Source organism: Cupriavidus sp. 05L310 (assembly GCF_056398185.1).
Genome location: NZ_JBFTOX010000008.1, coordinates 1 through 56,583 on the forward strand (window position 1 = coordinate 1; position 56,583 = coordinate 56,583).

The window sequence follows — 56,583 nt, forward strand, 5'->3', positions numbered from 1 at the left end:
GCCTTGACGTTGGCGGGCAGGCCGCGCAGGGCCTTGAGCTTGGCCTTGTAGGCGGTGAGTTCGGCGCGGGTGGGGAGCTTGCCGTGCACCAGCAGGTGGGCGATCTCTTCGAACTCGCAGGTCTCGGCGATGTCGATGATGTCGTAGCCACGGTAGTGCAGGTCGTTGCCGGTACGGCCGACCGTGCATAGCGCTGTATTGCCGGCGGTCACGCCCGACAGGGCGACGGATTTCTTCGGCTTAGGGGTGTTCTGCGGGACTGGCTGCTGCTCTGACATCGTGTCTCCTGTCTGGCCTCTCACCCGCGCCTGGCCCGGGCTGGACCCTGTGTCATAGGGTGGTCATTGCCTGGGCGCACCGCGCAAATGCCGCGCGATGCCACGCCCCAGGCAGCGTTCATGCAAAAAAGCGGTCCAGCACATTGCCCGGCAGGCCGGCGCCGGTGGCATGCGCACGCTGCAGCAGCGACCAGTAATAGCGGTAGCTGGCGCGGTCGTGCAACTGGCCCTGGTGGCGGATCGGCGCCCAGTTGTTCTCGTAGGCGGCCATCAGTATCTCGCTGGCCGCGCCGATCTCCGCGCCGCCAGGGCGGAAGGCCGCCACGATCGGCTGGATCTGGCTGGGGTGGATGCTCCACTTGCGCAGGTAGCCGAACTCGGCACGCGCCCGTATCGCATCGTCTCCAGCGCGCGCGGGCTGCTCGATATCGGTGCTGACATTGTGCGACGGCACTTTGCCATGACGATGGCAGGCTGCCGAGATCTCGAGCATGGCACGCCGGATCAGCGGGTGCTCGAACTGCTGCGGCGAGCGCATGGCTTCGCCCGGAATGGCACCGTGGTGCGCCGAGACGAAATCCATCAAGCCGAAGCTGAGGCATTCCACCTGCACCAGCCGGGCGATATCGAAAGCCTGCTCCAGCGCGGCGTGCGTCTCTATCAGCACATGAATGGGGATGTGGCGCGCAATGCCGGCCGCGCGCGCGGCCTGGTTGACGTGGTCGGTGACGCGGGCGACCTCCACCACGTCGGTTACCTTGGGCACGACCACATAGGCCAGGCGGGCGCCGGCACTGCCGACCAGGATGTCGATGTCCTGGCGCCAGCTGGCATGGGCAGGGTCGTGTACGCGAACGCCCACGCGGTTGAAGCGGTTCAGCGGGCCGTTGATGAGGCGAGCGCACAATTCGGCGTGATCGCGCTCCAGGCCCACGGCGGCGCCGTCTTCGCAGTCGAAAGTGATATCGAACACGGGCCCAAGCTCTTGCTGCAGGGCAAGCGATTTCAGCATCAGCTTTTCGCTGCCGGCATAGTGGTCGCAGACCGGCAGTTGCGTCGGAATGGCTTCGCCCTGGAACAAGACCTCGGAAGGATGCACTTTATTCAATCGGATAGCGGTTGGGGGAGGGAAGGGCGGGGCGCCAGAATGAAAAAACCGGAGCCCGCGCCGATTCGTGAATCGTTGCGGGGCTCCGGCTTAGTCATTGGCGGTGCCTGGATCAGCCGAGCAGATGCTGCACGCCGGCACGCTCTTCTTCCAGTTCCTTGAGCGTGATGTTGATCTTTTCCCGGCTGTAGGCGTCGACTTCAAGGCCCTTGACCATTTCATACTTGCCGTTGGCGGTGGTCACCGGGAAGCCGAACATGGTGTCCTCGGGGATGCCGTAGGAACCGTCGGACGGGATGCCCATGGTGACCCACTTGCCGTTCGAGCCCAGGACCCAGTCATGCACGTGGTCGATGGCGGCGTTGGCGGCCGAAGCTGCCGACGACAGGCCACGCGCCTCGATGATGGCGGCGCCGCGCTTGCCGACGGTCGGGAGGAACACGTCATTGTTCCAGGCGTGGTCGTTGATCAGGTCCTTGACGCTCTGGCCGTCGACGGTCGCGTAGCGGTAGTCGGCGTACATGGTCGGGCTGTGGTTGCCCCAGACGAACATCTTCTCGATCGACGCGACAGGCTTGCCGGTCTTGGCGGCGATTTGCGACAGGGCACGATTGTGATCCAGGCGCAGCATGGCGGTGAAGTTCTCCTTGGGCAGGCTCGGAGCCGACTTCATCGCGATATAGGCGTTGGTATTGGCCGGGTTGCCGACCACCAGCACCTTGATGTCGCGGGCGGCGACTTCGTCCAGTGCCTTGCCCTGCACCGTGAAGATCTGGGCGTTGGCTTCGAGCAGGTCCTTGCGCTCCATGCCCTTGCTGCGCGGACGGGCACCGACCAGCAGCGCGACGTTGGCATCCTTGAACGCGACCTTGGGATCGTCGGTGATCACCACGCCGGCCAGCAGCGGGAATGCGCAATCTTCCAGTTCCATCACCACGCCCTTGACGGCGGCCTGGGCTTGCGGGAGGTCGAGCAGTTGGAGGATGACCGGCTGGTCTTTGCCGAGCATGTCGCCATTGGCAATGCGGAACAGCAGGGAGTAGCCGATCTGGCCAGCGGCGCCGGTGACTGCGACGCGCATTGGGGCTTTAGCCATGAGTAATTCTCCAAACAAGAAGAGGGGGAAACTGGTCGGTGGCGAGCCGGACGGGGGTCCGGACGTCACCGGGTGCGGATTTGTCGCCACGGCGGCAGGCGGCAATCCACCGGCGCGCTGCTAACGATGCCGACTGGAGAGAGCCACAACGGGTCATGGGGTGCGACAAAGCGTAAGTCTACTGCGAAGAGGGGTGCCGTATCCAGAGTGGATGCCAGCGTGAAACCTGCGGGAGTGTAGGCCGGCTCAATTGTGTTGTCAATTCATATGTCTTATATAAGACATAAGACATTTGATGTCGGGCTGGACGCCCTTTGCCATTTTGTGGTGAAATTCGGTTATGTCATCCCTGCCCCCGTCCCTCGCCGGCACTGCCGTTGCTGCAGTGCAGGATAACGGCGCCGCTGCGCCCGGCGCCGGGACGCAGCCGTCCGCGGCCGCCGCGGCCTCGCCTACGTTCAGCCCGCTCTATCAGCAGATCAAGGCGCTCATCACGCAGAGCCTGCAGTCCGGCGAATGGAAGCCAGGCGAAATGATCCCCAGCGAGATGGACCTTGCCGCGCGCTACAAGGTCAGCCAGGGCACCGTGCGCAAGGCGATCGACGAACTCGCGGCCGAGAACCTGGTCGCGCGCCGGCAGGGCAAGGGCACCTTTGTCACGACGCACCACGAGGATGGCGTGAAGTTCCGCTTCCTGCGCCTGGTGCCGGACGAGGGCGAGCCGCATTATGGCGCAAGCCAGGTGCTGGAGTGCAAGCGCCTGCGCGCGCCGGCCGAAATCGCACGCCTGCTGGAGATCCGCACCGGCGATAGCGTGGTGCAGATCCGCCGCGTGCTGTTTTTCTCCGGCGAAGCCACGGTGCTGGACGAAATCTGGCTGCTGGGTACCAACTTCAAGGGCCTGACCGCCGAAAAGCTGACCGAATGGAAGGGGCCGATGTATGCGCTGTTCGAGGCCGAATTCGGCACGCGCATGATCCGGGCCACCGAGAAAATCCGCGCCGTGGCGGCAGATAGCGCCACCGCCACCCTGCTGTCCGTCGATGCGGGGACGCCGCTTTTGTCCGTCGAGCGGGTCTCGTTCACCTATGGCGACCGGCCCGTCGAGGTCCGGCGGGGGCTGTACGTCACTACCCGGCACTATTATCAGAACGATTTGAGCTGAGCTGCCGTGTGGAAATGCGGGTGGATTATTGCCGACGCCGCCACGGCGGACCCCGCCGTTGCGCAAAGCGGGGGAGATTACCGGGCGGCGTGGTTGCGTTCGATTGTCGGGCACGCCATGTTGGTGCGCGATAGCTGAAAATTATTGGTGCGCCGCGCAACAAAGGCGCTAAAATTATCGGGATTTGCTCCGGCTGCATCCATTTGCATCCAGAGCGCTCAGTAGTTTTGTTTTTTGTTTACCGCAAAATGGGGTCTCGCATGGCTGAAGCCAAACAAGCCAGGCCGGAGTTCCGGAACATCCATGTGACGCAGCTGGCGCGTTACAGGTTGCCCTGGGCCGGCAAGGTGTCCATCCTGCATCGCGCAAGCGGTGCTCTGATGTTCCTCCTCCTTCCTTTCGTCCTGTATCTCTTCGAGCAGAGCGTCACTTCCGAACTGAGTTTCGCAAAGTTCTCGGCGCTGCTGTCCGGTGGCTTCGTCAAGCTGGTTCTGCTGGCCCTGATCTGGGGTTACCTGCACCACTTCTGCGCTGGCATCCGTTTCCTGCTGCTCGACGTGCACGTCGGTGTGACCAAGGCCGCTTCGGCCAAGTCCGCTGTCTCCGTGCTGATCATCAGCCTGTTGCTCACCGCGGTGTTCGGCCTGAAGCTGTTCGGCCTGTTCTGAGGAGAGAGTCAACGTGGCAAATAATAATATCGGTCCCAAGCGTCTGGTCGTCGGTGCGCACTACGGTCTGAAAGACTGGCTCGCGCAGCGCGTCACCGCTGTCATCATGGTGGTCTTCACCGTCGTGCTGGCAGTCGCCTTCCTGCTCTCGAACGGCGCTTCCTACGAAGCGTGGGCAGGTCTCTTCGCCAACCAATGGATGAAGATCATCACGTTCCTCACCATCCTGTCGCTGCTGTTTCACGCCTGGATTGGCGTGCGCGACATCTGGATGGACTATGTGAAGCCGATGGCCGTGCGCCTCGTGCTGCAAGTTCTTACGATTCTGTGGCTCGTCGGTTGCGCGGGCTACGCAGCTCAGATTCTCTGGAGGGTGTAATAAATGGTCGCAGTCAAGACAGGATTGCCGCGTCGTCGCTTTGACGTGGTCATCGTCGGGGCGGGCGGCGCCGGGATGCGCGCATCCCTCCAGCTCGCAGAGGCCGGCCTGAACGTGGCCGTGCTTTCCAAGGTTTTCCCGACCCGCTCGCACACCGTGGCGGCGCAGGGCGGCATCGGCGCCTCGCTCGGCAACATGAGCGAGGACAACTGGCACTATCACTTCTACGACACCATCAAGGGTTCCGATTGGCTGGGCGACCAGGACGCGATCGAATTCATGTGCCGTGAAGCGCCCAAGGTGGTCTACGAGCTCGAACACTTCGGCATGCCGTTCGACCGCAACCCCGACGGCACCATCTACCAGCGTCCGTTTGGCGGCCACACGTCCAACTACGGCGAGAAGCCGGTCCAGCGCGCTTGCGCCGCGGCCGACCGTACCGGCCACGCACTGCTGCATACGCTGTACCAGCGTAATGTGCGCGCCAAGACGCACTTCTTCGTCGAATGGATGGCGCTGGACCTGATCCGCGACGCCGACGGCGACGTGCTGGGCGTGACCGCGCTGGAAATGGAAACCGGCGAAGTCTACATCCTCGAAGCCAAGACCACGCTGTTCGCCACCGGCGGCGCCGGCCGGATCTATGCCGCTTCGACCAACGCCTTCATCAACACCGGTGACGGCCTGGGCATGGCAGCGCGCGCAGGCGTGCCGCTGGAGGACATGGAGTTCTGGCAGTTCCACCCGACCGGCGTGGCCGGCGCGGGCGTGCTGATCACCGAAGGCGTGCGCGGCGAAGGCGGTATCCTGCGCAACAAGGACGGCGAGCGCTTCATGGAGCGCTATGCGCCGACGCTGAAGGACCTGGCGCCGCGCGACTTCGTCTCGCGCTCGATGGACCAGGAAATCAAGGAAGGCCGCGGCTGCGGCCCGAACGGCGACTACGTGCTGCTGGACCTGACGCACGTTGGCGCGGACACCATCATGAAGCGCCTGCCGTCGATCCGCGAGATCGGCGTCAAGTTCGCCAACGTGGACGCGATCAAGGAACCGATCCCGGTGGTGCCGACCATCCATTACCAGATGGGCGGTATCCCGACGAATATCAATGGCCAGGTGGTGGCGCCGAAGAACGGCAATCCCAACGAGGTCATCAACGGTTTCTACGCGATCGGCGAATGCTCCTGCGTGTCGGTGCACGGCGCCAACCGCCTGGGCACCAACTCGCTGCTGGACCTGGTGGTGTTCGGCCGCGCGGCCGGCAACCATATCGCGGCGACGGCGATCAAGCAGAAAGAGCACAAGCCGCTGCCGGCCGATGCCGCCGACCGCGCCATGTCGCGCCTGGCCAAGCTGCAATCGTCGACCTCGGGTGAATACACCCAGGACGTGGCCAACGACATCCGCAAGAACATGCAGTCGCATGCGGGCGTGTTCCGTACGCAGAAGCTGATGGATGAGGGCGTCGAGCGCATCCTGGAAGTGACCGAGCGTGCCAACAACATTCACCTGAAGGACAAGTCCAAGGTCTTCAACACCGCACTGGTGGAAGCCCTGGAAGTGGCCAACCTGGTGGAAGTGGCGAAGGCCACCATGATCTCGGCGGCTGCCCGCAAGGAATCCCGCGGTGCGCACGCGCACAGCGATTTCCCGAATCGCGACGACGAGAGCTGGCTCAAGCACACCCTGTTCTACAGCGAAGGCAACCGCCTCGAATACAAGCCGGTGAAGATGAACCCGCTGACGGTGGAAAGCGTTCCGCCCAAGGCCCGGACCTTCTAAGCACCGCCGTAGACGACCCACAGGACCCACAGAAATGAAGCGTATTTTCGAAGTCTACCGCTACGATCCGGACAAGGATGCTGCGCCCCGCATGCAGACTTACGAGGTCGAGCTTGACGGTCATGAGCGCATGTTGCTGGACGCGCTGGTCAAGCTGAAGAAGCTGGACGAAACCATCTCGTTCCGCCGTTCCTGCCGCGAAGGCGTGTGTGGTTCGGACGCGATGAACATCAACGGCAAGAACGGTCTGGCCTGCCTGACCAATATGCGCGAGCTGCCGGACCGCATCGTATTGCGTCCGCTGCCCGGCCTGCCGGTGGTGCGCGACCTGATCGTCGACATGACGCAGTTCTTCAAGCAGTACAACTCGATCAAGCCGTACCTCATCAACGACGAGCCGCCGCCCGAGAAAGAGCGCCTGCAGTCGCCCGAGGAACGCGACGAGCTGGATGGCCTGTATGAGTGCATCCTGTGCGCAAGCTGCTCGACGTCGTGCCCGTCGTTCTGGTGGAACCCGGACAAGTTCGTCGGCCCGGCCGGCCTGCTGCAAGCCTATCGCTTTATCGCGGACAGCCGCGACCAGGCGACCAGCGAGCGTCTGGACGACCTGAACGACCCGTACCGCCTGTTCCGTTGCCACAGCATCATGAACTGCGTCGACGTTTGCCCGAAGGGACTGAACCCGACCAAGGCCATCGGCAAGATCAAGGAGCTGATGGTTCGCCGCTCGGTCTGATCCGCGCGGTGGATGTAAGCGGCGCGTCAGTCCGGGCTATCAAACTGCATACCCGACCGGCGCGCCGGAAGTAGGTACCTATGACCGAAAGTGTTTCCCCCAGTTTCTCCCACCAGGCCGATCCGCACCGGCGTGCGCGACTGCGCTGGCGCGCGCGGCGCGGCCTCCTGGAGAACGACATCATCGTCGAACGTTTTTTCAACCGTTACGAAGAAAGCCTATCCGACCAGGACGTGGCCGCGCTCTCCGAGCTGTTCGAGCTGAGCGACAACGAGTTGATGGACCTGCTGCTTGCCCGCAAGGAGCTGGACGGTGAGCTCGACACGCCCCCGATGCAGCACGTGATTGCCCTGCTGCGTTCGGTCTGAGTTTCGTCAACATTATTAGTCAGCATTAGAAGGAACCGACATGACGCCGTCCGATGTGAAAGCCACGCTATCGTTTTCCGATGGTTCCCCCAGCGTTGAGCTGCCGATTTATACGGGTACCGTTGGCCCCGACGTAATCGATATTCGCAAGCTGTACGGACAAACCGGCAAGTTCACCTATGACCCCGGTTTCATGTCGACGGCTTCGTGCAATTCGAAGATCACCTATATCGACGGCGACAAGGGCGAACTGCTGTACCGCGGCTACCCGATCGAGCAGCTGGCGACCAAGTGCGACCACCTGGAAACCTGCTACCTGCTGCTCAAGGGCGAACTGCCCAACGCCAAGCAGAAGGAAGAATTCGTCGGTGCCGTGATGAACCACACCATGGTTCACGAGCAGATGCAGTTTTTCCTGCGCGGCTTCCGCCGCGATGCCCACCCGATGGCCGTCCTGACGGGCCTGGTGGGTGCCATGAGCGCGTTCTACCACGACGCCATGGACATCGATGATCCGCACCAGCGCGAAATCTCCGCGATCCGCCTGATCGCCAAGATGCCGACCCTGGTCGCCATGGCCTACAAGTACAACATCGGCCAGCCGTACATCTATCCGCAGAACGACCTGTCCTACTCGGGCAACTTCATGCAGATGATGTTCTCCACGCCGTGCGCTCCGTACAAGGTGAACCCGGTGCTCGAGCGCGCGCTGGACCGCATCTTCATCCTGCACGCGGACCACGAGCAGAACGCATCCACCTCCACGGTGCGCCTGGCCGGCTCCTCGGGTACCAACCCGTTCGCCGCCATCGCCGCCGGCGTGGCTTGCCTGTGGGGCCCGGCCCACGGTGGCGCCAACGAAGCCGCCCTCAAGATGCTTGAGGAAATCGGCAGCGTCGACAACATCACGGAGTTCATCAAGCAGGTCAAGGACAAGAACTCGGGCGTCCGCCTGATGGGCTTTGGCCACCGCGTGTACAAGAACTACGACCCGCGTGCCAAGCTGATGCGCGAAACCTGCTATGAAGTGCTGAACGAACTGGGCCTGCACAACGACCCGCTGTTCAAGCTCGCCATGGAACTGGAAAAGATCGCGCTGGAAGACGAGTACTTCGTCAGCCGCAAGCTGTACCCGAACGTCGACTTCTACTCGGGCATCGTGCAGCGCGCGCTGGGCATCCCGACGTCGCTGTTCACCTGCATCTTCGCCCTGGCACGCACGCCGGGCTGGATCTCGCAGTGGGAAGAAATGATCACCGATCCGGAGTACAAGATCGGCCGTCCGCGCCAGCTGTTCAACGGTGCGGCAAGCCGCAACGTGCCGGATATCGGCACGCGTTGAGCTTTTCGCCCAAGGGCAGGGGGCCATGCCGAAGTAGGGTGTGGATAACCTGGTCCCCGTGAGCAGCGCAGCAATACCAAACGCCCCGGCCATGCCGGGGCGTTTGTCATTCAGGCCAGGCAGCCCTTGTGCGTCGCAAAAGAACGATTGCCGAAAAGGTGGCGAAAACGTCAATTTTCGATGATTTGTGCCGAAAATCTGCTAATTGCGTCCTCATTTGTTGTGCAAATATGCCATCCGGCGCGGAGTTTGACCCTATAATGCGGGCTGCTTTGCCGACAGCAGCCGGGCCACCCTTCCGGACTGCGTTGAGGCGAGCGGGGCAGGCGAATCACCTGCGCAATAGAGAACGCATTAACGTTGTCTTTCCGAACCAAGGTCCTCTCCGCTGTATCCGGGAGGGCTGGCACATGCCGGGCCCCGCACACGCTTTATGTCTTGCAGGCCCGTCTTCCGCGTCTCGGGCGTCTTCCAGGTTGTAGCTCGCGGGTGTTGTTCGATTGCGCAGGTCATGCCGCCTCAGTCCATGACCAATACATATCGAGGAGCTCCTGATGACGCTGTCCCGTCTTACGTCCATCTCCCTGGCCACGGCCCTGTGCGCTTTCGGCGCCACCGCCAACGCGGAGACCATCAAGATTGCCATTGCCGGCCCCATGAGCGGCTCGGTTGCCCAGTACGGCGACATGGTCAAGGCTGGCGCGCTGACTGCCATCGAGCAGATCAATGCCGCCGGCGGCGCGGGCGGCAACAAGTTCGAAGTGGTGCTGATGGACGACGCCTGCGAACCCAAGCAAGCCGTGGCGGTTGCCAACAAGATCGTCAGCCAGAAGATCCACTACGTAATCGGGCACGTGTGCTCGGGCTCGACCATCCCCGCCTCCGACATCTACGAGAACGAAGGCGTCGTGATGGTCACCCCGTCGGCCACCGCGCCGCAGCTGACCGAAAACAAGAAGCGCAAGTTCATCTTCCGCACCATCGGCCGTGACGACCAGCAAGGCCCGGCCGCTGCCCAGTACATCATCACCAAGGTCAAGCCCAAGAAGGTTGCGATCCTGCACGACAAGCAGTCGTACGGTCAGGGCATCGCGTCCTCGGTGAAGAAGGACCTGGAAGCCGCCAAGATCCCGGTCGCCGTGTTCGAAGGCGTGAATGCCGGCGATTCGGACTACTCCGCCGTGATCACCAAGCTCAAGTCGCAAGGCGTGGACTTCGTCTACTTCGGCGGCTACCACCCGGAAATGGGCCTGCTGATGCGCCAGGCGCGCGAGCAGGGCGTCAAGGCGACCTTCATGGGGCCTGAAGGCGTGGGCAACAAGGACGTGACCGCCATTGCCGGCGCGTCGTCCGAAGGCATGCTGGTGACGTTGCCGGCCGACTTCTCCGCCGATCCGTCCAATGCCGCGCTGGTCAAGGCTTTCGCCGACAAAAAGCGCGATGCCAACGGCCCGTTCCAGATGCCGGCCTATGCCGCGGTCCAGATCATCGGCGACGCCATCGCCGGCGCCAAGAGCACCGACCCGACCAAGGTCGCGGCCTACATGCACAAGAACGCCTTCCAGACCCCGATCGGCAAGGTCGAGTACGACGCGCAGGGCGACCTGAAGTCGTTCAGGTTCGTTGTGTTCACCTGGCACAAGGACGCTACCAAGACCGCTGCCAACTAAGCCGCACATCGGCTTGATACGCCCCGCTCATGGTTTGAGCGGGGCGTTTTGGTATCGGGGTCCGGTTGCCCGGCCGGTGCGGCTTATCCGCCGCAGCCGGTGCCTGGGCAACTCCGGCATCACGGAGCTTGCCAGGCGCTTGCGCATCTCCTGCAGCGCCGGCTTCTCCTGCTTCAAAGTTATGGGGCTTCCCGCATGAACGAGTTCCTTCCGCAGTTCACCCAGCAACTGGTCAATGGCCTGACGCTGGGTGCGATCTATGCGCTGATTGCCATTGGCTACACCATGGTCTACGGCATCATCGGCATGATCAATTTTGCCCACGGCGAGATCTATATGATCGGCGCCTACGTGGGCCTGGTGACGCTCACTGCGATCGGTGCGAGCGCGGGTTATCCGCTGCCGCTGGTGCTGGGCGCCGCCTTGCTGGTTTCGGTGCTGGTCACCGGCCTGTACGGCTTCGCGGTGGAGCGGGTGGCCTACCGGCCCCTGCGCGGCGGGCCGCGGCTGGTGCCGCTGATCTCCGCCATCGGCATGTCGATCTTCCTGCAGAACTATGTGCAGATCGGGCAGGGCGCGCGCGACGTGTCCGTGCCGGTGCTGCTCTCCGGCGCCATCGAGTTCCAGATGGGCAGCGACTTCACCGTGACCATGCCGTATTCGCGGCTGCTGATCGTGGGCGTGACGCTGGTGCTGATGATCGCGCTGACGCTGTTTATCGGCCATTCGCGCATGGGCCGCGCCTGCCGCGCCTGCGCCGAAGACATGCGCATGGCCAACCTGCTCGGCATCGACACCAACCGCGTGATCTCCTTCACCTTCGTGCTGGGCGCGATGCTGGCGGCGGTGGGCGGTGTGCTGATCGGCCTGACCATCGGCAAGCTCAATCCCTATATCGGCTTCGTCGCAGGCATCAAGGCTTTTACCGCGGCGGTGCTTGGCGGCATCGGCAGCATCCCCGGCGCCATGCTGGGCGGTGTGCTGCTGGGCTTGGCGGAAACCTTTGCCTCCGGCTACATGCCGGCCGAGTACAAGGACGTGGTGGCCTTCGGCCTGCTGGTGCTGATCCTGCTGTTCCGCCCGACCGGCCTGCTGGGCAAGCCCGACGTTGAAAAGGTATGACGCCATGACACAAGCTATTTCTACGCCGATCAACGTGGCGCAAAGCGCCCCGGCAGGGCAGACCCTGAAGAACGCCATCGTCGCGGCCGTGATGACGGCCATCCTGACTATTCCCGTGCTGGGGCTGCAGCTCAAGCTGGACGGCTACAAGGTTGTGTTCGAGCCGCACTGGAAGCCGGTCTGGCTGGCGGTGGGCGCGGTCTTCCTGTTCCAGCTGTTCAAGCCGCTGTTCCTGCGCGCCACCGCCGGCGTCAAGGTGCCGAGCCTGCCCGCGCTGGGCACCGGCCAGCAACGCAAGGTGATCTGGCTGCTGCTGGCGGTCGGCTTGGTGTTCCCGTTCTTCGGCTCGCGCGGCGCGGTGGACGTGGCCACGCTGGCACTGATCTACGTGATCCTCGGGCTGGGCCTGAACATCGTGGTGGGCTACGCCGGGCTGCTTGACCTGGGCTACGTCGGCTTTTACGCGGTGGGCGGCTACACCTACGCACTGCTCAACCAGTACTTCGGCCTGACCTTCTGGGAATGCCTGCCGATCGCAGCCTGCATGTCGGCCACCTTCGGTTTCCTGCTGGGCTTCCCGGTGCTGCGGCTGCGTGGCGATTACCTGGCCATCGTCACGCTGGGCTTCGGCGAAATCATCCGCCTGCTGCTCAACAACCTGACCAGCCTGACCGGTGGCCCGGACGGCGTGTCGGGCATCCCGAAGCCGACCGTGTTCGGCATCGAGATGGCACGCAGCGCGAGCGTGGAGGGCGCCAAGACTTTCCACGAGCTGCTGGGCTGGGACTACAGCGGCGAGCACATGGTGATCTTCCTGTACCTGCTGGCGCTGCTGCTGGTGGGCTTCACGCTGTTCGTCACCAGCCGGCTGATCCGCATGCCGATGGGGCGCGCGTGGGAAGCCCTGCGCGAGGATGAGATCGCCTGCCGTTCGCTCGGCCTGAACCCGACCCGCATCAAGCTGTCGGCATTTACGCTGGGCGCGGCCTTCGCCGGCCTGGGCGGCGCGTTCTTCGCCGCGCGCCAGGGCCTGGTTAATCCCGAATCGTTCACCTTCATCGAGTCCGCGCTGATCCTGGCGGTGGTGGTGCTGGGCGGCATGGGCTCGCAACTGGGCGTGATCCTGGCGGCCATCCTGCTGACCGCGCTGCCGGAAATGGCACGCGGCTTTGCCGAGTACCGCATGCTGATCTTTGGCCTGGTGATGGTGCTGATGATGATGTGGCGTCCGCAGGGCCTGCTGCCCGCGAGCCGCCCCCACGTGGAGTTGCCGCAATGAGTCAAGTTCAACAAGCGGAACTGCTGAAAGTCTCCGGCCTGCAGATGCGCTTCGGCGGCCTGCTGGCGGTCGACGGCATCGATTTCGATGTGCGCCGTGACGAAGTCTTCGCCATCATCGGCCCCAACGGCGCGGGCAAGACCACGGTGTTCAACTGCGTGGGCGGCTTCTACAAGCCGACCGCCGGCGAGGTCTCGCTGGACGGCCATTCGATTGCCCGCCTGCCGAGCCACCAGGTGGCGCGCCGCGGGCTGGTGCGCACGTTCCAGAATATCCGTCTGTTCAAGCAACTGACGGTGGTGGAGAACCTGCTGGTGGCACAGCACCTGCAGGTGCGCTCCGGCCTGCTGCACGGGCTGTTCGCCACGCCGGCCTATCGCCGCGCCGAACGCGAGGCGCTGGAGCGCGCTTCGGTGTGGCTCGAGCGCATGGGTCTGCGTGGCGTGGCCAACCGCGAGGCGGGCACGCTGTCGTACGGCCACCAGCGCCGGCTGGAGATCGCGCGTTGCATGATCACCAATCCGCGCCTGTTGATGCTCGATGAGCCCGCGGCCGGGCTCAACCCGCAGGAAAAGGTCGAGTTGTCGCAACTGATCGACCAGTTGCGGCGCGAGTTCAAGATCTCGGTGCTGCTGATCGAACACGACATGAGCCTGGTGATGGGCGTGTCCGACCGCATCCTGGTGATGGAGCACGGCCGGCCGATCGTGATCGGCAAACCGGCCGAAGTGCGTAACGATCCGCGCGTGATCAAGGCTTACCTGGGAGAGGACTGATGCTGAAGCTGGAAAAGGTCCATACCCATTACGGCGCCATTGAAGCGCTGTCTGGCGTATCGATCGAAGTGAACAAGGGCGAGATCGTCACGCTGATCGGCAGCAACGGCGCTGGCAAGACCACGCTGATGATGACCGTGTGCGGCTCGCCGCGCGCGTCGAGCGGACGCGTGATGTTCGAAGGACAGGACATCACGCGGCGTCCTACCCACGAGATCATGCGTCTCGGCATGGCGATCTCGCCGGAAGGGCGGCGCGTGTTTCCCAGCCTGACGGTGCTGGAAAACCTGAAGATGGGCGCCTTCTTCGGCAAGCGCGACGAGATCGAGGCGGGCGTCGAGCACGTCTACAAGCTCTTCCCGCGCCTGAAGCAGCGCTCGGCCCAGCGCGCCGGGACCATGTCCGGCGGCGAGCAGCAGATGCTGGCCATCGGCCGCGCGCTGATGAGCCGGCCCCGGCTGCTATTGCTGGATGAGCCTACCCTCGGCCTGGCGCCGCTGGTGATCGCGCAGATCTTCGACATCATCCGGACCATTCGTGACGAAGGCGTCACTGTGTTCCTGGTGGAGCAGAACGCGAACAAGGCGCTGGGCGTGGCGGATCGTGGCTATGTGCTGGAGACGGGGCGCGTGGTGCTGGCGGACACTGGCGCCAACCTGTTGGCCAACGATCGTATCAAGAGCGCGTATCTGGGCGGTTGAGCCCATCTTTTTCCCCGCTCGTCCGCCTGGCGGCCGAGCGGGAGAACGCCCACGCCATTCCCCCCTTTTCGCCATCGGCGAAATCCCCCTTTCGCCAATCACATTACATTCCCGCCGCCGCGCGGCCCGGCCAGGGCCCGGTCGCGCGCTATCGCTGTGGCATAATCGATTGCGAAGTCAAGCATCGCAGCAAGCCGCAGTTCATTGCCCGCATTCCTGCGAAAAATCCCCGCAAACTACCGCGCGACGCCGCCAACCGTGCAGTTCCGAACGGTCCCGGCCCGCCCCCCTGCATCATGGCCAAGACGCTTTACGACAAACTTTGGGATGACCACACCGTGCACGTCGAGGATGACGGCACCACGATGCTGTACATCGACCGGCATCTGTTGCACGAAGTCACCAGCCCGCAGGCGTTTGAAGGCCTGAAGCTGGCGCAGCGCCCGGTATGGCGCATCAGCGCCAACCTGGCGGTGTCGGACCACAACGTGCCGACCACCGATCGCAGCCAGGGTATTTCGGATCCGGTGTCGAAGCTGCAGGTGGACACGCTGGACAACAACTGCGACGCGTATGGCATCACCCAGTTCAAGATGAACGACCTGCGCCAGGGCATCGTGCACGTGATCGGGCCGGAGCAGGGCGCCACGCTGCCGGGCATGACGGTGGTGTGCGGCGATTCGCATACCAGCACGCACGGCGCGTTCGGCGCGCTGGCGCACGGCATCGGCACCTCCGAGGTGGAGCACGTGCTGGCCACACAGACGCTGCTGGGCAAGAAGGCCAAGAACATGCTGGTGCGCGTGGAAGGCAAGCTGCCGCGCGGCTGTACCGCCAAGGACATCGTGCTGGCCGTGATCGGCAAGATCGGCACCGCCGGTGGCACCGGGTACACCATTGAGTTTGCCGGTTCGGCCATCCGCGACCTGACCATGGAAGGGCGCATGACGGTGTGCAACATGGCCATCGAGGCGGGTGCGCGCGCTGGCCTGGTTGCCGTCGACGATGTCACGCTCGAATACGTCAAGGGCCGCCCGTTCTCGCCGCAGGGCGTGGAGTGGGAGCAGGCCGTGAACTACTGGCGCACGCTGCATTCGGACGCCGGCGCGCATTTCGACCAGGTGGTCGAGTTGCGCGCGGAAGAGGTCCGCCCGCAAGTGACCTGGGGCACCTCGCCCGAGATGGTGATCAGCATCGAGGACCGCGTGCCGGATCCCGAGAAGGAAAAAGACCCAAACAAGCGCAACGCCATGGAGCGCGCGCTGGAGTACATGGGCCTGCAGCCTAACGTGCCGGTGGACAGCATCAAGATCGACAAGGTCTTCATCGGTTCCTGCACCAACTCCCGCATCGAAGACATGCGCGCCGCCGCCTGGGTCGTGCAGAAGCTGGGCCGCCGCGTGGCGAACAACGTGAAGCTGGCGATGGTGGTGCCGGGTTCTGGCCTGGTCAAGGAGCAGGCCGAGCGCGAAGGGCTGGACAAGGTCTTCAAGGCCGCCGGCTTCGAGTGGCGCGAGCCGGGCTGCTCGATGTGCCTGGCCATGAATGCCGACCGCCTGGAAGCGGGCGAGCGCTGCGCATCGACCTCGAACCGCAATTTCGAAGGGCGGCAGGGCGCGGGTGGCCGGACTCACCTGGTGAGCCCGGCGATGGCTGCCGCTGCTGCCATCGAAGGCCACTTTGTCGATATCCGCCAGCTCGGCTAAATCGCGCAGGCTCATCATGAAACAAGCCCTGATCGTGTTGCTCGCATGCGTGTGCATGCTGCAACTGGCCGGCTGCCATACGATGGCCGGCCTTGGCAAGGACACACAGGCCGCAGGCCGCTCGCTCGAAAACGCGGCAAAGAAGTAAGGAACCGACCATGGACAAGTTCACTGTACACAGCGGGCTCACGGTGCCCCTGGACCGCGAGAACGTCGACACCGACGCCATCATCCCCAAGCAATTCCTCAAGTCGATCAAGCGTACCGGCTTCGGCCCCAACCTGTTCGACGAGTGGCGCTACAAGGACGTGGGCCAGCCCGGCCAGGACAACAGCAAGCGGCCGCTGAACCCGGACTTCGTGCTCAACCAGCCGCGCTACCAGGGTGGCTCGATCCTGCTGGCACGCCGTAATTTCGGTTGCGGCAGCTCGCGCGAGCACGCGCCGTGGGCGCTGACGCAATACGGCTTCCGCGCCGTGATTGCGCCGAGCTTTGCCGACATCTTCTTTAACAACTGCTACAAGAACGGCCTGCTGCCGGTCGTTCTGACCGAGTTGCAAGTCGACCATATCTTCAACGAGACCAACGCGTTCAACGGCTACAAGCTGACGATCGATCTCGACAAGCAACTGGTGATCACGCCGGGCGGCGACAGCTACGCGTTCGATATCGCACCGTTCCGCAAGTACTGCATGCTCAATGGTTTCGACGATATCGGCCTGAGCCTGCGCCATGCCGACAAGATCAAGGCATACGAGGCGGAACGCGTGGCGAAGATGCCGTGGCTGAACAATCGCGTGGTTGGTTGAGACTGGCTGGAACGCCGAGACATAAAAGGAAGACAGAGCATGAAAATCGCAGTCCTGCCGGGTGACGGCATCGGTCCCGAAATCATCGCGGAGGCCGTCAAGGTCCTGAACGCGCTCGACGAGAAGTTCGAGCTGGAAACCGCGCCGGTGGGCGGCGCGGGCTACGAGGCCAGCGGCCATCCGCTGCCCGATGCCACGCTCAAGCTGGCCAAGGACGCCGACGCTATCCTGTTCGGTGCCGTGGGCGACTGGAAGTACGACAAGCTGGATCGCCCGCTGCGTCCCGAGCAGGCCATCCTGGGTCTGCGCAAGCACCTGCAACTGTTCGCCAACTTCCGTCCGGCGATCTGCTATCCGGAGCTGACCGGCGCCTCCAGCCTGAAGCCCGAACTGGTAGCCGGCCTGGATATCCTGATCGTGCGCGAACTGAACGGCGACATCTATTTCGGCCAGCCGCGCGGCATGCGCGAAGCGCCGGACGGTCCCTTCAAGGGCGCGCGCGAAGGCTTTGACACGATGCGCTACAGCGAGCCGGAAATCCGCCGCATCGCGCATGTCGCCTTCCAGGCCGCCGCCAAGCGCGGCAAGAAGCTGTGCAGCGTCGACAAGGCCAATGTGCTCGAGACTTTCCAGTTCTGGAAGGACGTCGTGATCGACGTGCACAAGGAATATCCGGAAGTCGAGCTGTCGCACATGTACGTGGACAACGCGGCCATGCAACTGGTCAAGGCACCCAAGAGCTTCGACGTCATCGTCACCGGCAATATGTTCGGCGACATCCTGTCGGACGAGGCCGCCATGCTGACGGGTTCGATCGGGATGCTGCCATCGGCTTCGCTGGACGCCAATAACAAGGGCCTGTACGAGCCTTCGCACGGTTCCGCGCCCGACATCGCCGGCAAGGGCGTGGCCAATCCGCTGGCCACCATCCTGTCGGCGGCGATGATGCTGCGCTTCTCGCTGAACCGCGCCGAACAGGCCGACCGCATCGAGAACGCCGTCAAGAAGGTACTGGCCCAGGGCTATCGCACCGGCGACATCCTGACGCCGGGCTGCAAGCAGGTCGGTACGCGCGAGATGGGCGAGGCCGTCCTGGCCGCGCTGTAAGCCGTATCAAGTTGAAAAGGCGCCGCATGCGGCGCCTTTTCTTTTATTTGTCCCCGATTTCCCCCGTGTGGCAGCGCCGCAAAATCGTGTAGACTTTGCGGATGGTCCGAATCTTCCAGTCCCCCTCGACTGCCATCGCCGCCCCGGTTGCTACCCGCAGCCCGGTTGGCCTGGGTTCGCACGGCCACCCGCTTACCGCAACGACGATTAAAACCATTATTACCAAAACGATCGGCTAGATCGTTCGTCGTGCCTGCTCGTCTTCCCCGCGCAGTCACGTCGGGCGAAGAAAGCGCGGGGAAGTTCAAATCACATCCGAGGTTAGTCATGATTGTAGGTCTCGTCGGCTGGCGAGGAATGGTCGGCAGCGTCCTGATGCAACGCATGCAGGAAGAGCGCGATTTCGACCATATCGAGCCCGTATTCTTCAGCACGTCCAACGCTGGCGGCCAGGCCCCGGCCATGGCCAAGAATGAAACCAAGCTCCAGGACGCGAACGACATCGAAGCGCTGAAGAAGTGCGACGTGGTCCTCACGGCCCAGGGCGGCGATTACACCAACGAGATTTTCCCGAAGCTGCGTGCGGCCGGGTGGAAGGGCTACTGGATCGATGCGGCGTCCTCGCTGCGCATGAAGGACGATGCCATCATCGTGCTCGATCCGGTCAACCTCGGTGTCATCAAGGACGCGCTGACCAAGGGCGTCAAGAATTTCATCGGCGGCAACTGCACGGTCAGCTGCATGATGATGGGCCTGGGCGGCCTGTTCCAGCACGATCTGATCGACTGGATGACCTCCATGACCTACCAGGCCGCTTCGGGCGGCGGTGCGCAGCACATGCGCGAGCTGCTGACGCAGTTCGGCACGCTCAATGCGTCGGTCAAGTCGCTGCTGGATAACCCGGCATCGGCCATCCTGGAAATTGACCGTACCATCCTGGCAACCCAGCACGGCCTGTCGGCCGACGAAACCAAGCAGTTCGGCGTGCCTCTCGCCGGCAACCTGATTCCCTGGATCGACAAGGATCTGGGCAACGGCGTGTCGAAGGAAGAGTGGAAGGCCGGCGCCGAGACCAACAAGATCCTGGGCCGCGGCGAAGGCTTCCTGGGCGCGACCGGCGCTTCGCCGATCGCCGTGGACGGCCTGTGCGTGCGCATTGGCGCGATGCGCTGCCATTCGCAGGCGCTGACCATCAAGCTGCGCCGCGATGTGCCGCTCGATGAGATCGAAGGCATGCTGGCCGAAAACAACCAGTGGGCCAAGGTTGTGCCAAATACCCGTGAGGCCAGCATGACCGACCTCACGCCGGCAGCCGTGACCGGTACCCTGACCATTCCGGTGGGGCGTTTGCGTAAGATGCAGATGGGTGGTGAATACCTGTCGGCCTTCACCGTCGGCGACCAGTTGCTGTGGGGCGCCGCCGAACCGCTGCGCCGTATGCTGCGCATCCTGATCGAAGCCTGAGTCCGGGAGTGGCCCTTCAGGCAGCCTCAAGGCATGTCTTATGGTCCTGGGCCGGGTGTTCGGGGGTTTCGTTGCAGCAAGGCAACAGAAACCCCCGGCTTTGATGACAACGCCGCGCCTGTGCGCGGCGTTGTCATTCCCGGCTGACTATTTTTCCCGGCGGTGCGTCACAATACAGCCGGCATATGCCGGGCTGCGGGGCGGTCGTCCGCACGTCCGTACGAGTTGGCGCGGGGCTCAGTCGGGACGCTAACTTGCTGCGCTAAACCATTGATGTTAAGTTAATTTCATTACTAGAACACAACGGAGCACAAGGTGAGTGTGAGCCAACATCGCCGGAAAGATGCGCCTATAGCCCGCCAGCGCTGGTCAACGCTGGCCTTCACGGCACTGGGTTTGCTGCTCGCGCAGCCGGCCGCTTACGCCGCGGGGTTCGGGCAACTACGGGTACAGTCGAATCTGGGTCAGCCGCTGCAGGCGGAAATCGATATTAGTGGTGTCAGTGCGGAAGAAGCGGACGGGCTGACCGTCAAGCTGGCGTCGCCCGATGCGTATGCCAAGGCCGGCCTGACCTATCTGCCGGCGGTCAACAGCCTGCGGCTGCAGGTCGAGCGCCGTCCCAACGGCAGCTATGTGGCGAGGGTCCGGTCAACCCAGCCACTCAGCGAGCCTTTCGTCGACATCCTGGTCGACATGACATGGGCTAGCGGCAAGGTGTCGCGCGCCTACACCTTCCTGCTGGATCCGGCCGGCGCCAAGCCATCCAACCAGACTTTCTCGCCCACCACGGTGGTGCAGGCGGGAACCCCGGATGAGGCCGGCGCTGCCGGCCCGGCGGCATCGGCTCCCGCGCCAAGCGCTGCGCCTGTGCCCGCCGCGGCACCGGCCCCGGTGGCGGCTAGCCAGGCGCCACGGCCGCAAGCCAAGGCACCGGCGCCACGGCCGCACCGTGCCGCAGCGCCGGTGGCTGAAGGTACGGCCGCGGCTGCCGGCATGTACACCGTCCAGCGCGGGGATAACCTCACTGCCATTGCCAACGAAGCCTCCCAGGGGCAGGATGCGGTCTCGCTCGACCAGATGCTGGTCGCGCTGTATCGCAACAATCCGAACGCGTTCATTGGCGGCAATATGAACCGCCTCAAGGCGGGCGCCGTGCTCAAGGTGCCCAGCCAGCAGGAAGCGCAATCGGTCACGCCGCGGGCGGCGCGGCGCGAGGTGGTGGCACGCACGCACGGCTTTGACGCTTACCGTAGCCGCCTGGCGACGGCCGCCGCCGCGCGCACGGTCGAAGCCGGCAGTGGCCGCGAACAGTCGGGCAATGTCACCGCACGCGTGCAGGAACAGGCTGCGCCGGCCGCGGGCCCGCGCGACGAACTCAAGCTCAGCAAGCCCGACCGGGGTAGCCAGGCCGCCGCCGCCGCTGCGGAAAGCAGTATCGCCAAGGAACGGCAACTCAAGGAAGCCGAGGCGCGTCTCGCGCAGCTTGAGAAGAACGTTAGTGACATGCAGCGGCTGGTCGAGCTGAAGAACGCCGAGATTGCCAAGCTGGCCCAGACGCAGAAGAGCGCGGGCAAGGATGGCGCCGCGGCGCCGTCGGCTGCGCCTGCCGTGGTGCCCGCCGGTACGGCCAAGGCCGACGCCGGCGCCACCGCCGCACCGGTCACGGCGGAGGCTGGCGCGGGTGCCAGCGCTGCCACGGCGGCGACTGCGGCTGCAACCACCGCAACCGCGGCAGCGCCGGCTTCGGCGGCCTCCGCTAATGCTGGCGCCAGCGGCGCGAATGCAAGTGCGGCGGACACCGCCGTTGCCGCCGCCAATCCTGCCGCCGCCTCCACGCCGACTGCCAAGCGCCCGCCGGTCGTGACGCAGCCCCAGCCGGTGGCACAGCCGTCCTTCATCGAGGATCTGCTGGCCAACCCCATGCTGCTGCCCGGTGGTGGCCTGCTGATCGCCTTGCTGGGCGGCTATGCCATCTATCGTCGGCGGCAGCAACAGAAGTCCAGCGAGAACGCTGCCTTCGGGGACAGCGTCCTGTCGCAGGAAAGCACCGTCATGGCGGGCGGCAATTCACTGTTCGGCACCGCAGGTGGACAGAGCGTCGATACTTCGCAGCACAGTGTGTTCGGCGCTGATTTCCGCATTGGCAACAATGCCGCGGAAGCCAACGAGGTCGACCCGATTGCCGAGGCCGATGTCTATATCGCCTACGGGCGTGATGTGCAGGCCGAGGAGATCCTGCGCGAAGCGCTGCAGCAAAACCCTGAGCGCCAGGCGATCCGCCTGAAGCTCATGGAGATTTACAATAATCGTCAGGATGTGGAAGGTTTTCGCGTGATTGCAGAAGAAATGTTCGCCCAGACGGGCGGACAAGGGGCGGAGTGGGTACAGGCAGCGGAAATGGGACGGCGCCTCGAGCCGGGCAACGCTTTGTACCTGAGCGTGGCGCCGGACACGGCTTCCGGCGATACCACTACCTTGCCGGGCGATCAGTGGCGCACCCACGATCCCTCGCAGGATCCGGCGGCGGCACCCCGCGAGACCGCGCTGGCGGACCTGGCTGATCTGGCGTTGCCGCTCGACGGCTTTCCCGCGCCCGCGGCCGGCGCGCCGATTACCGCGCCGGAGTCGGCCTCGCTCGTGTTCGGCGATGCCGACGCGTTGCCTGAGGCACTTGCCACCCGCCTGGACGATGGCCTTGACCTGGATCTGGATTTGCCGGCACCCCAGGGCCACGGCGCCCATGAGGATATCCCGGCGCTGGATACGCCCACGCGCAGCCGACCGCTCGACTTCGATATGTCCGGTATTTCGCTGGACCTCAATCCGGACAGCCGGGACGACTCGGTGGGCGATAGCCACGAGACCCGTACTTTCTATGGCGCATCGTCGCTGCCGGCGCCTACGATGCTGCGCGACGGCAAGCTGTCCGAGCCGATCGACCTGTCGCGCGTGAGCGCGGAGAGCGGGCTGGACACGTCGCGCGGGATCTCCCCGAGCACCTTGTCGGCGGACGTCGTCGATGGTGGCCGCGACATGCAGATCAAGTTCGATCTGGCTAGGGCCTATATCGAAATCGGCGACAAGGAAGGCGCGCGGGAACTGCTGCAGGAAGTGGTGGATCAGTCGCAGGATCCCCTGTTGACGGAGGCCCGCAGCCTGCTGCGTGACGTGGCCTGACAGGCCAGGCTGTATGATGGCGGGCTGTGCGCAGGCAATGCGCCCGGCAGCTCGCCACGGATGCGCCGGGAGCCTGGCTCCCGGCGCATTTGCTTTTTGCGGGCCGGCAATCGCTGGCTTTCGCCGGTTGTGCTCCGTTTTCGTTCATTCGTTCGCGCTTTGCCCGTCAATTTCCGCTTGTCAATTTCCGCCTCATGAACCGCATCGCCCTCGGCCTCCATTACGACGGTGCCGCTTTCTCCGGCTGGCAGTCGCAACCGCACCGCAATACGGTGCAGGACCGGCTAGAAGACGCAATTGAGCGCTTCGCCGGCCGCCGTGTGCAGACCACGGTGGCAGGCCGCACCGATACCGGCGTGCATGCGCTCGGACAGGTGATCCATATCGACACCGACTTGTCGCGCGAGCCGTTCTCCTGGGTGCGGGGCGTCAACGCCTTCCTGCCGCCCAGCATCGCGCTGCAATGGGCCAGGCCGGTCGACGAGGGCTTCCATGCGCGTTTCCTGGCCTTCGAGCGCATGTACTACTACGCGCTCTATACCGGCCCGCACCGCGTGCCGCTGGTGCACGGCAGGGCTGGCTACCAGATGCTGCCGCCGGGCCAGGGCCTGGACGTCGACGCCATGCGCGCCGCTACTGCCTGCCTGCTGGGCGAGCACGATTTTTCCGCCTTCCGCGCCGCAGAGTGCCAGGCCAAGTCGCCAGTCAAGACCATGTACGACATCACGCTCAAGGCCGATGGCGATTGGTTGTTCGTGCGTTTTCGCGCCAGCGCCTTCCTGCATCACATGGTGCGCAACCTGATGGGGTGCCTGGTCGCGGTAGGGCGGGGCCGCTACCCGCCGGGCTGGATGGCCGAAGTGCTGGCCGGGCGCAGTCGCGCCAAGGCAGCACCCACCTTCATGCCCGACGGCCTCTACCTCGCCGGGGTGAAGTATCCTGAGCAATACGGGATTCCGGTCGCGGACACGGCGGCCAGCCTGTTCCATGGAGTGTTTGCCAATGACCCAGTCGCCTGAGCCGGGCCGCGCCGCGCCGCGCCGCACCCGCGTCAAGATCTGCGGGCTCACGCGCGAGGATGACGTTCGCGCGGCGGTGGATGCCGGCGCCGACGCGATCGGCCTGGTTTTCTATCCGGGCAGCCCCCGCTTTGTCGAGGTGGCGCGCGCCGCCGCGCTGGCCGAAGCCGCCGGCGCCTTCGTCTCGGTTGTGGGGCTGTTCGTCAACGCGGATGCCGACGAGATCGCCCATGTGGTCGAGCGTGTGCCGCTTACGCTACTGCAATTCCATGGCGACGAGAGCCCGGAGGCTTGCACGCAGGCGGCCCAGCGCTGCCGGCTGCCGTTTCTGCGCGCGGCACGCGTCCAGCCCGGCCTTGATTTGGTAGAATTCGCGGATCTGTATCGTGATGCCGCTGCCTTGCTGCTTGATGCCTTCGTCGAAGGCTACGGCGGTGGCGGGCACGTCTTCGACTGGACCCTGATACCCCCGGCATGGCTTCCACCCACCCACAACCCGACCGCAAGCGCCGCTCCTCGGATCGTTTTGAGTGGTGGGTTGAACGCGCAAAACGTCGCTGGCGCGATTGAGCGCGTGCGGCCCTACGCTGTCGATGTAAGCAGTGGCGTGGAGGCCGCCAAAGGCGTGAAAGACCACGCCAGGATTGCCGCCTTCGTGCGCGCCGTGCGCAGCGCGGATGCCGGGTAGGGCAGCTTGCCCATCGGGCAGCCAGCCTCCCGCCTGCTCCGTGCCTGCCCCGCGCACGACCCTAACGTCATCGAGCCCCTGCCAGACCGGCAAGGGCCCTGTTCAGAAGAGCTGACTCATGTACGACCTGCCCGATTCCCGTGGCCATTTCGGCCCCTATGGTGGTTCCTTCGTTTCCGAAACGCTGGTGCACGCGCTGGACGAACTGCGCGAAGCCTATGCCCACTTCCAGAAAGATCCCGAGTTCGACGCGGAATACCGCCGCGAACTGAAGCATTTCGTCGGCCGGCCCTCGCCGATCTATCACGCGCAACGCTGGAGCGAGATGCTCGGCGGCGCGCAGATCTATCTCAAGCGCGAAGACCTCAACCACACCGGCGCCCACAAGATCAATAACGTGATTGGCCAGGCACTGCTGGCCAAACGCATGGGCAAGCCGCGGGTGATTGCCGAGACCGGCGCTGGCCAGCACGGCGTGGCCACCGCGACCATCGCCGCGCGCTTTGGCATGGAATGCGTGGTCTACATGGGCTCGGAAGACGTCAAGCGCCAGGCTGCCAACGTCTACCGCATGAAGCTGCTGGGCGCTACCGTGGTGCCGGTGGAAAGCGGCTCCAAGACCCTCAAGGACGCGCTCAATGAAGCGATGCGCGACTGGGTCACCAACGTCGAGAACACCTTCTACATCATCGGCACCGTGGCCGGCCCGCACCCCTACCCGATGATGGTGCGCGATTTCCAGTGCGTGATCGGCGAAGAATCCAAGGTCCAGATGCCCGAACTGACGGGCCGCCAGCCCGACGCCGTGATCGCCTGCGTGGGCGGCGGTTCCAATGCCATGGGCATCTTCTACCCGTATATCGAGCACAAGGACGTGCGCCTGATCGGCGTGGAAGCCGCCGGCGACGGGCTCGAAACCGGCCGCCATGCCGCCGCGCTGATCGGCGGCTCGCCGGGCGTGCTGCACGGCAACCGCACCTACCTGCTGCAGGATGCCGACGGCCAGATCATCGAGACGCATTCGATTTCCGCCGGGCTGGACTATCCGGGCGTCGGTCCCGAGCACGCATGGCTCAAGGACATCGGCCGCGCCGAGTATGTGCCGATCACCGATGAGGAAGCGCTCAAGGCCTTCCACGACTGTTGCCGCATCGAAGGCATCATCCCGGCACTGGAATCCAGCCACGCCATTGCCTACGCCTGCAAGCTGGCGCCGACGCTGCCCAAGGACAAGCTGCTGCTGGTGAATCTGTCGGGCCGGGGCGACAAGGACATGCATACCGTGGCCGAACGTTCGGGGCTGAAGCTCTGATGCGCGACTTTCTCCCGCCGGGCGCCGCTGAAGGCGGCGCCCCGTCCGCACCCCTCGCGGCGCCGCAACTGACGCTTTACCAGGAAGACGTGCTGGAAGGCATCAAGCGCATTGCCGACGGCTCCATCGACCTGATCGTGGCCGATCCGCCCTATGGCCTGGGCAAGGATTACGGCAACGACTCTGACCGCCTGTCCGGGCAAGCCTACCTGGAATGGTCGGCGCGCTGGATCGATGCGGTGGTGCCCAAGCTGGCGCCGCGCGGCTCCTTGTACCTGTTCTGCACCTGGCAATACTCGCCGGAACTGTTCGTGATGCTCAAGCAGCGGCTGACCATGATCAACGAGATCATCTGGGACCGGCGCGTACCGAGCATGGGCGGCACCACGCGCAAGTACTCCTCGGTGCACGACAACATCGGGTTCTTCGCCGTGGCTCGTGACTATTACTTCGATCTCGACTCCGTGCGCGTGCCGTACGATGCCGAGACCAAGAAGGCACGCAGCCGACCGCGTTTCGAGGGCAAGAAATGGCTCGAGGTGGGCTACAACCCGAAGGATCTGTGGAGCGTGCCGCGGATCCACCGGCAAGATCCGGAACGTGCGGACCATCCCACCCAGAAGCCGCTGCATATCGTGCAGCGCATGGTGCTGGCCAGTTGCCCGCCGGGCGGGCTGGTGCTTGACCCATTCACCGGCAGCGGCACGACCGCGGTGGCCTGCGCGCTGCACGGACGGCGATTCGTCGGCTACGAGATGAATCCCGACTATGTGCGCGTGGCGCGCGAACGCGTCGCGGCTTGCATCAGTTCGCCACAGGCCGCGCCGGCTACCCTGAACATCGCAGCAGCGAACGACGAGCCCTTGCTGGCTGCCTTGTCCACGCCGTTGCCCACCATTGCTCAATGACCATGTCCCGAATCAATTCGACTTTCGCGGCGCTAGCCGCGCAGAACAAGAAGGGCCTGATTCCGTTCATCACCGCGGGCGATCCCGAGCCCGGCCTGACCGTTGCGCTGATGCACGCGCTGGTGGCGGGCGGCGCCGACGTCATCGAGCTCGGCGTGCCGTTTTCCGACCCGATGGCCGACGGCCCGGTGATCCAGCGTGCCTCCGAGCGCGCGCTCGCGCAGGGCGTGACGCTGACCAAGGTGCTGGCCTGGGTGACGGAGTTCCGCCAGACCAATGCCACCACGCCGGTGGTGCTGATGGGTTACGCCAACCCGATCGAGCGCATGGGCGAGGCGGTCTTCGCCAAGGCCGCGGCGGCGGCCGGCGTCGACGGCGTGCTGGTGGTCGATTACCCGCCCGAGGAGTGCGAGTCCTTCGCGGCGCAGATGCGCACCCACGGGATGGACCCGATTTTCCTGCTGGCGCCCACCTCCACGGACGATCGCATCGAAGCTGTGGCCAAGCTGGCGAGCGGCTACCTGTACTATGTGTCGCTCAAGGGCGTGACCGGTTCGGCCACCATCGACCTCGATAGCGTGGCCGCGCGCATTCCGCTGATCAAGCGCCATGCCAACCTGCCGGTGGGCGTGGGCTTCGGCATCCGCGACGCGCAGACCGCGCGCACGATCGGCAGCGTGGCCGATGCCGTGGTGATCGGCAGCCGCCTGGTGCAGTTGCTCGAAGATGCGCCGCGTGACCAGGCGGTACAATCGCTGCAATCGTTCATCGCGGAAATCCGCCAGGCGCTCGACGCCTGAACGTGATTTACGCGGCACCGCCCGTGCTTGCGCGCGGGCGGGCAATGCAACAAAAACGCACGATTTTGGCGGCAGTTGTGCCGCAACAGGCGCATCGCCCCGGCTGAACGGGGACTGCGGATCGCAGGCATGGTAAATTCGCGGCCTGACATGTTCCGCGCATGTGCCGAAAGGAGCCTTTCATGAGCTGGTTGGATAAACTCCTCCCCCCCAAGATTCAACAGACCGACCCCTCCACCCGCAAGGGCATTCCGGAAGGGCTGTGGGTCAAGTGCCCGTCGTGCGAGTCGGTGTTGTACCGTACCGACGTCGAGGCCAACCTCCACGTCTGCCCCAAGTGCGACCACCATATGCGCATCCGCGCCCGCGCCCGCCTCGACGGGCTGCTGGACGCCGAGGGCCGCTATGAGATCGGCCAGGAGATACTGCCGGTCGACGCGCTCAAGTTCAAGGACACCAAGAAGTATCCCGACCGCATCAAGGCCGCCATGGACGACACCGGCGAGACCGATGCCATGGTCGTGATCGGCGGCGCTATCCATACCATTCCGGTGGTGGTGAGCTGCTTCGAGTTCGAATTCATGGGCGGCTCCATGGGTTCGGTGGTGGGCGAGCGCTTTGTGCGTGGCGCCCAGGCGGCGCTGGAGCAGAAGGTGCCGTTTATCTGCATTACCGCCACGGGCGGTGCGCGTATGCAGGAAAGCCTGCTGTCGCTGCTGCAGATGGCCAAGACTACGTCGATGCTGAACCAGCTGTCGAATGCCAAGCTGCCGTTTATCAGCGTGCTGACCGATCCCACCATGGGCGGCGTGTCGGCCAGCTTTGCGTTCCTGGGCGACGTTGTGATCGCCGAACCCAAGGCTTTGATCGGCTTTGCTGGTCCGCGCGTGATTGAACAGACGGTGCGCGAGAAGCTGCCTGAAGGCTTCCAGCGGGCTGAGTTCCTGTTGCAGAAGGGCGCTATCGATATGATTGTCGATCGCCGCAAGATGCGGGATGAATTGGCGCAGTTGCTGGCTTTGCTGCAGAAGCAGCCGGCGGATGCGGTGGCGTAAGGGTTGGGTTGGTGATGGTGATTAGGCGCGGACGGTTGTTCGCGCTTTTTCGCTTTTTGGGGTGGTGGTTGATAGGTTTAGCTGCAACTTCAACTTCAACTTCAACTTCAACTTCAACTTCAACTTCAACTTCAACTTCAACTTCAAAGTCAAAAGCAGTTTCACCTCCCCTTCGGGGAGGCGACCTACTTTCTTGTCTTGCCAAGAAAGTAGGCAAAGAAGCGCGCCGGATGGGGCGAAAGACTCCTCGTCGGCAGGCAAAAAGAGCGGCCGGGGGCCAAACTCGCATCGCCTTAAGGCGATACTCAAACATGGCCCCCTCTTTTCCGCTCTTTTTGCCTGCCGACGAGGCGCCCCATACGGCAAGGTAAACCTTGACGGCTCGCTTCGCATCGCGGGACTGTGTTTGCCGCCCCTCGGGCGGTAAACACGGCTACAACCTGAAGGTTTGAGTCGGCCATGGGTTTGCTCCCCTCTCCCGCTTGCGGGAGAGGGGCCGGGGGAGAGGGCGGCGTTTGCAAGAGCGGGTCCGCCAAGTAACGATTGGTAGCCGTGTGGAGCGCCCCAAGGGCGGGCCACACCGTCCCGCGATGCGAAGCGAGCCGTGTGGGTGTACCGGCCGTATGGGGCGCCTCGGGATCCGGCGGAAAGAGCGGAAAAGAGGGACCCATGTTTGAGTATCGCCTTAAGGCGATGCGAGTTTGGGTCCCGGCCGCTCTTTTCGCCGGATCCCGAGGGGGTGTCGCCCCATCCGGCGCGCCTTTTTTGCCTACTTTTTTGGCAAGACAAAAAAGTAGGTCGCCCCCCGCAGGGGGGTGAAACCGCCTTTGACTTTAGGCTTTTGAAGTTGAAGTTGAAGTTGAAGTTGAAGTTGAATTTAAGCCCTCCTGAAGCCAGAGATCCTTTGACTTAACCCAAAACACCCCAATATCCCCCGGTACCCAGAGCCAAACCAAATTCCGCCAAACGGCAAAGAAACCACCCACCCCCAAACCGGCTCCAACAAGCCAAGCCCCCGAACAACCCTGTATCCCCATCATGCCCATCTTCCCCACCCTCCCTGAATGGCTATCCCATCTCGAATCCGCCCATCCGGTGGGCATCGACATGGGCCTGGCGCGTATCACCCGCGTCAAGGAAGCCCTGGGGCTGCGCATTGATGCCGTGGTGTTCACCGTCGGCGGCACCAACGGCAAGGGCTCCACCTGCGCCATGCTGGAGCGCATCCTGCTGGAGGCCGGCTACAAGGTGGGTTGCCATACCTCGCCGCACCTGATTTCGTTTAACGAGCGCGCCCGCATCAATGGCGAGTTCGCTACCGATGCGCAACTGCTGCCGCATTTCGAGGCGGTGGAGCGCGCGCGCACCAGCTTTGCCGATCCGGTGAGCCTGACGTATTTCGAGTTCACCACGCTGGCGATCATCCATGCCTTCGCCGCGGCAGGGCTCGATGCGATGATCCTGGAGGTGGGGCTGGGCGGCCGGTTGGACGCGGTGAACGTGATCGATACCGATTGCGCCATCTTGACCAGCGTGGACATCGACCATACGCAGTACCTGGGCGACACGCGCGAAAAGATCGGCTACGAGAAGGCCGGTATCTTCCGTCCCGGCGTGCCGGCCATCGTGGCGGACCCGATGCCGCCGAAGTCGGTGATCGAGCATGCCGAGGCCATCGGCGCGGACCTCTGGCTGGTGGGCCGGGATTTCCAGCATCAGGCTGCCAAGGGCCAGGAGCGCCAGCAGTGGGACTGGAGCGGCCGCGAGCGCAAGCTCAACGGGCTGGGTTATCCGGCCCTGCGAGGCGCCAATCAGTTGCTCAACGCCTCGGCCGCGCTGGCGGCGCTGCAGGCCATGCGTCCGCGCCTGCCGGTCAGCGCGCAGGAAGTGCGCAACGGGCTGGCCTTCGTCGAACTGCCGGGGCGCTTCCAGGTCATGCCGGGACGCCCGGCGGTGATCCTGGATGTGGCGCACAATCCGCACGCAGCCGCCACGCTGGGGCAGAACCTCGAGAACATGGGCTTCTTCCGCTACACCTATGCGGTGTTCGGCGCGATGGAGGACAAGGATATCGCCGGCGTACTGCGCCATCTGGCCGACAAGGTCGACCACTGGTGCCTGTGCGACCTGCCGACGCCGCGTGCGGCCAGCGCGGCGGATCTGCTGGAGAAGCTGGAGGAGGGCGGTTTCCATCCCGGCCCCGATGCTACGGCGGCCTGCTTTCCCAGCCCGGAGGCGGCTTACCGGGATGCCCTCGGCAGAGCGACCGAGGATGATAGAATTCTGGTCTTCGGATCGTTCTACACCGTGGCGGGCGTGATGGCATATCGCGCTACCCGGGCAAATTGAGTCGCGCGGCCGCCGGGCAGTTTTCCGGGGCTAACACCGGGGCAAATCGCCGCGCAATCTGAGCGACAATTTCAACGGCCGGTTTCCGGCCGTCGCACCGAACCAATCTATGGGCCTGCTTTCGCTGTTTTCTTCCCGCAAGGGCAACGCCCCGGCACCGGAGCGCACTCGCCGCTCGCGTTCGGATCCGGGTGCAGGCATCGCTTCGTCGCGACGCCTGGCCGAGGAGTACGCAGACGACACGCTCGACCCGGAATTCCCGCAGAAGCAGCGGGCGCGCCGGCGTCTGATCGGGGCCGTGGTGCTGATGGCGGCTGCCGTCATCGTGCTGCCGATCGTATTCGAGACCCAGCCAAGGCCAGTCGTCGACAATATCGCGGTAAAGATCGATGGTGGCCCGGGCGGGGCCGGCGGCAAGGTGAAGCCCGATGCCCGCAAAGCGGATCCGCTGCCGCCCGCGCCGCAATCCAGGCTCGACAGCCAGGCGCTCGATGCCGGCGAGGAACTGGTTGCCGATGCGGCACCGGCCAAGCCTGCCGCCGCGGCGGCGGCGCCTGCCGAGAAGGCCGCGGACAAACCGGTTGTCCGCGCGGATGCCAAGCCCGGCAGCGGCAAGTTCCTGGTATTGATCGGCGCCTTTTCCTCCGAGGTAAAGGCCAAGGAGTGGCTGAGCAAGCTCAAGGCGGGCAAAGTGCCGGCCTACATCGAGAAAAAGACACTGGCCGACGGCGAGCGCGTGCTCTTGCGTGCCGGCCCTTTTTCGGATCGCGATGCGGCTGATGCCGCCGAAAAGCGAGTGCGCGCCGTGGGCCTGACCGCCAAGGTGGTCGAACAGTAATGCCAAGGGCGGGCTGGACCAAACGCCAGCCGCCATACCGGGGCACCGGGGACACCGTATTACGCATGCAGCCGACTTTTTTCGATTACAGCGTTGTTTTCATCCTGATTGCCTCAGGCCTGATTGGCGTGTTGCGCGGGCTGGTGCGAGAGGTGCTCTCGCTGATCGGCTGGGTGGTGGCGTTCCTGGTGGCCTACCATTTCGCGGGTACCGCGGCAGGCTGGATTCCCGAATCGGTACCGGGCGGCCAGCTGGCGCGCAGCGCACTGGGCTTCGGGGTGCTGTTCATCGGCACCGTGATTGCTGCGGCACTTGCCGGTACGGTGTTGGGCCAGTTGCTCGAAAGTACCGGGCTCAAGCCCGCCGACCGCGGCCTTGGGCTGGTGTTCGGGCTTGTGCGCGGCGCACTGGTGGTGATGTTCGTGGTGACTCTGGCCGGGCTCACCAAGCTGCCCGAGGAGGCGTTCTGGCGCGATGCGCTGTCCCGGCCCTACGTGATGGAGGCGATGGAGTCGCTGCGGCCGTGGCTGCCGCCCGAAGTCGCCAAATACGTCAAGACATGACATGAGGCCGGGCAGACCGTCCGGCTGGTAGTACGCAGGCTCTGCCCTACAGGGTGGGGCCGCCCCGATTCAAACGCCTTTCCTGGGAGCTTGGCATGTGCGGTATCGTCGGTGTGGTTTCCTCCACGCCCGTTAACCAATTGATTTACGACAGCCTGCTGCTGTTGCAACACCGCGGACAGGATGCAGCCGGCATCGCTACCGCAAATGGCAGCACCTTCCACATGCACAAGGCCAATGGCCTGGTGCGCGACGTGTTTCGCACGCGCAATATGCGCGGCCTGCCCGGTGCCGCCGGCATCGGCCAGGTGCGTTACCCCACCGCCGGTTCGGCCTCGAGCGAGGAAGAAGCCCAACCGTTCTATGTCAACGCGCCTTACGGCGTGATCCTGGCCCATAACGGCAACCTCACCAACTGGAAGCAGTTGCACGAGGAACTGTTCAGCCGCGACCGCCGCCACATCAACACGCACTCCGATACCGAAGTGCTGCTCAACGTGCTGGCTGACGAGCTGCAACGCGCCAGCAGCGGCCTTGCGCTGGACCCGGCCACGATCTTCAAGGCCGTGGCGGGCATGCACCGCCGTGTGCGTGGCTCGTACGCCATTGCTGCGCAGATCGCCGGCTACGGCATGCTGGCCGTGCGCGATCCGTTCGGTATCCGTCCGCTATGCCTGGGCAGCGTGGAAACGCCGACCGGCAAGGAATGGATGGTGGCATCGGAGTCGGTGGCACTCGAAGGCATCGGCTACAAGCTCGAGCGCGACGTGGCGCCCGGCGAGGCCATCTTCATCGACCTCGACGGCAATCTCTACACCCAGCAGTGCGCCGATAACCCGGTGCTGACGCCGTGTATCTTCGAGTACGTCTACCTGGCACGCCCGGATTCGTGCATCGATGGCGTGCCGGTGTACGACGCGCGCCTGCGCATGGGCGATTACCTTGCCGAAAAGATTCGCACCGAAGTCTCCGCGGGCGATATCGACGTGGTGATGCCGATCCCCGATTCCAGCCGTCCGGCCGCCATGCAGGTGGCCAACAAGCTGGGCGTGAACTATCGCGAGGGCTTCTTCAAGAACCGCTATATCGGCCGCACCTTCATCATGCCCGGCCAGGCGGTGCGCAAGAAGTCGGTGCGCCAGAAGCTCAACGCCATGGGTGTGGAGTTCAAGGGCAAGAACGTGCTGATCGTGGACGATTCCATCGTGCGCGGCACTACCTCTTTCGAAATCGTGCAGATGGCCCGTGACGCCGGCGCCAACAAGGTGATCTTCGCCTCGGCCGCGCCGCCGGTGAAGTTCCCCAATGTGTACGGCATCGATATGCCCACGCGCAGCGAGCTGGTCGCCTACGGCCGCAGCCACGAAGAGATCGCCAGGATCATCGGCGCCGACAAGCTGGTCTACCAGGATGTCGAAGCGATGAAGCAGGCGGTGCGCGACATCAACCCGGCGCTGAAGGACTTCGATGCATCGTGCTTCGATGGCCGCTACATCACCGGCGATATCGACGAAGCCTACCTGGAGCGCCTGGAAACCGCGCGCAGCCAGGCCGATCGCGACGGCACCGGTGGCCTCGGTGACGGCGAGCGCTCGCAGCTGCACTTGCAGCGCTCGGGCGGTAACGAGTAAGACGCGGCGCACCCGCGGCATACCCGCGGAGTTGACGCAGGGCGGGGCCCGGCCGTAACATTGCCGGGCGTCGATTTGATTGTCAGCTTGCGGACGCGGGTCCTGCCGGAGTTTGGTTCTTATCCCGGAACAGGAAATTGCCCGTCACAGGGAAATGCCCGAAACAGCTAAAGCGGAACACCGGCTTACCGGTTGTGCGCAGCAAAGGCACAATGGCAGGCCGGCTTCCCGCCGCAGCGCGGGGCCTATCCCCAGAACACAAGCAGCCCGTCGATTCGGCCCCCGGCCAATGATCGTACGGGCTTTTTTATTGCTGCCGCCAGTGCGCGGCCAGGCTCACCTCTTACACAGATAACCGCGCGGGTACTACCGCCTCCCCATCATGAACGAACCGCTTCCTCTCGACTCCCTCGACATCGATACGCTCGGCGTGCGCGCCGGCACCATGCGCAGCGAGTTCATGGAGCACTCGGAGGCGATGTACCTGACCTCCAGCTTCTGCTTCAACAGCGCTGCCGAGGCCGCCGAACGCTTCGCCAATTCGGAAACGGGATTTACGTACTCGCGATTCACCAATCCCACCGTGGCCATGTTCCAGAGCCGCCTGGCCGCGCTGGAAGGGGCCGAGGCCTGCATGGCGACCGCGTCCGGAATGAGCGCGATCATGTCGGTGGTGATGTCGTCGATGCAGGCGGGCGACCACCTGGTCAGCTCGCGCGCCATCTTCGGCTCGACCATGACGCTGTTCTCCAATATCTTCGCCAAGTTTGGCGTCGAGACGACCTTCGTCGATGGCACCGACCTGGCGGCTTGGCGCGCGGCGGTCAAGCCGAACACCAAGTTGTTCTTCCTGGAGACGCCGTCCAACCCGTTGACCGAAGTGGCCGACATTGCCGCGGTGGCGGACATCGCCCACAACGCTGGCGCGCTGCTGGTGGTGGATAACTGCTTCTGTTCGCCGGCCCTGCAGCAGCCGATGAAGTTCGGCGCCGACATCGTGGTGCACTCGGCCACCAAGCATATCGATGGGCAGGGCCGCGTGCTGGGCGGCGCGGTGCTAGGCACGCACGATTTCATCATGGGCAAGGTTTTTCCCTTCGTGCGCACGGCCGGCCCCACACTGTCGGCCTTCAATGCGTGGGTGCTGCTAAAGGGCATGGAAACGCTGGCGATCCGCATGGAACGCCACAGCGCCAGCGCGCTGGCGCTGGCCGAGTTCCTGGAGTCGCATCCGGCCGTGGCGCGCGTGTATCACCCGGCGCTGAAATCCCATCCGCAGTATGAAGTCGCCCAGCGCCAGCAGAGCGGCGGCGGTGCCATCGTGTCGTTCGAACTCAAGGGCGAGACGCCGGAGCAGCAGCGCGCCAATGCCTGGCGCGTGATCGACAACACCCGCCTGTGCTCGATCACCGGCAACCTTGGCGACACGCGTACCACCGTGACCCATCCCTACACCACCACGCATGCACGCGTCAGCCCGGAAGCCAAGGCCGCGGCGGGCATCGGCGAAGGGCTGATCCGGCTGGCGGTGGGGCTGGAGTCGGTGGCGGACCTGAAGGCAGACCTGCTGCGCGGCCTGCAGGACTGAGGCAGCCACGGCTGCCGCGATGGCGGCCGTGGCGATAGCAGATAGGCAAGGGCCGCCCAGGCGCCTTGGCGCGCCGGCGCCGCTGCTGTCCACTGGTGAATGCGAGGCGGCCCCGCCAATGCGACAGGATGGCGGTGACCGGCTGGGATGGCAGGACGTTCCCCGGCCGGCGTTCAGCGCAGCAAGCGCCGGCGTAGCAGCATCAGCGCGACCACCAGGGCCACTGCCGCGTAAGCGCCGAGCACAATCAGGTGCAGCGCCAGGTTGTCGATTGGACGCCCGAGCATGATGGGGCGGATCAGGGCCACCGCGTGCGCCAGTGGCAGCACCTGGGTGGCGGCTTGCGCCCCCGCGGGCAATTGCTCCAACGGGAAGAATACGCCGGAAAGCAGCAGCATCGGCGTCATCACCAGCGTCTGGTAGAACATGAAGAAGTCGTAGCTGGGCGCAAGCGCGGTGACGATCATGGCCAGGCTGGCGAACGCGATGCCGGCCAGCACGATCACGGGCAACGCCAGCAGCGCTCCCGGCAACCGCGCATAGCCGAGCGCGCCCGCCACCAGCATGATGGCAAGGCCCGACAGCACGGCTTTGCTGGCGGCCCACATGATCTCGCCCAGGACCACATCGCCCAGTGTCAGTGGCGCGTGCATGATGGCTTCCCAGGTGCGCTGCACATGCATGCGCGAGAAGGCGGAATACATGGACTCGAAGCTCGCCGACATCATTACGCTCGACGCCGTGGTGCCGGCCGCGAGGAAGGCGATGTAGGGCACGCCGTTGACCTGCCCGACCAGCAGGCCAAGACCGAGGCCGAGGCCGAACAGGTAGATCATCGGATCGGCCAGGTTGCCGATCATGGAGGGGATCGCCAGCTTCTTCCACACCATGAAGTTGCGGTACCAGACCATGGTCCAGTTGCGCATGTTCATCGGCAGCAGCGGCTGCGGGTAATGCTGCCGCTGCATGGGGGCATGCCGCGGCGCGGCGGCGGCCGGCGCGGCTGCGGGGCGGGGGTCTTGTTCGCTCATGTTCAGTCCGTTGTCGGTCCCGGGTCAGTCGCGCATCTCGCGGCCAGTCAGCTTGAGGAAGACGTCTTCCAGGTTGGCGGGTCGATGCAGGTAACGCACGCCGGTCCGGCCATGCAGGGCGGCCAGCAGCGGCGCCGGTTCCTTCACATAGCAGAACAGCGTCTCGCCGCTCATCTCGGTACGCGTTGCGAGCGGGTGCAGTTCGCCGCGCAAGGGGGCGAGGTTGTCGCCATACACTTCCACCACATCGCAGCCGATCTGGCTGTCGATCAATTCATGCGGCTTGCCTTCGGCGATCTTGCGGCCGCTGTCGATTACGCACAGGTAGTTGCACAGGCGCTCGGCCTCCTCCATGAAGTGCGTGGTCAGCAGGATGGTCTTGCCGCTGGCCAGCAGCGACTTGAGGCGTTCCCAGATCAGGTGGCGCGCCTGGGGGTCGAGCCCGGTGGTGGGCTCGTCCATCACCAGCAGGTCGGGGTCGTTGATCAGCGCGCGCGCCACCGTCAGGCGCCGGCGCATGCCGCCCGAGAGGTCCCGCACTTGCGCCCCGGCACGGCTTTCGAGCCGTGCGAACTCCAGCAGTGCGGGCACGCGGCGTTCGATTTCGGCGCGCTCCAGGCCGAAGTAGCGGCCAAAGATGCGCAGGTTCTCCACCACGGTGAAGTCGGGGTCGAGGTTGTCGAACTGCGGTACCACGCCCACGCGCATGCGGGCCTGCGGCGCGCGCTCCGGAATTGGCTCGCCGCATAGCGTGAGCGTCCCCGAGGCCGGCGTGGTCAGGCCCAGCAGCAGGCGCAGCGTGGTGGTCTTGCCGGCCCCGTTCGGGCCCAGCAGGCCGAAGCACTGGCCGCGTTGCACGCTCAGGCTGAGATCGTCGACCACGACCGTTTCGCCGTATTGCTTGCTTACATTGCGTAGTTCGAGAATGGCAGTCAAGGCAGGAACGAGGGTGAGGTGCGCCACGGGCGCAATATCCGCCATTATGCAGGCAGTGGCGCGGATGCTTTGTGGCGCATTGCAGCAAGAATTCGCGGATGCGGTTATCTTGCCGGTTCGCTGCCGCAGCGCATGGCCAGGGAACTGGCCGAGAGGGCAGGAGCGCAAGACAACGAACCGAAGCAAACCATGGAGACAAGACAATGAGTGCGCAAGACACACTGGCCCAGTGGCAGGAAGCTGAGCGCGTCGCGCGTGCGCGGCTGGGCGAGCCCGGCGTGGCGACGCTGGCGCAGTTGAGCGAGCGTGCCGGGCTGCAGTTTTTCGAGGATATGATGGCCGGCAAGCTGCCGGGCGCGCCGATCGCGCAACTGATGGACTTCGTCCCTGTGGAGTTCGAGGCAGGGCGCTTCGTATTCCAGGGCACACCCGGCGCGCAGCATTACAACCCGATCGGTAGCGTGCACGGCGGCTACGCCGCGACCTTGCTCGATTCCTGCGTGGGTTGCGCTGTCCACACCATGTTGCCGGCGGGCAAGGGCTATACCACCCTGGAACTGAAGGTGAATTATGTGCGCCCGCTGACTACCAAGACCGGTCCGATCCGCGCGGAGGGCAAGGTCATCAGCCTGACCACGCAGATCGGCATTGCCGAGGGCCGCATCATCGACACGCAGGGTAAGCTGTACGCTTACGCCACCACAACCTGCCTGGTATTCCCAATGCCGGCAGGCTGATGCGGGCAACAGCTACGCATGAATGCAAGGGGGGGGGCAAGGCGGAAGGGAATAGCACCATGCGCTAAAGACGTACGCATGCATTTCGCCGGCCGTACTCGATCCTGGCGGAAAGATGGGCAGGGCGGTATCAGGGCCGGTCGACGAATGTCGGGCCCGTTAAGGGCCCGACAGCCAACGGCGCTGCTAAAACGACAAAATCCGCCAGGCGTGGCTGGCGGATTTTATGCAGCCGGCGGCAGATCGCGTCTGAGCGCGTTCGCCGCTTGCGGTGCCGAAATCAGTACATCTTCTTCGGCAGCATCTGCATGCGCAGACGCTTGCGAAGGCGCGATTCCGCGGCTTTCTTCTTGCGCTTGCGCTCGGTCGTGGGCTTCTCGTAAGCGGTACGGCTCTTGAGTTCAACGATCAGGCCGGTCTGGAGGATGGCCCTACGGAAACGCCGCATTGCAACTTCAACGGGCTCACCGGGTTTCAAGACGATCTTAGTCAATTCTGTCCTTTAGCATTGCCGCAAAGCGGCGGGTTCAAACGGGGGAAACATTGGCCGCTTCAGGACCCTTCTTGCCCTGTTGCGACTGGTATTGCACTCGCTGGTTATCTTGCAGCGGAGCACCCCCGCGAACCTGAGAGATGTGGACGAACAAGTCCTTGCCACCAGCGTCCGGGGTGATGAAGCCAAAACCCTTCTGGGCGTTGAAGAACTTGACGGTACCAGTTTCCATGGAAAAATCCTTTTTTGAGCGCAAAGAATGCGCCCACTTGCTTTTACACGTTTACGTAAACGCTGTCAAGAAAGCTTGCTGAAAACGCTTTGCAAATCCACGAGAGTGGCGTATAGTACGCCCCTCTGACGCGGGGTGGAGCAGTTGGCAGCTCGTCGGGCTCATAACCCGAAGGTCGCAGGTTCAAGTCCTGCCCCCGCAACCAGGCGATATTCTACTCAAAAGTCCGCCAGTAGTCCGGCGGGCTTTTTTGTTTTGCGTGCCTGCGCCTTTTGCGTCACCGGGACGTCTACACGTATCAGTCAGTGCTAACAAGTGCCAACAGGCGCCATCAGGCGCCATCAGGCACAGACCATCGCCAGCCAGCCCGCCGCCGCACAGGCGCCCACCCAGGAAAGCACCACGGCCGCGATCGTCGACCACTTCATGGGCGGCCTTCCGCAGGCGAGGGATTTGTGGGTTCCGGACGTTTCATTACGCATCTCCTCAAGCCCCTTCAAGCCGCCTGCGCGCTGACGGCAACGGCTGGCTCATCCATGGCGGGCAACGTGATCACGAATCGCGCCCCCCCTGCACTGCCGCTGTCCAGCCCGACCTGGCCGCCATGCAGCAGCGCGATGCGCCGCACGATGGCCAGCCCCAGGCCGAAGCCGCCCGTGTGCCGATTGCGGCTGGAATCCGGCCGATGGAAAGGCTCGAAAATGCGGGCGCGTTCCTCCGGCACCACGCCGGGCCCGTCGTCCTCCACCGTCAGGCACAGGGTGCCAGCGGCATCCGTCTCGGCGCGCAACTGGATGGCGCTGCGCGCATAGCGGGTGGCGTTGCGGCACAGGTTGAGGAGCGCCCGCGCCACCAGCCGAGGATCGCAGACGTGGTGTGGCAGGGGACCACTGGCGAGCACGGACAGGGTCAGCTTGTGGTCGGCCACCTCGTTGGCGACGCTGGCCGCCACGCTGTCGATCAGCTCGCCGACCGAAACCCGCATCAGCATCATCGGGGCCGCACCCTGCTCGAGCTGGCCGAGCGTCAGCAACTCGGTGACCAGTTCATCAAGCTCGCGCACGTCGCGGCGCAGGTCTTCCAGGCGCTGGGCCTGACGTGCCTGCTCTTCCTCGCCGGCGCCGGCCGACTGCAACAGCGCAATGCCAAATTCAAGCCGGGCGATCGGTGTCTTCAGCTCGTGCGAGATGCCGTGCATCATTTCCCGCTGGTGCACGATCGACGCTTCGATCTGCTCCGCCATTTCATTGAATTGCATTGCCAGCTCCGAGATATTGGAGCGCCTGGGCAGGTCGGCGCGGGTTGACAGCTTGCCGCGGCCGAAATCCCTGGCCGCCTGCTGCAGCTTGTCCAGGTCGCGCCAGTGGTACCAGACCCATGCCACGATCGAGAGCAGCGTGGCGAAAGCAATCAATGCATAGGCCACCACGTCGACGTTGGTATTGTCCACGTCCACGCTGTGCGCATGCAGTACCTGCCCGTCGCGCAGCGGCAGGTAATAGTCCTTGGCATCGTAGCTCAGCACCAGCTTGCCGTCGGCGATATCCTGGCGCTGGCGCGCATCCAGCCGGCTCAGTTCGGCGGCGTCGGCCAGCTTGAACCGTTCGAGCGCATGCGCCTGGAGCTTTTCCAGCGCGCCCTTGCGCAACTCGCCCGGGTGCTGGGCGAGGTATTCGGACAGGACGAACGCATAACCCTGACGATTCACGCGTTCGCTCTCGGTGAATTGCTCGTGGAACAGCGGAATGAAGGTGTAGTTGATGGCGACCACCGCCGCGGCGGCAGCCAGCATCACCAGCAAATAGAGCTTCAGTAGCGAGCGGACCATTCATTCCTCCCATGCCGATGGGCTGAACAAGTAGCCGCGGCCCCAGATGGTCTTGATCTTGTGCGGCTCGGGCGAAGCGTCCTCGAAGCGGCGGCGCAGCCGGGAGATGCCAGAGTCGACGGTCCGGTCGATGCCGTCGAATTCGATGCCGCGCAGCTCCTTGAGGATGTCGTCGCGGCTCAGTACGGTGCCGGCGGCGCGTGCCAGGATCAGCAGCAGGTTGAACTCGGTGGTCTTCAGGTCCACTTCCTGTCCGCGCCAGGTGACCTGCCGGTTAGGCGGTGAAATCACCAGCGCGCCGAATACTAGTTCGTGGTCCCTTTGCATTGGCGTGGCGGGCACGGCGACCCGCTCGGCGGCGGCGCGCCGCAGCAGGGCGCGGGCCCGCGCTACCAGCAGCCTGGGCTCGATGGGCTTGACCACATAGTCGTCGGCGCCGATCTCCAGCCCCGCCACCTGGTCGTAGGTGTCCACGCGCGCAGTCAGGATCAGCACGGGCACGCGCGAGAAGGCGCGAATGCCGCGGCAGACTTCCATGCCGTCCATGTGGGGGAGCATCAGATCGAGGATGACCAGGGCGGGCCGGTGGGCCTGGACGGCCGCTACCGCGATATCGCCGCGCCGCACCACCTCCACCGTGAACTCGTAATTGCTCAGGTACTCGCTGACAAGTTGCGCAAGGCGGTCATCGTCCTCGACCAGCAATACCTTGTACTTGGCCATGGCGTCGTTCATGACAGGCTTCCCAGGGGCCGAAAAACGCCGATTCTATCCGGCCAGCGGCCCGCGTTGGGGGCCGGAGACGCTTCCGGACAAATTTGCACATTTGAAGAAGATTTCGCTCTATTTCAGGACAGACATCGCGGCGTGCCGTCCCTAATCTGCGTGCTTCGACATCAAGGCGGAGCATCGGTGGAACAGCAAACAAGACAACAGGGGCAAGCGCCAGGCAAGCCAGCGCGTTTCGGCATGAGTCCGGTCAACTACGCCTTCTGAGGAGAGCGCCATGATGTGGGATTGGCACGCCAGCCCGGCAGCGCGGGATCTTGCTGTCCGGCCGCATGTCTGCGACATACGCCTGCCCGGCGTCGACAGCCTGTTACTGACCGGCGCCACCGGCTTTATCGGCGGCAATGTGATGGTGGCCGCCATCAATGCCGGCCTTGCGCGGCGCTTGCTCTGCCTGGTGCGGGGCAGCGATACGGCAGACGCGCTGGCACGCCTGCGCGAGAACGCCGTCCAGTGCGGCCTGCTGCGCAGCCGCGTGAACTGGCTCACGGAGGATAACGTGCTGCTCGGCGCGCTGGACAGCGATTTCCCGCCCGCCGTCGTGGCTCGGCTGTCAGGTGTCTCGCAGGTGATCAACTGCGCGGCGATGGCCTCGTTCTCGACAGACCCGCAGGTCACGCGCATCAACGTGCGAGACACGCTGCGCTTTGCCTCTCGCTTTGCCGGCAGTACCGCCCTGCGGCGTTTTGTCCATGTCGGTACCGCGATGGCTTGCGGCACGCAGCGCGGTACCAGGGTTTCGGAGCAGGATGCCGGGCATGACGACACCAGCCACCTGGTGCCCTACACGCGCAGCAAGCAGGAAGTGGAGGTGCTGCTGCGCCGAAGCCTGCCGGACCTGCCGCTGGTGGTGGCGCGGCCCTCCATCGTGGTCGGGCACACCGTGCTGGGCACGCAGCCGTCGGCCAGCATCTTCTGGCTGTTCCGGATCATCCACCAGGCGCGCCGCTATACCGCCGGCCCGCATACCCGCATCGACGTGATCTCGGCGGACGACTGCGCGCAGGCCTTGTTGCGGCTGGCGGTCAAGCCCGGCCTGCGCTTCGATGCCTACCATCTTTCTGCGGGCGCGCGCGCACCGACCATCGCGCAGGTGGTAGCCGCCATGGATGAGGCCGCCGCGAGCGAGGACGCGCCGGCTTACCGCAAGTGCCCGGCCAGCGAGCTTCCGGCCCTGGCGCTGGATGTGGCGCGTACCGAGCGCATCAGCAACCGCCGCCTGATCGAACGTGCCCTGCGGCTGTATGCGGGCTTTGCCGAACTCGGCTATGTGTTCGACAACCGGCGCATCCGGGAGGAGATCAATTTCGAGCCGTTGTCGATTACCGATTACGTCAGCGAGTGCATGCGTACCTCGCGCGGGGTTGGCATCCTTGAACAAATGAGCTGGGACTTCAAGTCATGATTGCCGCGCGCTCCACGTTCGTCATGCTCTGGTGACGTGATTCAGGCGGTACTTGTCTGCGGCGGCTGCATTTCGCCAACCCGGCTTCGCCGACTGCTTCAACTGTCGAACCTGCCCGGCACGCCGCCCGTGGCGTGCCGTACGATGCGGCGCCTGTAGAAGTGTTACTCTTTTGAGTGATACCCAACAGGAGATCACCGTGAGCCGCAAAACCCCCATCGAGCGCTATCGGAACATCGGTATCAGCGCGCACATCGACGCCGGCAAGACCACCACCACCGAGCGCATCCTGTTCTACACCGGGGTCAATCACAAGATCGGCGAGGTCCATGACGGTGCGGCTACCATGGACTGGATGGAGCAGGAGCAGGAGCGCGGCATCACCATCACCTCGGCCGCCACCACGGCGTTCTGGAAGGGGATGGCCGGCAATTATCCTGAACATCGCATCAATATCATCGACACTCCCGGACACGTGGACTTCACCATCGAGGTGGAGCGTTCCATGCGCGTGCTCGATGGCGCCTGCATGGTCTACGACGCGGTGGGCGGCGTGCAGCCCCAGTCGGAAACCGTCTGGCGCCAGGCGAACAAGTACAAGGTGCCGCGTATCGCCTTCGTCAACAAGATGGATCGCGTCGGCGCGGATTTCTTCCGGGTGCGATCGCAGATTGCCGACCGGCTCAAGGGCACGCCGGTGCCGATCCAGGTGCCGATCGGCGCCGAGGATGGTTTCCAGGGCGTGATCGACCTGGTCAAGATGAAGGCCACCGTCTGGGACGACACCAGCCAGGGGCTTCACTTCGAGTATCGCGAGGTACCGCCCGAACTGCTGGAGGTCGCCAGGGAATGGCGCGAGAAGATGGTCGAGGCCGCGGCGGAGGCCAGCGATGAACTCCTGCACAAATACCTCGGCGGCGAGCCGCTGACGGAAGACGAGATCAAGGCTGCCCTGCGCAAGCGCACCGTCGCCAACGAGATCGTGCCGATGCTGTGCGGCAGCGCTTTCAAGAACAAGGGCGTGCAGACGCTGCTCGACGCGGTGATCGACTACTTGCCGTCGCCGGCGGACGTGCCCGCGATTCTCGGCCACACCGTGGACGACAAGGAGGCGGAGCGCCATCCCAATGACGACGAACCGTTCGCCGCCCTGGCATTCAAGATCATGACCGACCCCTTCGTCGGGCAACTGATCTTCTTCCGCGTCTACTCTGGCGTGGTGAATTCGGGCGACACGGTGTACAACCCGCTCAAGGAAAAGAAGGAGCGGCTCGGGCGCATCCTGCAGATGCATGCCAACGTGCGCAGCGAAATCAAGGAAGTGCGCGCGGGCGATATTGCCGCGGCGGTCGGGCTCAAGGAGGCCACCACCGGCGACACCCTGTGCGACCCCGACCATGTGATCATCCTTGAGCGCATGAGCTTCCCGGATCCGGTGATCTCCCAGGCGGTCGAGCCCAAGACCAAGGCCGACCAGGAAAAGATGGGCCTGGCGCTGAATCGCCTGGCGCAGGAAGACCCGTCGTTCCGCGTGCATACCGATGAGGAATCGGGCCAGACCATTATCTCGGGTATGGGCGAGTTGCACCTTGAGATCCTGGTGGACCGGATGCGGCGCGAGTTCGGCGTGGAGGCATCGGTCGGCAAGCCGCAGGTGGCATATCGTGAGACCATCAAGCAGGCAGCGAAGGACGTCGAAGGCAAGTTCGTCAAGCAGTCAGGCGGGCGCGGCCAGTATGGCCACGTGGTGCTCGATCTGGAGCCGCAGGCGCCGGGCAAGGGCTACGAGTTTGTCGACGCCATCAAGGGCGGGGTGGTGCCGCGCGAATTCATTCCCGCCGTCGACAAGGGCATCCGCGAAACGCTGGCATCGGGCGTGCTGGCCGGCTACCCGGTGGTGGACGTGAAAGCCACGCTGGTATTCGGCTCCTATCACGACGTCGATTCGAACGAGAATGCCTTCCGTATGGCGGGCTCGATGGCATTCAAGGAAGGCATGCGCCGCGCCAAGCCGATCCTGCTCGAGCCGATGATGTCGGTGGAAGTGGAAACGCCGGAAGAATTCACCGGCAACGTGATGGGCGACCTGTCCTCGCGCCGGGGCATCGTGCATGGCATGGAGGATATCGCGGGCGGCGGCGGCAAGCTGGTGCGCGCGGAGGTGCCGCTGGCCACCATGTTTGGCTACTCGACGTCGCTGCGTTCGCTGACCCAGGGGCGCGCCACTTACACGATGGAATTCAAGCACTACACGGAAGCACCGGCGAGCGTGGCCGAAGCGGTCATCAACAGCCGGCACACGCGCTAGCTTGCGGTGGCCCATTGCCCCCTGGGAGGCTGTGCGGGGCAATGGGATCGATGCGCCGTCTTTCGCTTGCCGCTTGTGCCGCAGGCTTGAAATGGCGCGTGTCATTTGCGGCCGTCCATGCGGCCGGTTTGGATTTGCCGCGGGCAAGCCGCGGCAAGGTCGGGGCGGCCCATGTGTCACGCCCTGCGCAGCCGCGCGCCTCGCGGCATCCGTCCGACTCGATGGGAGAGTGCGATGGCTAAGCATTTGTTTCCTCAATTTCCCGCCGATGAGCAACGCGAGGTTGTAACCCTCTGCGAACGGCTCGGCTTCGCTCCGGAAGACTTCGAGATCAAGGACGAGGGTTCCGAGCCGGCCAATGGCGGCGTGAGGCGGCGGCAGGTCAGTGTCCGGCGGCTGGCGACGGAGGCCCAGAGCATGTATGACGCAAGCGAGGGTCCGGGCTGGATCGGGGAGTTCGAGAGCGACCTCGAGTGCGGCTTGTTCGGGCAGGCACCGAGGCAGGCGCGGGCATAGCCACCGCAGGCTCGCGCGCCGCATCTGTTGGCGAGGGCACAGACGCGTGTGGGGCGGATGGCGCATAAAGGGCGCTTCGGGCAGTGGGGAGACTGCAATGAAGCGCATGATCCGGATTGGGCTGTGGTCGTTGACGGGCGTCTGCGTCCTGGCGGCGGGCGTGGTGCTGGTGGGCGTGCTGGCAGGGGAGCGAAAGGGCGCGCGCATCGTGAGCGTGCCCGTCGTGTCCCTGGCTTATCGCGACGATGCCCAGGCGCTGGCGAGAGGCAAGTACCTGTATGAATCGCGGGGTTGCATGGATTGCCACGGCGCCAGCGGCAAGGGCCGTGTCTTTATCGACGATCCTGGCGGCCTGTATGTGCGCGCGCCCAACTTGACCAGCGGCAGCGCCGTCATCGGGCGCTATCGGGAAGCGGATTGGGTGCGGGCTATCCGCCATGGCGTGGCCCCGTCGGGGCGAGCTCTGATGGTGATGCCAAGCGAGGACTACAACCGCCTCAGTGATGACGACCTGGGTGCGCTTGTTGCCTATGTCCGCAGCTTGCCGCCGGTGCCGGGCGTGGTGGCGGAGGTGCGGCTCCCATGGATGGTCCGGGCGTTATATGGGTTTGGCCTCGTCAAGGATGCCGCCGAGAAGATCGATCATGGGTTGCCGCCCGCGCGGCCGATGACCGCTACGGTATCGCCGGAGTACGGCGCTTACGTGGCGAATGCCTGCCTCGGCTGCCACGGCGCAGGCTTGCGCGGCGGCAAGATCCCCGGGGCGCCGCCAGACTGGCCGCCGGCCGCCGACCTGACTCCCGCGGGCAGTGCGATGGCGCGCTATGACGCGCCGGAGAAGTTCGTCGGCATGATGCGCAGCGGCTTGCGTCCGGACGGGTCGCCGGTCAGCCGGGTCATGCCGTTCGATTCGTTTGGGCGCATGGACGATGTCGACCTGGGCGCTCTCTACCTGCATTTGAAGGCGCTGCCAGCGCAGAGTGCGAGCCGCTGAGCGCGGCGCCGGGAGGGGATTCCCGCGGTACAAATGGCGCCGTAAAAATGGAAAAGGCCCGCAATTTCTTGCGGGCCTTTCACATTCTTTGGCTCCCCGAGCTGGGCTCGAACCAGCGACCTGCGGATTAACAGTCCGTCGCTCTACCAACTGAGCTATCAGGGAACAGCTGAGAAAAGGATTGTAACCAGTTTCTCTTTTATTCGTCAACATCTGTGCAGTAATTTTTTACTGCCGGTGCTGCGAAACTTCTGGTTCCACCCCGGTGATCTGAGGCAGGGCCACATTATAGGTGGTGTTTTGGGTCTGTGCCATAAAAAATCGCCCCGGAGGGCGATTTTTTTGACGCTTGCTGCGTCCACCTGCGCGGCGCGGCGCCCGGCTTAGTCGAACACCGGCGAATCGACGCCGAGGATCTTGTGCAGCTTCGGCGAGGTAGTGGTGTACTGCATGTGGATCTTCTTCTCGGGGAAGATATAAGGCGCGGCGCCAAAGGCGGCCAGCGCGGCCTCGTGGAAGCCCGAGAGGATCAGCTTCTTCTTGCCGGGGTAGGTATTGATATCGCCTACCGCGAAGATGCCGGGGATGTTCGTCTCGAACTTCTCCGTGTCCACCTTGATCTGCTTGCGCTCAAGGTCCAGGCCCCACTCCGCAATGGGTCCGAGCTTGGGCGACAGGCCGAAGAACACCAGCAGGTCGTCCAGCGGCAGGCGGCGCGTGACGCCGTCTGCGCCCGTCACCTTGATCTCGGTCAGCAGGCCATCCTTTTCCTCGTAGCCGCTGATCTGGCCCACGACGAATTGCATCTCCATCTGCTCGCACAATTCCTTCATCTTGGCGACGGAGGCGGGCGCGGCGCGGAAGCCGTCGCGGCGATGGATCATCACCACCGACTCGGCCTTGCCGGCCAGGTCCAGCGTCCAGTCCAGCGCGGAGTCTCCGCCGCCGACGATGACGAGGTTGCGGCCGTGGAAACGGCTCGGATCCTTGACGCGGTAGAACAGCTGCTTGCCGTCGAACTTGTCGATGCCATCCACCTTGACCGTGCGCGGCTGGAACGAGCCCACGCCCGCGGCGATGAAGATGGTCCTGGTGATGAAGCGGGTTCCCAGCGAGGTCTCGACGAAGAAGCGGCCGTCTTCGCGGCGCTCCACCACGGCGACTTCCTGGCCCAGGTGGAAGGTCGGCTCAAACGGCTCGATCTGCTTGAGCAGGTTGTCGGTCAGATCCTGGCCGGTGCAGATGGGCACGGCCGGGATGTCGTAGATGGGCTTGTCCGGGTAGAGCTCCACGCACTGGCCGCCGACCACCTTGAGGGAGTCGATCACGTGCGCCTTGATTTCGAGCAGGCCCAGTTCGAAAACCTGGAAGAGTCCGACCGGGCCGGCGCCGACGATCAGCGCGTCGATTTCCAGCGGCTGGCCGCCGCCGCCGTTGCCTGTGGCAACGTGGTGGGTGGCGTCGGCAACGGGGTTGGGGATACTCAAGTCCATATTCGTCCTGATACGTTGTGGGGCACAGGCGTGCCCGGCATTACGGGAAAGCGCGTGGGTGGGGACGGCTTTCTGACCTGTCTTTTTTAGGTCTTTTCAGCGCTGCAGGTATTGCAGCTTTTCGGCTGTGTCCTTCCATTCCTCGGCTTCGGCCAGCGGCGCCTTGGTCTTGGTGATGGACGGCCAGTTGCGAGCCAGTTCGGCGTTCAGGTCGATGAACTGCTGCTGGTCGGCCGGCACGTCTTCTTCGGCGTAGATCGCGTTGACCGGGCATTCCGCCACGCACACCGCGCAATCGATACACTCATCCGGGTCGATGGCGAGGAAGTTGGGGCCTTCGCGGAAACAATCGACCGGACACACGTCAACGCAGTCGGTATAGCGGCAACGGATGCAGGATTCGGTGACAACGTGAGTCATTTCGGTTCCAGAAAAACGGGATCGGCTTCGATGGGAATGTTGTTAGGCCTGTTGTGCCGTGCTCGTCACGCCGGTGGGGTTTCCAGTGGGTTCACCATACGCGGCGCGAGCGCTGGCCGTGGCCTTTCAAAGACCGATATTGTAGCTGAGCCTTTCCGCAAGGGTAGCGGCTCTATATAGCCGGATAAGATAGTTTTCTTATTTCTTTATGTGCATTTGATCCAAGACAGCCAGGGATGCACCCGCTAATGTGCTCTTCTGGCCGTTGCCGCGACGGCGTTGTAAGCTGGACGGGCCTGCGCGCGCGGTATCGCCGCGCGCTTACCTGAGGAGTGCGCCATGCCAATATCAGTCCGGGAGCTGCCGCGCGGCAGCCGTTCGAGCCGTATGGCGGCCGCCTTGCTTTGCCTGGCGGCGCTGGCCATGTCAGCCGCGCATGCGCAGACGCTGGCAAAGGCCGGCCCGCCGGATAGCGTGGTGGCCCGCCTGATGGCCTGGCGCATGATGAGCGACCAGCCAGTCTCGCTCACCTCGCTGGCCCGTTTCGACTGGGATGATTTCGGCGTGGTGATCGAACCCGCTGGGGAGGTCATGGCCAACTGCGGCCAGGCCGGTTTCCTGCCATGCGACGCCGAGCTGCAGCCGGAGCGCGGCGCGCCGGTCCAGGTACTGGTATTCCGCCGCGGATCCGAGCGGGTCTACCAGGAGCGCATTACAGCCCGCTCGGCGGCCTTCGCGGAGCCGCTTCCCGCCGCCGTGCCCCGGGCGCAGGCGACGCTGGTCGGCTGCCCAGGCTACCGCGGGCAAGTCTTGTGGTGCCTGCGCGGCAGCGCCCGTGGCCGTCAGCCCGATCCTTTTCTTGACGGCGCATGATCCGGCCATCGCCCGCCGCACTTTCGGTTAGCATGTCGCACTGACTCGGCACTGCCGTCTGGCCCGACATGATCATTACCTCATTGCTCGACACCGATCTGTACAAGTTCACCATGATGCAGGTGGTGCTGCATCACTTCCCCGCCGCACAGGTCGAATACCGCTTCAAGTGCCGCAACGTGGGGGTCGACCTGACCCCTTACGTGGACGAGATCCGCGACGAGGTGGCGCAGTTGTGCCAGCTTCGCTTTACGCCGGAGGAACTCCAGTACCTGCGCGAGTTGCGCTTCATCAAGAGCGATTTCGTCGACTTCCTCGGCCTGTTCCACCTGAACGAGAAATACGTAAACATCGCGCCCGCCGCCCCCGGCAGCGGCGAGATCGAGATCACCATCCGCGGGCCCTGGCTGCATACCATCCTGTTCGAGGTGCCGTTGCTGGCCATCGTCAACGAGGTCTATTTCCGCCGCACCCAGCCGCAACCGGACTGGGCCGAAGGGCGCCGGCGCCTGGAAGACAAGCTGGCCTTGCTGAAGATGCCGGCCCACGCCGACTGCGTGATTGCCGACTACGGCTCGCGCCGCCGCTTCTCGCGCGACTGGCAGGAAGAGGTGTTGCAGACCATGCGCAGGGTGCTGGGCCCGCAACTGGCCGGCACCAGCAATGTTCATTTCGCGCGCATGCACAACTTGACCCCGTTGGGCACCATGGCGCATGAATACCTGCAGGCCTGCCAGGCACTGGGGCCGCGCCTGCGAGATTCGCAGGTGTTCGCGCTCGAGGTCTGGGCCAAGGAGTACCGCGGCGACCTCGGCGTCGCGCTGTCCGACACCTACGGCTTCGATGCCTTCCTGCGCGACTTCGATCTCTATTTCTGCAAGCTGTTCGACGGCGTGCGCCACGATTCGGGTGATCCCTTTGCCTGGGGCGAGCGCATGCTGGCGCATTACGCCGCCAGCCGCGTCGACCCGCTGGGCAAGACGCTGATCTTCAGCGACAGCCTCGACATCCCACGCGTAATCGAGCTGTGCGAGCGCTTCGGCGGACGCTGCCGGCTGGCGTTCGGGGTGGGCACCAACCTGACCAACGATCTCGGCTACACGCCGCTGCAAATCGTGATCAAGATGACGCGCTGCAATGGACAGCCGGTAGCCAAGCTGTCCGATACGCCCGAGAAGACCATGTGCGATGACCCGGCCTACCTGACGTACCTGCGGCACGTGTTCGGCGTCCAGGCGCCAGCCTGACTGTGCGAAGCCATCTGATTCCCACGCATCCAACCCTCGGACATATCGGAAAGCAAGCCATGGATACCACTTCCGCCCGCGATCGTATCTTTGCCCGTATCCGCGCCGCACAGGGCCGCGCCCCCGGGGTCAGCAACGGCGAGCGCGCGGCGGTAGCCGATTACCTCGCGCGCCATCCCGCCGGTCCCCGGCCGCCGGCGCCGGCGCAGCGCATCGAAGCCTTCCAGGAACAGGCGCAGAAAATGGCTTCCACGGTCGAGCGGGTGGCCGCGCTGGCCGATGTGCCGGCCGCTGCGTCGCGTTACCTGGACAGCCTGGGCCTGCTGCGTCGCGCTGTCGCCTGGGATAGCCTGGGCGCGCTGGACTGGCATGCGCAGGGATTGGCGGTGGAGTGCCGCCCGCCGGTACGCGATGTCCAGGCCGATCACGACCACGGTGACATGGTCGGCATCACCGGCTGCTTTTGCGCGATTGCCGAGACCGGTTCGCTGATGCTGCTGTCCGGTCCGCAGACGTTCGCTTCGGCCGCGCTGCTGCCGGAGACGCATATCGCGGTGGTGCCGGCCTCCCGCATCGTCGACGGGATGGAAGATGCGTTCGCGCTGATGCGCAGCGAGCGCGGGGAGTTGCCCCGTGCTACCAACATCATCAGCGGCCCTTCGCGCACCGGCGACATCGAGCAAACCATCGTGCTGGGCGCGCACGGGCCTTACCGTGTGCACGTGATCCTCGTCGAGCGGGACTGAGCAGCTTCCCGCCCGCACCAGCGATCGCTCCGAGCCGCAGGGGCAGGGCGGCCGAAATGGGCTGAATCCTGCGGCGATTGCTTTACACTTGAGGGCCTCGCCGCGTGCCCGTGGCCCGCTGGGCGGGCTGAGCGGGCTCGTGCGCTTTCTCCGCCCGCGGCTGCTGCCAGTCTCGGGTGCAGCCATCCGAAACAAGGAGATCCCGCCCGATGCGACGTGCCCTAGCACTGCTGCCACCGCTACCTTCGCTGGCCCTGCTGTTGCTCACCCTTCTGCCCAATCTTGCCAGCGCCGCCGATCTCGAAGGCGCCACGCTGTCGCCGATGTGGGCCTTGCCGTTTGCCGGCACATTGCTGTCGATCGCGCTGTTCCCTCTGATCGCGCCGCGTTTCTGGCACCACCATTACGGCAAGATCATCGCCGGCTGGGCACTGGTGTTCCTGGTACCGTTCGCGCAGGCATTTGGTGTGCATGCCGCGGCCGCCAACGCCGTGCATGCGCTGCTGTCCGAGTACATTCCCTTTATCGCGCTGATCGCCGCGCTCTACATCGTGGCCGGCGGCATCTGCGTGCGCGGCAACCTGCACGGCACGCCGCGCCTGAACACCGGCCTGCTCGCACTCGGTACCGCGCTTGCCAGCCTGATGGGCACCACCGGCGCCGCCATGCTGCTGATCCGGCCATTGCTGCGCGCCAACGACAACCGCAGGCATGTGGCGCACGTGGTGGTGTTCTTTATCTTCCTGGCAGCCAATGCGGGCGGCGCGCTGACGCCGCTGGGCGATCCGCCGCTGTTCCTGGGCTTCCTCAAGGGCGTGGACTTCTTCTGGACCCTGCGCAATATCCTGCCCGAGACGCTCTTTGTCTGCGGGGCGCTGCTGGTGATCTTCTATTTCGTCGATCGCTACTACTACCTGAACAAGGAAGAGGAGCTGCCGGCGGCGGCCGATCCCACGCCGGACTCGCCGGGCGTCCGCATCGAGGGCAAGCGTAATTTCGTGCTGCTGCTGGCGGTGGTGGGGCTGGTGCTGATGAGCGGGCTGTGGAAACCAGGCATCGAGTTCGACGTGATGGGAACCCACGTCGGCCTGCAGACGGTGGTGCGCGACGTGATGCTGGTGGCGGTGGCGCTGGTGTCCCTGTTGATCACGCCTGTCACCGCGCGCACCGGCAACGAGTTCAACTGGGAGCCGATCCTGGAAGTGGGCAAGCTGTTCGCCGGCATCTTCCTTACCATCATCCCGGTGATCGCCATGCTCAAGGCTGGCACGGACGGCGCCTTCGCCGGCGTGATCCGTCTGGTGAGCGACGCGGGCGGCCAGCCCATCGACAGCATGTATTTCTGGGCCACGGGCATCCTGTCGTCCTTCCTGGACAATGCGCCGACCTACCTGGTGTTCTTCAATACGGCCGGCGGCGACCCGGCCACGCTGATGACGCGCAACGCTTCGACGCTTGCGGCGATCTCGGCCGGCGCGGTGTTCATGGGCGCCAATACCTATATCGGCAACGCGCCCAACCTGATGGTCAAGGCGATTGCCGAAAGCCGCGGTGTGCGCATGCCCAGCTTCTTCGGCTATATGCTGTGGTCGATCTGCGTGCTGGTGCCGCTGTTCCTGGTGATGACCTTTATCTTCTTCCGCGTGTGAGCATGACCAAGCCTTCCATCCTCGTAACCCGCGCCGTCTTTCCGGAAGTGATCGACCGGCTCGCGCAATATTTCGACGTCGACAGCAACCAGCAGGACGTGGCGCTCGATGGCGCCGCGCTCAGGCAACGCCTCGTGGGCAAGTCCGGCGTGCTGGCCAATGCCGCGGATCGTATCGATGGCGAACTGGTGGCCGGACTGCCGGCGCTGCGCGCGGTCTGCAATATGGCCGTCGGCTACAACAACCTCGATGTGCCGGCACTGACCGCCGCCGGCATCGTGGCGACCAACACGCCCGATGTACTGACGGAAACCACCGCCGATTTTGGCTGGGCCCTGCTGATGGCCACTGCGCGCCGCGTGACCGAATCCGAGCACTGGCTGCGCGCCGGCAAGTGGGAGCGGTGGAGCTACGACATGTTCCTCGGCATGGACCTGTACCGCAGCACGCTCGGCATCCTTGGCATGGGCCGCATCGGCCAGGCGCTGGCGCGCCGCGCTGCGGGGTTTGGCATGTCCGTGCTCTATCACAACCGCAGCCGCCTGCCGGAGGAGACCGAGCGCGCGCTCAATGCGCGCTATGTCAGCAAGACGGAATTGCTTGCGCAATCCGATCACCTGCTGCTGGTGCTGCCGTATAGCGCGCAGAGCCATCACAGCATCGGCGCCGCCGAACTGACGCAAATGAAGCCGTCGGCCACGCTGGTCAACCTGGCACGCGGCGGCGTGGTAGACGACGCCGCGCTGGCCGAGGCGCTGCGCGAGCGCCGCATCTTCGCCGCGGGCCTCGACGTGTTCGAAGGCGAGCCGCAGGTCCATCCCGGCCTGCTGACCGTGCCTAACGTTGTGCTGACCCCGCACATTGCCAGCGCCTCGGAGAAGACCCGTCGCGCCATGGCGGATCTCGCCGCCGATAACCTGATCGCTGCGCTCAATGCAGGCCCGCAGGCAGGCCGTCCGCCTTCATTGATCAATCCCGAGGTGATGGCGCACCGCCGCTGATCCTCTCGCTGCACGCGTCGTGCCGCCTGCGCGCTGGTCTCTCCAGCTTGCCGGCGCGGCATGGCTTTTTGCGTACTTCAGACTTTCATGACCCTGATTCCCCTTTTGACCCTGGCTCTTGCGCTGATAGCCGTGCTGCTGCTGGCGGTGCTGTTGCTGCGGCCACGCGTTGCACCGGAGACCGCCAGCCTGGAACTGCTGCGCCAGCTCGCCGAACTGCGAGCCGAAGGCGCGCGCGGCAATGAGCGCCTGGAGCGCGAATTGCGCACGGAGGTCACGGAGAGCGCGCGCGTCGGCCGCGGCGAGGCCGGCCAGCAGATGATGCGTTTCCAGCAGACGTTGTCTTCGCAACTTACCAGCATCGCCACGCTGCAGAACAACCAGATCGACATGTTCGCGCAGCAGCTTGCCAAGCTGACCGAGTCCAATGTCCAGCAACTGGAGCAGGTCAGGCAAAGCCTGCTGCAGCAGGGCCAGCAGGCACGTGACGAGCAGGGCAGCGCGCTGCGCCGCTTTGGCGACATGCTGCAGCAGCAGCTGGCGCAAATGTCCGAAGGCAACGAGCGCCGCCTGGGCGAAGTGCGCACCACGCTGGAACAGCGGCTCAAGGAAATCGAGGCGAATAACTCGGCCAAGCTCGAGGAAATGCGCCGCACCGTCGACGAGAAGCTGCACGCCACGCTCGAACAGCGGCTTGGCGAATCCTTCAAGCTGGTGTCGGACCGGCTCGAACAGGTACATCGCGGCCTGGGCGAAATGCAGGCGCTGGCGCAAGGCGTGGGCGATCTCAAGCGGGTGCTGACCAACGTGAAATCGCGCGGGACCTGGGGCGAAGTGCAACTGGAGATGCTGCTCGAGCAGATGCTGACTGCCGAGCAATACGCCAAGAACGTCGAGACGGTCCGCAATACCGGGGCGCGTGTGGAGTTCGCGATTCGCCTGCCGGGCAAGGATGCCGCCGGCGGGCAGGTTTGGCTGCCAATCGACGCCAAGTTTCCGAAGGAGCAATACGAACGCCTGCTCGACGCACAGGAGCGTGGCGATGTCGACGGCGTGGCCCTGGCAGGGCGCGAGCTGGAAGTGGCGATCAAGCGCGAGGCACAGACGATTTCCGAGAAATATGTATCGCCGCCTGCCACCACTGACTTCGCCATCCTCTTCCTGCCCACTGAGGGTTTGTACGCCGAGGTCTTGCGGAGGCCCGGGCTGGCGGACCTGCTGCAACGCAATTACCGCGTGACGGTAGCGGGGCCGACCACGCTGGCCGCCCTGCTCAACAGCCTGCAGATGGGATTTCGTACACTCGCGCTCGAGCGCCGCTCAAGCGAAGTGTGGGAGGTGCTCGGCGCGGTCAAGACCGAGTTCGGCAAGTTTGGCGATGTCCTGGCCAAGACCCGGGACACGCTGGAGCGTGCCGCCCGCAACATCGAGCAGGCCGAAGTGCGCACGCGCCAGATGGAGCGCAAGCTGCGCACGGTGGAGGCTCTGCCGGGAGAAAACGCGCAAGCGTTGCTCGGCCTTGCTGCCGTGCCGGACGAAGCGGCGCAAGAACGTCAAGAGGGTGAAGCGGGCTGAGGAGCGGGGAGGCCGGTGGCGCCGCAGATTGAAAAAAAGCGCATCGAATCGATGCGCTTTTTTACTTTGGGAGCAGGCAACTCAGGGCAGGTCCCGAATCGTCACCTCGATGCCGCCGAAACGCGCGGCCACCCAGTTGTAGGCCTTGCAGGCCAGCCAGAGCAGGCCGAAGCCGATCAGCGCATTGAGAATCAGTGCCGTGAAGACGGTGATGCCGGGCAGGTCGCCATAGCGGATGAAAGCCACGAACAGCCCAAGCGAGACGATGGGTACCGAAAAGCACAGGTACACGAGCACGAGCGCGCGGGCGGTTTTGACCGGGTGGAGGTAGGCAATCTCCTGATTCATGACAGCTTGGGTAGTAGCAAAGTAATGTTGCGCAAGTGTATCGGTTGGGGGAGGCGGCGCATAGTCCGGCACTCGCGGGGTAAGGAAAACCGCCGATCTGCTTGCTAAACGCCGGCAAAACTGCTGCGCAAAAACGACACAAAGGTGCGGCCAACGTACCGTGGCAAGCTTTACAGCAGCCCGTCGAACAGCATGACTTCCACCTCGTCGCCGGCCGCCACCATGTCTTGCTCGTGGCCGAGCACGATAAAGCAATTGGCCTCGCTCATCGAGCGCAGCACGCCCGAGCCCTGCTGGCCGGTAATGCTCACTTGCCAGCCGCCATCCGGCGCTGGGGCCAGGATGCCGCGCTGGTACTCGGTGCGGCCTGGCTTCTTGCGGATCGGCTGCGCGCTGCGCACGCGCATCAGCGGCAGGGGCGCCACTTTCGCACCCATTTGCCGGTGCAGCGCAGCCCGCACAAAGTGATAGAACGTCA

Annotated in this window: 53 protein-coding genes and 2 tRNA genes (1 of these 55 only partly in view); 41 read left to right on the top strand and 14 right to left on the bottom strand. The window is 64.5% G+C overall.

All coding sequences use genetic code 11. From position 1 onward, the window contains the following. The 3 genes from AC1DS6_RS07165 to AC1DS6_RS07175 all read right to left on the bottom strand — a co-directional run. The coding region (locus AC1DS6_RS07165) for a citrate/2-methylcitrate synthase (protein ID WP_441635729.1) at window positions 1-278 on the bottom strand (278 nt) is incomplete at its 3' end. Between the two features lie 118 nt (window positions 279-396). After that, window positions 397-1,377 carry an HpcH/HpaI aldolase/citrate lyase family protein gene (locus tag AC1DS6_RS07170; protein WP_441635727.1) on the bottom strand — a complete coding sequence of 327 codons (981 nt, stop codon included), beginning with the start codon at window positions 1,375-1,377 and terminating at the stop codon, window positions 397-399. A gap of 121 nt (window positions 1,378-1,498) precedes the next feature. Continuing rightward, window positions 1,499-2,482 (bottom strand): malate dehydrogenase, encoded by a 984-nt coding sequence (locus tag AC1DS6_RS07175; RefSeq protein WP_276290632.1) that lies wholly within the window; start codon window positions 2,480-2,482, stop codon window positions 1,499-1,501. Between the two features lie 340 nt (window positions 2,483-2,822). Between AC1DS6_RS07175 and AC1DS6_RS07180 the strand changes: the two genes are divergently transcribed. From AC1DS6_RS07180 to AC1DS6_RS07320, 29 genes are all read left to right on the top strand, one after another. Then, window positions 2,823-3,647 (top strand): GntR family transcriptional regulator, encoded by an 825-nt coding sequence (locus AC1DS6_RS07180; protein WP_477102346.1) that lies wholly within the window; start codon window positions 2,823-2,825, stop codon window positions 3,645-3,647. 260 nt (window positions 3,648-3,907) lie between these two features. Continuing rightward, complete coding sequence (sdhC, locus tag AC1DS6_RS07185) at window positions 3,908-4,315, top strand: succinate dehydrogenase, cytochrome b556 subunit (RefSeq protein ID WP_045242017.1); 408 nt, start codon at window positions 3,908-3,910, stop codon at window positions 4,313-4,315. A 13-nt stretch (window positions 4,316-4,328) separates the two neighbouring features. Then, window positions 4,329-4,694, top strand: coding sequence for a succinate dehydrogenase, hydrophobic membrane anchor protein (gene sdhD, locus AC1DS6_RS07190; protein ID WP_006161623.1), 366 nt, complete (start codon window positions 4,329-4,331; stop codon window positions 4,692-4,694). 3 nt (window positions 4,695-4,697) lie between these two features. After that, a complete protein-coding gene (gene sdhA, locus AC1DS6_RS07195) occupies window positions 4,698-6,476 on the top strand; it encodes a succinate dehydrogenase flavoprotein subunit (RefSeq protein WP_045242018.1) in 1,779 nt (592 codons plus the stop codon). A gap of 34 nt (window positions 6,477-6,510) precedes the next feature. Continuing rightward, complete coding sequence (locus tag AC1DS6_RS07200) at window positions 6,511-7,212, top strand: succinate dehydrogenase iron-sulfur subunit (protein WP_045242019.1); 702 nt, start codon at window positions 6,511-6,513, stop codon at window positions 7,210-7,212. 80 nt (window positions 7,213-7,292) lie between these two features. Beyond that, a complete protein-coding gene (locus tag AC1DS6_RS07205; RefSeq protein WP_045242020.1) occupies window positions 7,293-7,580 on the top strand; it encodes an FAD assembly factor SdhE in 288 nt (95 codons plus the stop codon). A gap of 40 nt (window positions 7,581-7,620) precedes the next feature. After that, window positions 7,621-8,922 (top strand): citrate synthase, encoded by a 1,302-nt coding sequence (gltA, locus tag AC1DS6_RS07210; RefSeq protein WP_441635721.1) that lies wholly within the window; start codon window positions 7,621-7,623, stop codon window positions 8,920-8,922. A gap of 554 nt (window positions 8,923-9,476) precedes the next feature. Then, the gene (locus AC1DS6_RS07215; protein ID WP_441635719.1) at window positions 9,477-10,592 is read left to right on the top strand and encodes a branched-chain amino acid ABC transporter substrate-binding protein; all 1,116 of its coding nucleotides are present in this window, start codon (window positions 9,477-9,479) and stop codon (window positions 10,590-10,592) included. A 195-nt stretch (window positions 10,593-10,787) separates the two neighbouring features. After that, entirely contained in the window at window positions 10,788-11,714 is a 927-nt protein-coding gene (livH, locus tag AC1DS6_RS07220) for a high-affinity branched-chain amino acid ABC transporter permease LivH (protein WP_441635717.1), read from the top strand. Between the two features lie 4 nt (window positions 11,715-11,718). Then, complete coding sequence (locus AC1DS6_RS07225; protein ID WP_441635715.1) at window positions 11,719-12,993, top strand: high-affinity branched-chain amino acid ABC transporter permease LivM; 1,275 nt, start codon at window positions 11,719-11,721, stop codon at window positions 12,991-12,993. After that, window positions 12,990-13,769: a high-affinity branched-chain amino acid ABC transporter ATP-binding protein LivG gene (gene livG / locus AC1DS6_RS07230; protein ID WP_035866056.1), complete on the top strand. Its 780-nt coding sequence runs from the start codon at window positions 12,990-12,992 to the stop codon at window positions 13,767-13,769. Before AC1DS6_RS07225 ends, livG begins: the two co-directional genes overlap by 4 nt. Next, a complete protein-coding gene (locus AC1DS6_RS07235) occupies window positions 13,769-14,470 on the top strand; it encodes an ABC transporter ATP-binding protein (protein WP_035866058.1) in 702 nt (233 codons plus the stop codon). Before livG ends, AC1DS6_RS07235 begins: the two co-directional genes overlap by 1 nt. Before the next feature lie 296 nt (window positions 14,471-14,766). Then, entirely contained in the window at window positions 14,767-16,176 is a 1,410-nt protein-coding gene (gene leuC, locus AC1DS6_RS07240; protein WP_441635713.1) for a 3-isopropylmalate dehydratase large subunit, read from the top strand. Between the two features lie 16 nt (window positions 16,177-16,192). Further along, window positions 16,193-16,324: an entericidin A/B family lipoprotein gene (locus AC1DS6_RS07245; protein ID WP_441635711.1), complete on the top strand. Its 132-nt coding sequence runs from the start codon at window positions 16,193-16,195 to the stop codon at window positions 16,322-16,324. A 10-nt stretch (window positions 16,325-16,334) separates the two neighbouring features. Then, window positions 16,335-16,985, top strand: coding sequence for a 3-isopropylmalate dehydratase small subunit (gene leuD / locus AC1DS6_RS07250; protein ID WP_035866068.1), 651 nt, complete (start codon window positions 16,335-16,337; stop codon window positions 16,983-16,985). A gap of 39 nt (window positions 16,986-17,024) precedes the next feature. Next, window positions 17,025-18,092 (top strand): 3-isopropylmalate dehydrogenase, encoded by a 1,068-nt coding sequence (gene leuB, locus AC1DS6_RS07255; RefSeq protein WP_441635708.1) that lies wholly within the window; start codon window positions 17,025-17,027, stop codon window positions 18,090-18,092. A gap of 327 nt (window positions 18,093-18,419) precedes the next feature. Then, on the top strand, window positions 18,420-19,556 hold the full coding sequence (gene asd, locus AC1DS6_RS07260) for an aspartate-semialdehyde dehydrogenase (protein ID WP_035866073.1): 1,137 nt from the start codon (window positions 18,420-18,422) through the stop codon (window positions 19,554-19,556). 315 nt (window positions 19,557-19,871) lie between these two features. After that, window positions 19,872-22,733, top strand: coding sequence for a motility hub landmark protein FimV (locus tag AC1DS6_RS07265; RefSeq protein WP_477102347.1), 2,862 nt, complete (start codon window positions 19,872-19,874; stop codon window positions 22,731-22,733). Window positions 22,734-22,927: 194 nt separating this feature from the next. Beyond that, window positions 22,928-23,752: a tRNA pseudouridine(38-40) synthase TruA gene (truA, locus tag AC1DS6_RS07270; RefSeq protein WP_441637290.1), complete on the top strand. Its 825-nt coding sequence runs from the start codon at window positions 22,928-22,930 to the stop codon at window positions 23,750-23,752. Then, window positions 23,736-24,440: a phosphoribosylanthranilate isomerase gene (locus AC1DS6_RS07275; RefSeq protein ID WP_276286721.1), complete on the top strand. Its 705-nt coding sequence runs from the start codon at window positions 23,736-23,738 to the stop codon at window positions 24,438-24,440. The genes truA and AC1DS6_RS07275 overlap by 17 nt, the downstream gene beginning before the upstream one ends. Window positions 24,441-24,558: 118 nt before the next feature. Next, window positions 24,559-25,752: a tryptophan synthase subunit beta gene (trpB, locus tag AC1DS6_RS07280; protein ID WP_441637292.1), complete on the top strand. Its 1,194-nt coding sequence runs from the start codon at window positions 24,559-24,561 to the stop codon at window positions 25,750-25,752. Beyond that, the gene (locus tag AC1DS6_RS07285) at window positions 25,752-26,660 is read left to right on the top strand and encodes a DNA-methyltransferase (protein ID WP_441637294.1); all 909 of its coding nucleotides are present in this window, start codon (window positions 25,752-25,754) and stop codon (window positions 26,658-26,660) included. Before trpB ends, AC1DS6_RS07285 begins: the two co-directional genes overlap by 1 nt. A 2-nt stretch (window positions 26,661-26,662) precedes the next feature. Beyond that, window positions 26,663-27,460, top strand: a complete 798-nt coding sequence (gene trpA, locus AC1DS6_RS07290) for a tryptophan synthase subunit alpha (protein ID WP_477102348.1) — start codon at window positions 26,663-26,665, stop codon at window positions 27,458-27,460. Window positions 27,461-27,642: 182 nt separating this feature from the next. Then, on the top strand, window positions 27,643-28,515 hold the full coding sequence (accD, locus tag AC1DS6_RS07295) for an acetyl-CoA carboxylase, carboxyltransferase subunit beta (RefSeq protein ID WP_035866096.1): 873 nt from the start codon (window positions 27,643-27,645) through the stop codon (window positions 28,513-28,515). 1,038 nt (window positions 28,516-29,553) lie between these two features. Then, window positions 29,554-30,864, top strand: coding sequence for a bifunctional tetrahydrofolate synthase/dihydrofolate synthase (folC, locus tag AC1DS6_RS07300; RefSeq protein WP_441634685.1), 1,311 nt, complete (start codon window positions 29,554-29,556; stop codon window positions 30,862-30,864). 109 nt (window positions 30,865-30,973) lie between these two features. Then, window positions 30,974-31,702: an SPOR domain-containing protein gene (locus AC1DS6_RS07305; protein WP_477102349.1), complete on the top strand. Its 729-nt coding sequence runs from the start codon at window positions 30,974-30,976 to the stop codon at window positions 31,700-31,702. 65 nt (window positions 31,703-31,767) lie between these two features. Beyond that, the gene (locus AC1DS6_RS07310; RefSeq protein ID WP_441634689.1) at window positions 31,768-32,265 is read left to right on the top strand and encodes a CvpA family protein; all 498 of its coding nucleotides are present in this window, start codon (window positions 31,768-31,770) and stop codon (window positions 32,263-32,265) included. A gap of 95 nt (window positions 32,266-32,360) precedes the next feature. Then, window positions 32,361-33,896: an amidophosphoribosyltransferase gene (purF, locus tag AC1DS6_RS07315; RefSeq protein ID WP_441634691.1), complete on the top strand. Its 1,536-nt coding sequence runs from the start codon at window positions 32,361-32,363 to the stop codon at window positions 33,894-33,896. 382 nt (window positions 33,897-34,278) lie between these two features. After that, window positions 34,279-35,484 carry an O-succinylhomoserine sulfhydrylase gene (locus AC1DS6_RS07320; protein WP_441634693.1) on the top strand — a complete coding sequence of 402 codons (1,206 nt, stop codon included), beginning with the start codon at window positions 34,279-34,281 and terminating at the stop codon, window positions 35,482-35,484. Window positions 35,485-35,657: 173 nt separating this feature from the next. Here AC1DS6_RS07320 and AC1DS6_RS07325 read toward each other — a convergent pair whose 3' ends face one another. After that, complete coding sequence (locus tag AC1DS6_RS07325; RefSeq protein ID WP_276289436.1) at window positions 35,658-36,515, bottom strand: ABC transporter permease; 858 nt, start codon at window positions 36,513-36,515, stop codon at window positions 35,658-35,660. Window positions 36,516-36,539: 24 nt separating this feature from the next. Next, complete coding sequence (gene nodI, locus AC1DS6_RS07330) at window positions 36,540-37,451, bottom strand: nodulation factor ABC transporter ATP-binding protein NodI (protein ID WP_441634732.1); 912 nt, start codon at window positions 37,449-37,451, stop codon at window positions 36,540-36,542. Between the two features lie 203 nt (window positions 37,452-37,654). Here nodI and AC1DS6_RS07335 point away from each other — a divergent pair, with 203 nt between their 5' ends. Further along, the gene (locus AC1DS6_RS07335; protein ID WP_441634695.1) at window positions 37,655-38,188 is read left to right on the top strand and encodes a PaaI family thioesterase; all 534 of its coding nucleotides are present in this window, start codon (window positions 37,655-37,657) and stop codon (window positions 38,186-38,188) included. 280 nt (window positions 38,189-38,468) lie between these two features. Here the strand turns inward: AC1DS6_RS07335 and rpsU are convergent, their stop codons facing one another. Then, window positions 38,469-38,681: a 30S ribosomal protein S21 gene (rpsU, locus tag AC1DS6_RS07340; RefSeq protein ID WP_006158571.1), complete on the bottom strand. Its 213-nt coding sequence runs from the start codon at window positions 38,679-38,681 to the stop codon at window positions 38,469-38,471. Window positions 38,682-38,715: 34 nt separating this feature from the next. Continuing rightward, a complete protein-coding gene (locus tag AC1DS6_RS07345; RefSeq protein WP_006158572.1) occupies window positions 38,716-38,913 on the bottom strand; it encodes a cold-shock protein in 198 nt (65 codons plus the stop codon). Window positions 38,914-39,042: 129 nt separating this feature from the next. Here AC1DS6_RS07345 and AC1DS6_RS07350 point away from each other — a divergent pair. After that, window positions 39,043-39,118: transfer RNA gene (locus tag AC1DS6_RS07350), tRNA-Met, on the top strand. A gap of 291 nt (window positions 39,119-39,409) precedes the next feature. Here AC1DS6_RS07350 and AC1DS6_RS07355 read toward each other — a convergent pair. Both AC1DS6_RS07355 and AC1DS6_RS07360 read right to left on the bottom strand, forming a co-directional pair. Further along, window positions 39,410-40,741, bottom strand: coding sequence for an ATP-binding protein (locus tag AC1DS6_RS07355; RefSeq protein ID WP_477102350.1), 1,332 nt, complete (start codon window positions 40,739-40,741; stop codon window positions 39,410-39,412). After that, the gene (locus AC1DS6_RS07360) at window positions 40,742-41,476 is read right to left on the bottom strand and encodes a response regulator (RefSeq protein WP_441634699.1); all 735 of its coding nucleotides are present in this window, start codon (window positions 41,474-41,476) and stop codon (window positions 40,742-40,744) included. Window positions 41,477-41,747: 271 nt separating this feature from the next. Here AC1DS6_RS07360 and AC1DS6_RS07365 point away from each other — a divergent pair, with 271 nt between their 5' ends. The 4 genes from AC1DS6_RS07365 (at window position 41,748) to AC1DS6_RS07380 (ending at window position 46,753) form a co-directional block, all read left to right on the top strand. Further along, the gene (locus AC1DS6_RS07365; RefSeq protein ID WP_441634701.1) at window positions 41,748-42,935 is read left to right on the top strand and encodes an SDR family oxidoreductase; all 1,188 of its coding nucleotides are present in this window, start codon (window positions 41,748-41,750) and stop codon (window positions 42,933-42,935) included. Window positions 42,936-43,134: 199 nt separating this feature from the next. After that, window positions 43,135-45,243, top strand: a complete 2,109-nt coding sequence (fusA, locus tag AC1DS6_RS07370) for an elongation factor G (RefSeq protein WP_441634703.1) — start codon at window positions 43,135-43,137, stop codon at window positions 45,241-45,243. 234 nt (window positions 45,244-45,477) lie between these two features. Next, the gene (locus AC1DS6_RS07375; RefSeq protein WP_045235609.1) at window positions 45,478-45,759 is read left to right on the top strand and encodes a hypothetical protein; all 282 of its coding nucleotides are present in this window, start codon (window positions 45,478-45,480) and stop codon (window positions 45,757-45,759) included. Window positions 45,760-45,856: 97 nt separating this feature from the next. Next, window positions 45,857-46,753, top strand: coding sequence for a c-type cytochrome (locus AC1DS6_RS07380; protein ID WP_477102351.1), 897 nt, complete (start codon window positions 45,857-45,859; stop codon window positions 46,751-46,753). An 89-nt stretch (window positions 46,754-46,842) separates the two neighbouring features. On the opposite strand, the gene AC1DS6_RS07385 is transcribed toward AC1DS6_RS07380, so the two are convergent. The 3 genes from AC1DS6_RS07385 to fdxA all read right to left on the bottom strand — a co-directional run bounded on the left by AC1DS6_RS07385 (window position 46,843) and on the right by fdxA (window position 48,666). Next, window positions 46,843-46,918, bottom strand: a tRNA-Asn gene (locus tag AC1DS6_RS07385). A gap of 218 nt (window positions 46,919-47,136) precedes the next feature. Next, window positions 47,137-48,246, bottom strand: coding sequence for an NAD(P)/FAD-dependent oxidoreductase (locus tag AC1DS6_RS07390; RefSeq protein WP_441634707.1), 1,110 nt, complete (start codon window positions 48,244-48,246; stop codon window positions 47,137-47,139). A 96-nt stretch (window positions 48,247-48,342) separates the two neighbouring features. After that, window positions 48,343-48,666: a ferredoxin FdxA gene (gene fdxA, locus AC1DS6_RS07395; protein WP_045235607.1), complete on the bottom strand. Its 324-nt coding sequence runs from the start codon at window positions 48,664-48,666 to the stop codon at window positions 48,343-48,345. A gap of 339 nt (window positions 48,667-49,005) precedes the next feature. Here fdxA and AC1DS6_RS07400 point away from each other — a divergent pair, with 339 nt between their 5' ends. From AC1DS6_RS07400 to AC1DS6_RS07425, 6 genes are all read left to right on the top strand, one after another. Next, entirely contained in the window at window positions 49,006-49,539 is a 534-nt protein-coding gene (locus tag AC1DS6_RS07400; RefSeq protein WP_477102352.1) for a hypothetical protein, read from the top strand. A gap of 68 nt (window positions 49,540-49,607) precedes the next feature. Beyond that, on the top strand, window positions 49,608-50,786 hold the full coding sequence (gene pncB / locus AC1DS6_RS07405; RefSeq protein WP_441634712.1) for a nicotinate phosphoribosyltransferase: 1,179 nt from the start codon (window positions 49,608-49,610) through the stop codon (window positions 50,784-50,786). A 59-nt stretch (window positions 50,787-50,845) separates the two neighbouring features. Further along, window positions 50,846-51,532 (top strand): LutC/YkgG family protein, encoded by a 687-nt coding sequence (locus AC1DS6_RS07410; RefSeq protein ID WP_477102353.1) that lies wholly within the window; start codon window positions 50,846-50,848, stop codon window positions 51,530-51,532. 209 nt (window positions 51,533-51,741) lie between these two features. Then, window positions 51,742-53,181 carry a sodium:proton antiporter gene (locus AC1DS6_RS07415; RefSeq protein WP_441634716.1) on the top strand — a complete coding sequence of 480 codons (1,440 nt, stop codon included), beginning with the start codon at window positions 51,742-51,744 and terminating at the stop codon, window positions 53,179-53,181. 2 nt (window positions 53,182-53,183) lie between these two features. After that, window positions 53,184-54,182, top strand: a complete 999-nt coding sequence (locus AC1DS6_RS07420) for a 2-hydroxyacid dehydrogenase (RefSeq protein ID WP_441634718.1) — start codon at window positions 53,184-53,186, stop codon at window positions 54,180-54,182. A gap of 87 nt (window positions 54,183-54,269) precedes the next feature. Further along, entirely contained in the window at window positions 54,270-55,757 is a 1,488-nt protein-coding gene (locus AC1DS6_RS07425) for a DNA recombination protein RmuC (RefSeq protein WP_477102354.1), read from the top strand. 81 nt (window positions 55,758-55,838) lie between these two features. On the opposite strand, the gene AC1DS6_RS07430 is transcribed toward AC1DS6_RS07425, so the two are convergent. Both AC1DS6_RS07430 and moeA read right to left on the bottom strand, forming a co-directional pair. Then, the gene (locus AC1DS6_RS07430; protein ID WP_043347933.1) at window positions 55,839-56,105 is read right to left on the bottom strand and encodes a hypothetical protein; all 267 of its coding nucleotides are present in this window, start codon (window positions 56,103-56,105) and stop codon (window positions 55,839-55,841) included. A 170-nt stretch (window positions 56,106-56,275) separates the two neighbouring features. Continuing rightward, window positions 56,276-56,583: the 3' end of a molybdopterin molybdotransferase MoeA gene (gene moeA / locus AC1DS6_RS07435; protein WP_477102355.1), read on the bottom strand. 970 nt of this gene lie beyond the right edge of the window; 308 of the gene's 1,278 nt are visible here — the last part of the coding sequence; its start codon lies off the right edge, out of view; its stop codon occupies window positions 56,276-56,278.

Bases quoted from the DNA above. Each gene is read 5' to 3' on its own strand.
- AC1DS6_RS07175 (WP_276290632.1), bottom strand. From the start codon at position 2,482: ATGGCTAAAGCCCCAATGCGCGTCGCAGTCACCGGCGCCGCTGGCCAG.
- AC1DS6_RS07180 (WP_477102346.1), top strand. From the start codon at position 2,823: ATGTCATCCCTGCCCCCGTCCCTCGCCGGCACTGCCGTTGCTGCAGTG.
- sdhC (WP_045242017.1), top strand. From the start codon at position 3,908: ATGGCTGAAGCCAAACAAGCCAGGCCGGAGTTCCGGAACATCCATGTG.
- sdhA (WP_045242018.1), top strand. From the start codon at position 4,698: ATGGTCGCAGTCAAGACAGGATTGCCGCGTCGTCGCTTTGACGTGGTC.
- AC1DS6_RS07200 (WP_045242019.1), top strand. From the start codon at position 6,511: ATGAAGCGTATTTTCGAAGTCTACCGCTACGATCCGGACAAGGATGCT.
- AC1DS6_RS07205 (WP_045242020.1), top strand. From the start codon at position 7,293: ATGACCGAAAGTGTTTCCCCCAGTTTCTCCCACCAGGCCGATCCGCAC.
- gltA (WP_441635721.1), top strand. From the start codon at position 7,621: ATGACGCCGTCCGATGTGAAAGCCACGCTATCGTTTTCCGATGGTTCC.
- AC1DS6_RS07215 (WP_441635719.1), top strand. From the start codon at position 9,477: ATGACGCTGTCCCGTCTTACGTCCATCTCCCTGGCCACGGCCCTGTGC.
- livH (WP_441635717.1), top strand. From the start codon at position 10,788: ATGAACGAGTTCCTTCCGCAGTTCACCCAGCAACTGGTCAATGGCCTG.
- AC1DS6_RS07225 (WP_441635715.1), top strand. From the start codon at position 11,719: ATGACACAAGCTATTTCTACGCCGATCAACGTGGCGCAAAGCGCCCCG.
- livG (WP_035866056.1), top strand. From the start codon at position 12,990: ATGAGTCAAGTTCAACAAGCGGAACTGCTGAAAGTCTCCGGCCTGCAG.
- AC1DS6_RS07235 (WP_035866058.1), top strand. From the start codon at position 13,769: ATGCTGAAGCTGGAAAAGGTCCATACCCATTACGGCGCCATTGAAGCG.
- leuC (WP_441635713.1), top strand. From the start codon at position 14,767: ATGGCCAAGACGCTTTACGACAAACTTTGGGATGACCACACCGTGCAC.
- AC1DS6_RS07245 (WP_441635711.1), top strand. From the start codon at position 16,193: ATGAAACAAGCCCTGATCGTGTTGCTCGCATGCGTGTGCATGCTGCAA.
- leuD (WP_035866068.1), top strand. From the start codon at position 16,335: ATGGACAAGTTCACTGTACACAGCGGGCTCACGGTGCCCCTGGACCGC.
- leuB (WP_441635708.1), top strand. From the start codon at position 17,025: ATGAAAATCGCAGTCCTGCCGGGTGACGGCATCGGTCCCGAAATCATC.
- asd (WP_035866073.1), top strand. From the start codon at position 18,420: ATGATTGTAGGTCTCGTCGGCTGGCGAGGAATGGTCGGCAGCGTCCTG.
- truA (WP_441637290.1), top strand. From the start codon at position 22,928: ATGAACCGCATCGCCCTCGGCCTCCATTACGACGGTGCCGCTTTCTCC.
- AC1DS6_RS07275 (WP_276286721.1), top strand. From the start codon at position 23,736: ATGACCCAGTCGCCTGAGCCGGGCCGCGCCGCGCCGCGCCGCACCCGC.
- trpB (WP_441637292.1), top strand. From the start codon at position 24,559: ATGTACGACCTGCCCGATTCCCGTGGCCATTTCGGCCCCTATGGTGGT.
- AC1DS6_RS07285 (WP_441637294.1), top strand. From the start codon at position 25,752: ATGCGCGACTTTCTCCCGCCGGGCGCCGCTGAAGGCGGCGCCCCGTCC.
- trpA (WP_477102348.1), top strand. From the start codon at position 26,663: ATGTCCCGAATCAATTCGACTTTCGCGGCGCTAGCCGCGCAGAACAAG.
- accD (WP_035866096.1), top strand. From the start codon at position 27,643: ATGAGCTGGTTGGATAAACTCCTCCCCCCCAAGATTCAACAGACCGAC.
- folC (WP_441634685.1), top strand. From the start codon at position 29,554: ATGCCCATCTTCCCCACCCTCCCTGAATGGCTATCCCATCTCGAATCC.
- AC1DS6_RS07305 (WP_477102349.1), top strand. From the start codon at position 30,974: ATGGGCCTGCTTTCGCTGTTTTCTTCCCGCAAGGGCAACGCCCCGGCA.
- AC1DS6_RS07310 (WP_441634689.1), top strand. From the start codon at position 31,768: ATGCAGCCGACTTTTTTCGATTACAGCGTTGTTTTCATCCTGATTGCC.
- purF (WP_441634691.1), top strand. From the start codon at position 32,361: ATGTGCGGTATCGTCGGTGTGGTTTCCTCCACGCCCGTTAACCAATTG.
- AC1DS6_RS07320 (WP_441634693.1), top strand. From the start codon at position 34,279: ATGAACGAACCGCTTCCTCTCGACTCCCTCGACATCGATACGCTCGGC.
- AC1DS6_RS07325 (WP_276289436.1), bottom strand. From the start codon at position 36,515: ATGAGCGAACAAGACCCCCGCCCCGCAGCCGCGCCGGCCGCCGCCGCG.
- AC1DS6_RS07335 (WP_441634695.1), top strand. From the start codon at position 37,655: ATGAGTGCGCAAGACACACTGGCCCAGTGGCAGGAAGCTGAGCGCGTC.
- AC1DS6_RS07345 (WP_006158572.1), bottom strand. From the start codon at position 38,913: ATGGAAACTGGTACCGTCAAGTTCTTCAACGCCCAGAAGGGTTTTGGC.
- AC1DS6_RS07355 (WP_477102350.1), bottom strand. From the start codon at position 40,741: ATGGTCCGCTCGCTACTGAAGCTCTATTTGCTGGTGATGCTGGCTGCC.
- AC1DS6_RS07360 (WP_441634699.1), bottom strand. From the start codon at position 41,476: ATGAACGACGCCATGGCCAAGTACAAGGTATTGCTGGTCGAGGACGAT.
- AC1DS6_RS07365 (WP_441634701.1), top strand. From the start codon at position 41,748: ATGATGTGGGATTGGCACGCCAGCCCGGCAGCGCGGGATCTTGCTGTC.
- AC1DS6_RS07375 (WP_045235609.1), top strand. From the start codon at position 45,478: ATGGCTAAGCATTTGTTTCCTCAATTTCCCGCCGATGAGCAACGCGAG.
- AC1DS6_RS07380 (WP_477102351.1), top strand. From the start codon at position 45,857: ATGAAGCGCATGATCCGGATTGGGCTGTGGTCGTTGACGGGCGTCTGC.
- AC1DS6_RS07390 (WP_441634707.1), bottom strand. From the start codon at position 48,246: ATGGACTTGAGTATCCCCAACCCCGTTGCCGACGCCACCCACCACGTT.
- fdxA (WP_045235607.1), bottom strand. From the start codon at position 48,666: ATGACTCACGTTGTCACCGAATCCTGCATCCGTTGCCGCTATACCGAC.
- AC1DS6_RS07400 (WP_477102352.1), top strand. From the start codon at position 49,006: ATGCCAATATCAGTCCGGGAGCTGCCGCGCGGCAGCCGTTCGAGCCGT.
- pncB (WP_441634712.1), top strand. From the start codon at position 49,608: ATGATCATTACCTCATTGCTCGACACCGATCTGTACAAGTTCACCATG.
- AC1DS6_RS07410 (WP_477102353.1), top strand. From the start codon at position 50,846: ATGGATACCACTTCCGCCCGCGATCGTATCTTTGCCCGTATCCGCGCC.
- AC1DS6_RS07415 (WP_441634716.1), top strand. From the start codon at position 51,742: ATGCGACGTGCCCTAGCACTGCTGCCACCGCTACCTTCGCTGGCCCTG.
- AC1DS6_RS07420 (WP_441634718.1), top strand. From the start codon at position 53,184: ATGACCAAGCCTTCCATCCTCGTAACCCGCGCCGTCTTTCCGGAAGTG.
- AC1DS6_RS07425 (WP_477102354.1), top strand. From the start codon at position 54,270: ATGACCCTGATTCCCCTTTTGACCCTGGCTCTTGCGCTGATAGCCGTG.
- AC1DS6_RS07430 (WP_043347933.1), bottom strand. From the start codon at position 56,105: ATGAATCAGGAGATTGCCTACCTCCACCCGGTCAAAACCGCCCGCGCG.